The organism is Saccharopolyspora hattusasensis (assembly GCF_050972075.1).
In the GTDB taxonomy this organism is placed as follows: domain Bacteria; phylum Actinomycetota; class Actinomycetes; order Mycobacteriales; family Pseudonocardiaceae; genus Saccharopolyspora; species Saccharopolyspora hattusasensis.
Map to the genome: position 1 here is coordinate 5481289 of NZ_JBPCDC010000001.1, position 55867 is coordinate 5537155.

General features: G+C 68.0%; 50 protein-coding genes, 2 tRNA genes, 2 rRNA genes, 2 pseudogenes and 2 riboswitches (2 of these 58 running past the window's edge). Of the genes and pseudogenes, 35 read left to right on the top strand and 21 right to left on the bottom strand.

Annotated elements, in window-relative coordinates; all coding sequences use genetic code 11:
- The 3 genes from ACRXBZ_RS26205 to ilvD all read left to right on the top strand — a co-directional run.
- Positions 1–1743, top strand: a 23S ribosomal RNA gene (locus ACRXBZ_RS26205) (it extends 1328 nt beyond the left edge of the window).
- 120 nt (positions 1744–1863) lie between these two features.
- Positions 1864–1980 (top strand): 5S ribosomal RNA (rrf, locus tag ACRXBZ_RS26210).
- A gap of 108 nt (positions 1981–2088) precedes the next feature.
- Positions 2089–3789: a dihydroxy-acid dehydratase gene (ilvD, locus tag ACRXBZ_RS26215; protein ID WP_433881337.1), complete on the top strand. Its 1701-nt coding sequence runs from the start codon at positions 2089–2091 to the stop codon at positions 3787–3789.
- Positions 3790–4201: 412 nt separating this feature from the next.
- Here the strand turns inward: ilvD and ACRXBZ_RS26220 are convergent, their stop codons facing one another.
- Both ACRXBZ_RS26220 and ACRXBZ_RS26225 read right to left on the bottom strand, forming a co-directional pair.
- Positions 4202–5278, bottom strand: coding sequence for a ribonucleotide-diphosphate reductase subunit beta (locus tag ACRXBZ_RS26220; RefSeq protein ID WP_433881338.1), 1077 nt, complete (start codon positions 5276–5278; stop codon positions 4202–4204).
- A 77-nt stretch (positions 5279–5355) separates the two neighbouring features.
- Positions 5356–7749 (bottom strand): ribonucleoside-diphosphate reductase subunit alpha, encoded by a 2394-nt coding sequence (locus tag ACRXBZ_RS26225; protein ID WP_433881339.1) that lies wholly within the window; start codon positions 7747–7749, stop codon positions 5356–5358.
- A gap of 111 nt (positions 7750–7860) precedes the next feature.
- Positions 7861–8074: riboswitch (cobalamin riboswitch) on the bottom strand.
- A gap of 213 nt (positions 8075–8287) precedes the next feature.
- On the opposite strand from ACRXBZ_RS26225, the pseudogene ACRXBZ_RS26230 reads away from it, so the two are divergent.
- Positions 8288–10060: pseudogene (locus ACRXBZ_RS26230) on the top strand (glycoside hydrolase family 3 protein); the annotation flags it as partial.
- A 215-nt stretch (positions 10061–10275) separates the two neighbouring features.
- On the opposite strand, the gene ACRXBZ_RS26235 reads toward ACRXBZ_RS26230, so the two are convergent.
- Positions 10276–11217, bottom strand: coding sequence for an ABC transporter substrate-binding protein (locus ACRXBZ_RS26235; RefSeq protein WP_433881340.1), 942 nt, complete (start codon positions 11215–11217; stop codon positions 10276–10278).
- Positions 11218–11350: 133 nt separating this feature from the next.
- Here ACRXBZ_RS26235 and ACRXBZ_RS26240 point away from each other — a divergent pair, with 133 nt between their 5' ends.
- Positions 11351–11998 (top strand): alpha-ketoglutarate-dependent dioxygenase AlkB family protein, encoded by a 648-nt coding sequence (locus ACRXBZ_RS26240; protein ID WP_433881341.1) that lies wholly within the window; start codon positions 11351–11353, stop codon positions 11996–11998.
- Between the two features lie 78 nt (positions 11999–12076).
- Here ACRXBZ_RS26240 and ACRXBZ_RS26245 read toward each other — a convergent pair whose 3' ends face one another.
- Positions 12077–12688 (bottom strand): DUF5134 domain-containing protein, encoded by a 612-nt coding sequence (locus ACRXBZ_RS26245; RefSeq protein ID WP_433881342.1) that lies wholly within the window; start codon positions 12686–12688, stop codon positions 12077–12079.
- 428 nt (positions 12689–13116) lie between these two features.
- Positions 13117–13644 carry a transposase gene (locus tag ACRXBZ_RS26250; protein ID WP_433878013.1) on the bottom strand — a complete coding sequence of 176 codons (528 nt, stop codon included), beginning with the start codon at positions 13642–13644 and terminating at the stop codon, positions 13117–13119.
- A 1198-nt stretch (positions 13645–14842) separates the two neighbouring features.
- Here ACRXBZ_RS26250 and ACRXBZ_RS26255 point away from each other — a divergent pair.
- From ACRXBZ_RS26255 to ACRXBZ_RS26265, 3 genes are read left to right on the top strand one after another with little or no spacing between them, the layout of a single operon-like run.
- Positions 14843–15139, top strand: a complete 297-nt coding sequence (locus ACRXBZ_RS26255) for a hypothetical protein (RefSeq protein ID WP_433881343.1) — start codon at positions 14843–14845, stop codon at positions 15137–15139.
- Positions 15136–15414, top strand: a complete 279-nt coding sequence (locus ACRXBZ_RS26260) for a type II toxin-antitoxin system RelE family toxin (protein WP_433881344.1) — start codon at positions 15136–15138, stop codon at positions 15412–15414. Before ACRXBZ_RS26255 ends, ACRXBZ_RS26260 begins: the two co-directional genes overlap by 4 nt.
- Before the next feature lie 42 nt (positions 15415–15456).
- Positions 15457–16005 carry an NUDIX hydrolase gene (locus tag ACRXBZ_RS26265; RefSeq protein ID WP_433881345.1) on the top strand — a complete coding sequence of 183 codons (549 nt, stop codon included), beginning with the start codon at positions 15457–15459 and terminating at the stop codon, positions 16003–16005.
- On the opposite strand, the gene ACRXBZ_RS26270 is transcribed toward ACRXBZ_RS26265, so the two are convergent.
- Positions 16002–17117 (bottom strand): NsdA family TPR-like regulatory protein, encoded by a 1116-nt coding sequence (locus ACRXBZ_RS26270; protein ID WP_433881346.1) that lies wholly within the window; start codon positions 17115–17117, stop codon positions 16002–16004. The two genes, ACRXBZ_RS26265 and ACRXBZ_RS26270, sit on opposite strands and share 4 nt — an antisense overlap.
- A 160-nt stretch (positions 17118–17277) precedes the next feature.
- Here ACRXBZ_RS26270 and ACRXBZ_RS26275 point away from each other — a divergent pair, with 160 nt between their 5' ends.
- Positions 17278–17481 carry a hypothetical protein gene (locus tag ACRXBZ_RS26275; RefSeq protein WP_433881347.1) on the top strand — a complete coding sequence of 68 codons (204 nt, stop codon included), beginning with the start codon at positions 17278–17280 and terminating at the stop codon, positions 17479–17481.
- A gap of 4 nt (positions 17482–17485) precedes the next feature.
- Here ACRXBZ_RS26275 and ACRXBZ_RS26280 read toward each other — a convergent pair whose 3' ends face one another.
- Positions 17486–17833: a GntR family transcriptional regulator gene (locus ACRXBZ_RS26280; protein ID WP_433881348.1), complete on the bottom strand. Its 348-nt coding sequence runs from the start codon at positions 17831–17833 to the stop codon at positions 17486–17488.
- A 190-nt stretch (positions 17834–18023) separates the two neighbouring features.
- On the opposite strand from ACRXBZ_RS26280, the gene ACRXBZ_RS26285 reads away from it, so the two are divergent.
- The 5 genes from ACRXBZ_RS26285 (at position 18024) to ACRXBZ_RS26305 (ending at position 21448) form a co-directional block, all read left to right on the top strand.
- Positions 18024–18278: a helix-turn-helix domain-containing protein gene (locus ACRXBZ_RS26285; RefSeq protein ID WP_433883975.1), complete on the top strand. Its 255-nt coding sequence runs from the start codon at positions 18024–18026 to the stop codon at positions 18276–18278.
- Between the two features lies 1 nt (position 18279).
- Positions 18280–18675 carry a hypothetical protein gene (locus ACRXBZ_RS26290; protein ID WP_433881349.1) on the top strand — a complete coding sequence of 132 codons (396 nt, stop codon included), beginning with the start codon at positions 18280–18282 and terminating at the stop codon, positions 18673–18675.
- Positions 18675–19049, top strand: coding sequence for a helix-turn-helix domain-containing protein (locus ACRXBZ_RS26295; RefSeq protein WP_433881350.1), 375 nt, complete (start codon positions 18675–18677; stop codon positions 19047–19049). Before ACRXBZ_RS26290 ends, ACRXBZ_RS26295 begins: the two co-directional genes overlap by 1 nt.
- The gene (locus tag ACRXBZ_RS26300; RefSeq protein WP_433881351.1) at positions 19049–19321 is read left to right on the top strand and encodes a hypothetical protein; all 273 of its coding nucleotides are present in this window, start codon (positions 19049–19051) and stop codon (positions 19319–19321) included. Before ACRXBZ_RS26295 ends, ACRXBZ_RS26300 begins: the two co-directional genes overlap by 1 nt.
- A 651-nt stretch (positions 19322–19972) precedes the next feature.
- The gene (locus ACRXBZ_RS26305) at positions 19973–21448 is read left to right on the top strand and encodes a DUF3987 domain-containing protein (protein WP_433881352.1); all 1476 of its coding nucleotides are present in this window, start codon (positions 19973–19975) and stop codon (positions 21446–21448) included.
- Positions 21449–21571: 123 nt separating this feature from the next.
- Here the strand turns inward: ACRXBZ_RS26305 and ACRXBZ_RS26310 are convergent, their stop codons facing one another.
- Positions 21572–22006 carry a hypothetical protein gene (locus ACRXBZ_RS26310; RefSeq protein ID WP_433881353.1) on the bottom strand — a complete coding sequence of 145 codons (435 nt, stop codon included), beginning with the start codon at positions 22004–22006 and terminating at the stop codon, positions 21572–21574.
- 440 nt (positions 22007–22446) lie between these two features.
- Between ACRXBZ_RS26310 and ACRXBZ_RS26315 the strand changes: the two genes are divergently transcribed.
- The 3 genes from ACRXBZ_RS26315 to ACRXBZ_RS26325 all read left to right on the top strand — a co-directional run bounded on the left by ACRXBZ_RS26315 (position 22447) and on the right by ACRXBZ_RS26325 (position 25214).
- Positions 22447–22623 carry a helix-turn-helix domain-containing protein gene (locus ACRXBZ_RS26315; protein WP_433881354.1) on the top strand — a complete coding sequence of 59 codons (177 nt, stop codon included), beginning with the start codon at positions 22447–22449 and terminating at the stop codon, positions 22621–22623.
- Between the two features lie 442 nt (positions 22624–23065).
- Entirely contained in the window at positions 23066–23377 is a 312-nt protein-coding gene (locus tag ACRXBZ_RS26320) for a hypothetical protein (RefSeq protein WP_433881355.1), read from the top strand.
- Between the two features lie 604 nt (positions 23378–23981).
- Positions 23982–25214, top strand: a complete 1233-nt coding sequence (locus ACRXBZ_RS26325; RefSeq protein ID WP_433881356.1) for a tyrosine-type recombinase/integrase — start codon at positions 23982–23984, stop codon at positions 25212–25214.
- Between the two features lie 67 nt (positions 25215–25281).
- Here ACRXBZ_RS26325 and ACRXBZ_RS26330 read toward each other — a convergent pair.
- A tRNA-Lys gene (locus ACRXBZ_RS26330) sits at positions 25282–25354 on the bottom strand.
- 339 nt (positions 25355–25693) lie between these two features.
- On the opposite strand from ACRXBZ_RS26330, the gene ACRXBZ_RS26335 reads away from it, so the two are divergent.
- A complete protein-coding gene (locus tag ACRXBZ_RS26335) occupies positions 25694–26845 on the top strand; it encodes a L,D-transpeptidase (RefSeq protein WP_433881357.1) in 1152 nt (383 codons plus the stop codon).
- A gap of 102 nt (positions 26846–26947) precedes the next feature.
- Here the strand turns inward: ACRXBZ_RS26335 and ACRXBZ_RS26340 are convergent.
- The 5 genes from ACRXBZ_RS26340 to ACRXBZ_RS26360 form a co-directional block, all read right to left on the bottom strand.
- A tRNA-His gene (locus tag ACRXBZ_RS26340) sits at positions 26948–27020 on the bottom strand.
- A 112-nt stretch (positions 27021–27132) separates the two neighbouring features.
- Positions 27133–27795, bottom strand: coding sequence for an oligoribonuclease (gene orn / locus ACRXBZ_RS26345; protein WP_433881358.1), 663 nt, complete (start codon positions 27793–27795; stop codon positions 27133–27135).
- A 48-nt stretch (positions 27796–27843) separates the two neighbouring features.
- The gene (locus ACRXBZ_RS26350) at positions 27844–29481 is read right to left on the bottom strand and encodes an AMP-binding protein (RefSeq protein WP_433881359.1); all 1638 of its coding nucleotides are present in this window, start codon (positions 29479–29481) and stop codon (positions 27844–27846) included.
- 124 nt (positions 29482–29605) lie between these two features.
- Entirely contained in the window at positions 29606–29905 is a 300-nt protein-coding gene (locus ACRXBZ_RS26355) for a hypothetical protein (RefSeq protein ID WP_433884158.1), read from the bottom strand.
- A gap of 105 nt (positions 29906–30010) precedes the next feature.
- On the bottom strand, positions 30011–30751 hold the full coding sequence (locus tag ACRXBZ_RS26360; protein ID WP_433881360.1) for a hypothetical protein: 741 nt from the start codon (positions 30749–30751) through the stop codon (positions 30011–30013).
- Between the two features lie 165 nt (positions 30752–30916).
- Positions 30917–31012: riboswitch (TPP riboswitch) on the top strand.
- Here ACRXBZ_RS26360 and thiD point away from each other — a divergent pair.
- Complete coding sequence (thiD, locus tag ACRXBZ_RS26365; protein WP_433881361.1) at positions 31000–31797, top strand: bifunctional hydroxymethylpyrimidine kinase/phosphomethylpyrimidine kinase; 798 nt, start codon at positions 31000–31002, stop codon at positions 31795–31797. Its footprint overlaps the riboswitch before it by 13 nt.
- A 101-nt stretch (positions 31798–31898) precedes the next feature.
- The gene (tenA, locus tag ACRXBZ_RS26370) at positions 31899–32609 is read left to right on the top strand and encodes a thiaminase II (protein ID WP_433881362.1); all 711 of its coding nucleotides are present in this window, start codon (positions 31899–31901) and stop codon (positions 32607–32609) included.
- A gap of 291 nt (positions 32610–32900) precedes the next feature.
- Here tenA and ACRXBZ_RS26375 read toward each other — a convergent pair whose 3' ends face one another.
- A complete protein-coding gene (locus ACRXBZ_RS26375) occupies positions 32901–34016 on the bottom strand; it encodes a polysaccharide pyruvyl transferase family protein (RefSeq protein WP_433881363.1) in 1116 nt (371 codons plus the stop codon).
- 150 nt (positions 34017–34166) lie between these two features.
- Between ACRXBZ_RS26375 and ACRXBZ_RS26380 the strand changes: the two genes are divergently transcribed.
- A complete protein-coding gene (locus ACRXBZ_RS26380; RefSeq protein ID WP_433881364.1) occupies positions 34167–34466 on the top strand; it encodes a DUF2218 domain-containing protein in 300 nt (99 codons plus the stop codon).
- Positions 34467–34643: 177 nt separating this feature from the next.
- On the opposite strand, the gene ACRXBZ_RS26385 is transcribed toward ACRXBZ_RS26380, so the two are convergent.
- Both ACRXBZ_RS26385 and ACRXBZ_RS26390 read right to left on the bottom strand, forming a co-directional pair.
- Positions 34644–35087, bottom strand: a complete 444-nt coding sequence (locus tag ACRXBZ_RS26385) for a hypothetical protein (RefSeq protein WP_433881365.1) — start codon at positions 35085–35087, stop codon at positions 34644–34646.
- Between the two features lie 12 nt (positions 35088–35099).
- Positions 35100–36062, bottom strand: coding sequence for a hypothetical protein (locus tag ACRXBZ_RS26390; RefSeq protein WP_433881366.1), 963 nt, complete (start codon positions 36060–36062; stop codon positions 35100–35102).
- Between the two features lie 599 nt (positions 36063–36661).
- Here ACRXBZ_RS26390 and ACRXBZ_RS26395 point away from each other — a divergent pair.
- The 5 genes and pseudogenes from ACRXBZ_RS26395 to ACRXBZ_RS26415 form a co-directional block, all read left to right on the top strand.
- A pseudogene (locus tag ACRXBZ_RS26395) lies at positions 36662–38089 on the top strand (non-ribosomal peptide synthetase); the annotation flags it as partial.
- Positions 38090–38229: 140 nt separating this feature from the next.
- Positions 38230–38367 carry a hypothetical protein gene (locus ACRXBZ_RS26400; RefSeq protein ID WP_433881367.1) on the top strand — a complete coding sequence of 46 codons (138 nt, stop codon included), beginning with the start codon at positions 38230–38232 and terminating at the stop codon, positions 38365–38367.
- A 50-nt stretch (positions 38368–38417) separates the two neighbouring features.
- Entirely contained in the window at positions 38418–39512 is a 1095-nt protein-coding gene (locus ACRXBZ_RS26405) for an LLM class flavin-dependent oxidoreductase (RefSeq protein WP_433881368.1), read from the top strand.
- Between the two features lie 327 nt (positions 39513–39839).
- Entirely contained in the window at positions 39840–40235 is a 396-nt protein-coding gene (locus ACRXBZ_RS26410; protein WP_433881369.1) for a DUF3817 domain-containing protein, read from the top strand.
- Positions 40235–41170 (top strand): heme o synthase, encoded by a 936-nt coding sequence (locus ACRXBZ_RS26415; RefSeq protein WP_168586883.1) that lies wholly within the window; start codon positions 40235–40237, stop codon positions 41168–41170. The genes ACRXBZ_RS26410 and ACRXBZ_RS26415 overlap by 1 nt, the downstream gene beginning before the upstream one ends.
- Before the next feature lie 21 nt (positions 41171–41191).
- Here ACRXBZ_RS26415 and ACRXBZ_RS26420 read toward each other — a convergent pair whose 3' ends face one another.
- The 4 genes from ACRXBZ_RS26420 to ACRXBZ_RS26435 form a co-directional block, all read right to left on the bottom strand.
- Positions 41192–41539, bottom strand: coding sequence for a type II toxin-antitoxin system PemK/MazF family toxin (locus ACRXBZ_RS26420; RefSeq protein ID WP_168586884.1), 348 nt, complete (start codon positions 41537–41539; stop codon positions 41192–41194).
- Entirely contained in the window at positions 41526–41744 is a 219-nt protein-coding gene (locus ACRXBZ_RS26425; RefSeq protein ID WP_433881370.1) for a DUF8778 family protein, read from the bottom strand. The genes ACRXBZ_RS26420 and ACRXBZ_RS26425 overlap by 14 nt, the downstream gene beginning before the upstream one ends.
- A 135-nt stretch (positions 41745–41879) precedes the next feature.
- The gene (locus ACRXBZ_RS26430; protein WP_433881371.1) at positions 41880–42503 is read right to left on the bottom strand and encodes a maleylpyruvate isomerase N-terminal domain-containing protein; all 624 of its coding nucleotides are present in this window, start codon (positions 42501–42503) and stop codon (positions 41880–41882) included.
- On the bottom strand, positions 42500–43234 hold the full coding sequence (locus tag ACRXBZ_RS26435) for a PIG-L deacetylase family protein (protein WP_433881372.1): 735 nt from the start codon (positions 43232–43234) through the stop codon (positions 42500–42502). Before ACRXBZ_RS26435 ends, ACRXBZ_RS26430 begins: the two co-directional genes overlap by 4 nt.
- A 394-nt stretch (positions 43235–43628) precedes the next feature.
- Between ACRXBZ_RS26435 and ACRXBZ_RS26440 the strand changes: the two genes are divergently transcribed.
- The 9 genes from ACRXBZ_RS26440 to ACRXBZ_RS26480 form a co-directional block, all read left to right on the top strand.
- Complete coding sequence (locus ACRXBZ_RS26440; RefSeq protein WP_433881373.1) at positions 43629–44180, top strand: snapalysin family zinc-dependent metalloprotease; 552 nt, start codon at positions 43629–43631, stop codon at positions 44178–44180.
- A gap of 280 nt (positions 44181–44460) precedes the next feature.
- Positions 44461–45396 (top strand): nucleotide exchange factor GrpE, encoded by a 936-nt coding sequence (gene grpE, locus ACRXBZ_RS26445; protein WP_433881374.1) that lies wholly within the window; start codon positions 44461–44463, stop codon positions 45394–45396.
- Positions 45389–47044: an Hsp70 family protein gene (locus ACRXBZ_RS26450; protein ID WP_433881375.1), complete on the top strand. Its 1656-nt coding sequence runs from the start codon at positions 45389–45391 to the stop codon at positions 47042–47044. Before grpE ends, ACRXBZ_RS26450 begins: the two co-directional genes overlap by 8 nt.
- Before the next feature lie 120 nt (positions 47045–47164).
- On the top strand, positions 47165–49525 hold the full coding sequence (locus tag ACRXBZ_RS26455; protein ID WP_433881376.1) for a SaeA-related protein: 2361 nt from the start codon (positions 47165–47167) through the stop codon (positions 49523–49525).
- Positions 49526–49763: 238 nt separating this feature from the next.
- Positions 49764–50954, top strand: a complete 1191-nt coding sequence (locus ACRXBZ_RS26460; RefSeq protein ID WP_433881377.1) for a TRAFAC clade GTPase domain-containing protein — start codon at positions 49764–49766, stop codon at positions 50952–50954.
- Positions 50951–53353, top strand: coding sequence for a GTPase-associated protein 1-related protein (locus tag ACRXBZ_RS26465; protein WP_433881378.1), 2403 nt, complete (start codon positions 50951–50953; stop codon positions 53351–53353). The genes ACRXBZ_RS26460 and ACRXBZ_RS26465 overlap by 4 nt, the downstream gene beginning before the upstream one ends.
- Positions 53353–54936, top strand: coding sequence for a TRAFAC clade GTPase domain-containing protein (locus ACRXBZ_RS26470; protein ID WP_433881379.1), 1584 nt, complete (start codon positions 53353–53355; stop codon positions 54934–54936). Before ACRXBZ_RS26465 ends, ACRXBZ_RS26470 begins: the two co-directional genes overlap by 1 nt.
- Positions 54933–55073, top strand: a complete 141-nt coding sequence (locus ACRXBZ_RS26475; RefSeq protein WP_168586892.1) for a hypothetical protein — start codon at positions 54933–54935, stop codon at positions 55071–55073. The genes ACRXBZ_RS26470 and ACRXBZ_RS26475 overlap by 4 nt, the downstream gene beginning before the upstream one ends.
- Positions 55066–55867 carry the 5' portion of an Hsp70 family protein gene (locus tag ACRXBZ_RS26480; protein WP_433881380.1) on the top strand. It continues 707 nt past the right edge of the window, so only the first 802 of its 1509 coding nucleotides appear in the window; the start codon lies at positions 55066–55068; its stop codon lies off the right edge, out of view. Before ACRXBZ_RS26475 ends, ACRXBZ_RS26480 begins: the two co-directional genes overlap by 8 nt.

The following is a 55867-nucleotide window of genomic DNA, read 5'->3' on the forward strand; positions in this document are numbered from 1 at the left end:
GTGAGAATGCAGGCATGAGTAGCGAGTGCAGAGTGAGAATCTCTGCCGCCGGATGACCAAGGGTTCCTGGGGAAGGTTCGTCCGCCCAGGGTGAGTCGGGGCCTAAGGCGAGGCCGACAGGCGTAGTCGATGGATAACGGGTTGATATTCCCGTACCCGTGTTGATGCGTCCATAGCGAAACCTTTGATACTAACCATCTTGGTGTGTGTTGATCCTTTGGGTGATATGCGTGCTGGCATGGGACCTGATGGGGCGGTAGTTAAGTGATGGGGTGACGCAGGAGGGTAGCTCTGCCAGTGAGTGGTTGTACTGGTGTAAGCCTGTAGCCCGGTGTGTAGGTAAATCCGCATGCCTTGTGGGTGAGGGGTGATGCGTAGCCGTTGTGGCGATGTGAGTGATCCCATGCTGTCGAGAAAAGCCTCTAGCGAGTGTCTTCACGGCCCGTACCCGAAACCGACACAGGTGGTCAGGTAGAGAATACCGAGGCGGTCGGGTGAACTGTGGTTAAGGAATTCGGCAAATTGCCCCCGTAACTTTGGGAGAAGGGGGGCCACTGCTGGTGAACCGACGTGCTTGGGGAGCTGGTGGTGGTCGCAGAGGCCAGGGAGAAGCGACTGTTTACTAAAAACACAGGTCCATGCGAAGCCGTAAGGCGATGTATATGGACTGACGCCTGCCCGGTGCTGGAACGTTAAGAGGACCCGTGAACCCTTTGGGGTGTAGCGGAGAATTTAAGCGCCAGTAAACGGCGGTGGTAACTATAACCATCCTAAGGTAGCGAAATTCCTTGTCGGGTAAGTTCCGACCTGCACGAATGGCGTAACGACTTCTCCGCTGTCTCGACCACAGGCCCGGTGAAATTGCAGTACGAGTAAAGATGCTCGTTTCGCGCGGCAGGACGGAAAGACCCCGGGACCTTTACTATAGCTTGGTATTGGTGTTTGGTTCGGCTTGTGTAGGATAGGTGGGAGACTGTGAAGCATTCACGCTAGTGGGTGTGGAGTCGTTGGTGAAATACCACTCTGGTCGTTCCGGGCATCTAACTCGGGTCCGTGATCCGGATCGGGGACAGTGCCTGGTGGGTAGTTTAACTGGGGCGGTTGCCTCCTAAAGGGTAACGGAGGCGCCCAAAGGTTCCCTCAGCCTGGTTGGCAATCAGGTGTTGAGTGTAAGTGTATAAGGGAGCTTGACTGTGAGACTGACGGGTCGAGCAGGTGCGAAAGCAGGGACTAGTGATCCGGCACTGGCTGGTGGAAGCGGTGTCGCTCAACGGATAAAAGGTACCCCGGGGATAACAGGCTGATCTTGCCCAAGAGTCCATATCGACGGCATGGTTTGGCACCTCGATGTCGGCTCGTCGCATCCTGGGGCTGGAGTTGGTCCCAAGGGTTGGGCTGTTCGCCCATTAAAGCGGCACGCGAGCTGGGTTTAGAACGTCGTGAGACAGTTCGGTCCCTATCCGCCGCGCGCGTAGGAGACTTGCGGAAGGCTGTCCCTAGTACGAGAGGACCGGGACGGACGAACCTCTGGTGTGCCAGTCGTTCTGCCAAGGGCGTGGCTGGTTGGCTATGTTCGGGAGGGATAACCGCTGAAAGCATCTAAGCGGGAAGCCTGTTCCTAGATGAGGTCTCCCACCCGTTGTGGGTTAAGGCCCCCAAGAGATGATTGGGTTGACAGGCCAGATATGGAAGCACGGTAACGTGTGGAGTTGACTGGTGCTGATAGGCCGAGGACTTGCTCACAAAGATTGCTACGCACCCACTATACGGTTCTGGGGCAACAACCAGAACCTTTGATAATTGAACATGTGTCATTCGTGTTCTGACGCCTGGTTTCCCGTCGTTTACGGCGGGGTGAGGGTTGTCGGTGGCGATGGCGGGGAGGGTCCGCCCGGTCCCATTCCGAACCCGGTAGCTAAGCTCCCCAGCGCTGATGGTACTGCACTCGACAGGGTGTGGGAGAGTAAGACACCGCCGACACACTATTCGAAAGGGGCCCCTTCTTCCGGAACGGAAGAAGGGGCCCCTTCTCATTTCCAAGGCGGTTAGGAGCAGCGCTGGTGGTGTGACGCGAACTACAGTCGGAGCGTGGACGATGCCAAGCTCAGCAACGACCAGCGCACGCTGAAGCCTCGCAGCAGCGAGGTCACCGAAGGTATGGAACGGGCCGCGGCGCGCGGCATGCTGCGCGCCGTCGGCATGCAGGACGCCGACTTCGCGAAGCCGCAGATCGGGGTCGCGTCATCCTGGAACGAGATCACCCCGTGCAACCTCTCGCTGCAGCGCCTGGCCCAGGCAGCGAAAGAAGGCGTGCACGCGGCCGGCGGCTATCCGATGGAGTTCGGCACCATCTCGGTCTCCGACGGCATCTCGATGGGGCACGTCGGCATGCACTACTCCCTGGTGTCGCGGGAGATCATCGCCGATTCCGTCGAGACCGTGATGGAGGCCGAACGGCTGGACGGCTCGGTGCTGCTCGCCGGCTGCGACAAGAGCCTGCCGGGCATGTTGATGGCCGCGGCCCGACTCGACCTGGCCTCGGTGTTCGTCTACGCGGGTTCGATCCTGCCTGGGCGCGTCGACGACCGCGAGGTCACCATCATCGATGCTTTCGAAGCGGTCGGTGCGTGCGCGCGCGGCCTGATCACGCGCGAGGAGGTCGACCGCATCGAGCGCGCGATCTGTCCTGGTGAGGGCGCTTGCGGCGGGATGTACACCGCTAACACCATGGCCTGCGCGGCCGAAGCGCTCGGCATGTCCGTCCCGGGTTCGGCCAGTCCGCCATCGGTGGATCGGCGTCGCGACGCGAGCGCCCGCGAAGCCGGCCGCGTGGTGGTCGGCATGTTGGCCCGGCAGCTGACCGCGCGGCAGATCCTCACCAAGGAGGCGTTCGAGAACGCGATCGCCGTGACGATGGCCTTCGGCGGGTCGACCAATGCCGTGCTGCACCTGCTCGCCATCGCGCGGGAAGCCGAGGTCGATCTGCGGCTGGACGACTTCAACCGGATCGGCGACCGGGTGCCACACCTGGCGGACGTCAAGCCGTTCGGCCGGTACGTGATGCCTGCGGTGGACCGGATCGGTGGAGTGCCGGTGGTCATGAAGGCCCTGCTGGACGCGGGCCTGTTGCACGGCGACTGCATGACGGTGACCGGTCGCACCGTTGCGGAGAACCTCGCCGAGCTCGACCCTCCGGAGCTGGACGGCGAGGTGCTGCACCAGCTGTCGAACCCGATCCACCCCACCGGCGGTCTCACCATCCTGCGCGGATCGTTGGCGCCCGACGGCGCGGTGGTCAAGAGCGCGGGCTTCGATTCGACGAGTTTCGAAGGTACGGCAAGAGTTTTCGACGGCGAGCAGGGTGCCATGGACGCCGTGGAGGACGGCTCGCTGAAGCCCGGTGACGTCGTCATCATCCGCTACGAGGGGCCGCGCGGCGGGCCGGGGATGCGGGAGATGCTCGCCGTGACCGGCGCGATCAAGGGCGCCGGCCTCGGCAAGGACGTCCTGCTGGTCACCGATGGCCGATTCTCCGGCGGCACCACCGGGCTGTGCATCGGGCACGTCGCGCCGGAAGCGACCGATGGCGGGCCTATCGCGTTGGTGCAGGACGGCGACCCGATCCGCCTCGACCTCACCAACCGCACCCTGGACCTGCTCGTCGACGGCGATGAACTCGTGCGGCGCCGCGAGCACTGGTCCCCACCGGCGCCGCGTCTCCGCAAAGGCGTGCTCGGCAAGTATGCGAAGCTGGTCGGTTCCGCGTCGGAAGGAGCGGTTTGCTCGTGATCAGGACCGCAGGCCCTGCTGCGGTTGCGGCTGTGCCTGGGCCTGGGCCTGGGCTTGGGCCTGGAGCTGTTCCGCCTCATCCTTGCTGATCGGAGACCTCGTGCCGCGCCATGTGCAGGTCAGCGCGTACCGGGTGCTGGCCGGGAATAGCGGGACGAAGAACAGCGTGAACTTCGGGACACCCTTGTTGAGGGTCGTCGCGTACGTCCCGCGGCAGCCCGGGCAGACGAGCAGCAGGCCGGCCAGCCGTTGGGCGGTGCTCCGGAATCCTCAGATGATCACATTTCCCTCCCCTCAGCCGGTGTGATCGGCACCCGACGTTAGGCCACGTGCCGGCGGGGCGGGGGCCTGAATGCGGCGGGTTGCTACATCGTCGACGGGTGGGAGTGATCACAATTGGTCGGTCGGGGAGTCAGTCCCACTGGAGGGAGCCGCCGGACTGGTATTCGATGACCCGGGTTTCGAAGAAGTTCTTCTCCTTCTTCAGGTCCATGGCCTCCGACATCCACGGGAAGGGGTTGTCGGCTTCCGGGAAGACCGGTTCCAGGCCGAGCTGGGCGCAGCGCCGGTTGGTGATGAAGTGCATGTACTGGGCGCAGAGGCCGGCGTTGATGCCGAGGATGCCGCGGGGCATCGTGTCGCGACCGTAGGCGATTTCCAGCTCACAGGCTTCGGTGAGCATCTGCCGGATCTCGGCCTGGAATTCCTCGGTCCACAGGTGCGGGTTTTCCAGCTTGATCTGGTTGATGCAGTCGATGCCGAAGTTCAGGTGGATCGATTCGTCACGCAGGATGTACTGGTACTGCTCGGCGATGCCGACCATCTTGTTCCGCCGGCCCAGCGCGAGGATCTGCGCGAACCCGGTGTAGAACCACATGCCTTCGAAGATCACGTAGAAGGCGACGAGGTCGCGGAGGAAGGCCTGGTCGGCCTCGGTGCTGCCGGTGGTGAAGTCCGGGTCTTCCAGGCTGCGCGTGTACTGCAGCGCCCAGGCGTCCTTGTCGGCGATCGACGGAATCTCCCGGTACATGTTGAACAGCTCGCCCTCGTCGAGGCCGAGGCTTTCACAGATGTACTGGAAGGTGTGGGTGTGCACGGCCTCCTCGAAGGCCTGCCGCAGCAGATACTGGCGGCATTCGGGGTTGGTGATGTGCCGGTAGACGGCGAGGACGATGTTGTTGGCCACCAGGGATTCGGCGGTGGCGAAGAAGCCGAGGTTGCGTTTGAGCAGCAGGCGTTCGTCGTCGCTGAGGCCGTCGGTGGACTTCCACAGCGCGATGTCGGCCTGCATCGAGATCTCGGTGGGCATCCAGTGGTTGTTGCAGCCCGCGAGGTACTTCTCCCAGGCCCACCCGTACTTGAGGGGGAGCAGCTGGTTGACGTCGGCACGGGCGTTGATCATCGCCTTGTCTCCGACGTCGACGCGCCCACCGGCGCGGTCGATCTCGCCGAGCCCGGCGGCCGAGGATGGGGACTGCAGGGACGTCATGCTGTGTTGCTCCAAGGGAAATCGCGCAGGTCGAGTCCGCGCGTCGAACAGGACTTGACTGGGACCCGGGTGGGGTGTTACTGGCAGGCTTCGCAGTCGGGGTCTTCGACCGAGCAAGCAGCGCCGGTCGCGGTCGGCGCCGTCGGGACGGCGTTGAGCTTGCCGTCGGTGCCGCGCAGGGTGCTCTTCTCCACGTGGGTCGCGCTCGTGGAGCGCAGGTAGTACGTGGTCTTGAGGCCCTTTCGCCAGGCGAGGCGGTAGAGCTCGTCGAGCGTTCGGCCGCTGGGCCGGGAGACGTAGAGGTTCAGCGACTGCGCCTGGTCGATCCATTTCTGCCGGCGTGCCGCCGCCTCCACCAGCCAGCGCGGCTCGATCTCGAACGCGGTGGCGTAGAGCTCCTTGAACTGCTGTGGGACCCGCTCGATCGGCAGCAGGCTGCCGTCGTGGAACTTGAGGTCGGCGATCATCGCCTCGTCCCACAGCCCGGCCTGCTTCAGGTCGGCGACCAAGTGCGGGTTGACCACGGTGAAGTCGCCGGACATGTTCGCCTTGACGTACAGGTTGCGGTAGACCGGCTCGATCGACTGGTTCACGCCGCAGATGTTGGAGATCGTGGCGGTCGGGGCGATGGCCATCACGTTGGAGTTGCGCATCCCGACGGTGCGCACCTGCTCACGCAGCGCCTCCCAGTCCAGGGTGGACGAGCGGTCCAGGTCGACGTCGCCGCCGCGGGCGTCGGCGAGCAGGTCGAGCGAGTCGATGGGCAGGACTCCCTGGTTCCACAGCGATCCGTCGAAGGACTCGTACCGACCCCGCTCGGCCGCGAGCTCGCTGGACGCGGCGATCGCATGGTAGCTGATCTGCTCCATGCTGCGGTCGGCGAACTCGACGGCGGCCTCCGACGAAACCGGGATGCGCTGCGCGAACAGCGCGTCCGCGAAGCCCATGAGGCCCAGCCCGATCGGCCGGTGCCGCAGGTTGGACCGGCGTGCCTCGGGGATCGTGTAGAAGTTGATGTCGATGACGTTGTCCAGCATTCGCACGGCGGTGCTCGTGGTGCGCTCCAGCTTCGCGGCGTCGATGCCGTCGGCGTCGACGTGCCGGGCCAGGTTGATCGACCCGAGGTTGCACACCGCCACCTCGTCGGTGCTGGTGTTCAGGGTGATCTCGGTGCACAGGTTGGAGGAGTGCACGACCCCGCTGTGCTGCTGCGGCGACCGCAGGTTGCACGGGTCCTTGAAGGTGATCCAGGGGTGGCCGGTCTCGAAGAGCATCGTCAGCATCCGCCGCCACAGCTCCACCGCGCGCACTCGGCGGAACACGCGGATCTCGCCGCGGTCGGCGGCCTGCTCGTAGGCGCGGTAGCGCTCGGCGAACGCCTTGCCGTAGAGGTCGTGCAGGTCAGGCGTCTCATCCGGGGAGAACAGCGTCCACTGCTCATCGGCCTCGACGCGGCGCAGGAACTCGTCGGGCACCCAGTTCGCGGTGTTCATGTCGTGGGTGCGGCGGCGGTCGTCGCCGGTGTTCTTGCGCAGGTCGAGGAACTCCTCGACGTCGATGTGCCAGGTCTCCAGGTATGCGCACACCGCGCCCTTGCGCCGGCCGCCCTGGTTGACCGCCACGGCGGTGTCGTTGGCGATCTTCAGGAATGGCACCACGCCCTGGGACTTGCCGTTGGTGCCGTTGATGTGGGCGCCGATGCCGCGCACCGGCGTCCAGTCGTTGCCCAGTCCGCCCGCGTACTTCGACAGCCGCGCGTTGTTGCTGATGGAGTGGAAGATCCCGGACAGGTCGTCGTCCACAGTGGTCAGGAAGCAGGAGGACAGCTGCGGCCGGGTGGTGCCGGCGTTGAACAGGGTCGGGGTCGAGCACATGAAGTCGAACGTCGACAGCAGGTGGTAGAACTCGATCGCCCGCGCCTCGCGGTCGTCCTCGCGCAGCGCCAGGCCCATCGCGACCCGCATGAAGAACGCCTGCGGCAGCTCGAAGCGGGTGCCGTCTTCGTGCAGGAAGTAGCGGTCGTAGAGAGTCTGCAGGCCGAGAAAGCCGAAGGTCAGGTCGCGTTCCGGCACCAGGGCGCGGCCCAGCCGGTCGAGGTCGAAGGAGCCCAGCTCCGGGTCGAGCCGCTCCAGTTCGACACCGCGGCGCACGTAGTCGGCGAAGTACGCCGGGTAGTGGTCGCGCATTTGCTCCTGGTCGGCCTCCTGTGGCTCGCCCAGGAAGCTCAGCGCCTCGCGGCGCATCCGGTCCAGCAAGAGGCGGGCCGTGACCTGCGAATAGTTCGGCTCGGTCTCGATGAGCGTGCGTGCCGCCATGACCTGGGCCAGCGAGAGCTCGTCGTCGCTGATACCGGCGTAGCCGGTGCGCCGCACCTCTTCGAGCACGGCATCGGCCGACACGCCGGGCAGTCCGGCGCAGGCGTGGTGGACCACAGTGGACACGCGGGTCCAGTCGTTGAGTGTCGCCGTCACGGGCTCTCTCCCTCGCGAGCTCGGCGGACCACGACGGCGCGCGCGGAGACAGGCGGCAGGAGCCGCAGGTCGTCCGCGCGGACCCGCCCTCGAAGTCCCGGACAGCACGCTTCGCAGCGTGCACCGGCGGCAGGTCTTCGGACTCACGGGCGGCCTACTGGTCGTGGCTTCCCAGGCTGCTCGCCCAGTGCTCTACCCGCTGCCGTCAGGCAGCCGGGTCACGACGTTCGTTCCCGTTCACCGCTGCGGGGCAGTCCCGGATTCGCACCGGGTTCCCTCTTGCCTCACCGGACGCCTCCGGTGAACCACCAGCGAGCGACACACTACATGTTGGGTTCGGGGAGTGATCGGATGGGCAGATAACGGAGTGTCGTGGTCCTGGTCGACAGTGCGGGCGAGGTGGTCGAGACTTGGCGGCCGGAGGCCGGCGAAAGGGGTAGCGGTGGACGAGGCGAAACTCCTGTCGTTGGTTTCGGAGTTGACAGCGGCAGAGAAGGCGCGGTTGCTGACCGGTGCCGACCTCTGGACCCTGCACCCGATGCCGAAGATCGGGCTGCGGTCGTTGGTGCTCTCCGACGGGCCGAACGGGGTGCGCGGCACGGCATGGGACGAGCGCGACACGTCGTTGCTGTTCCCGGTGGCGTCCGCGCTGGCGGCGACCTGGGATCGGGCGGCGGCGCGCACCGCGGGTGAGGTGTTCGGCGACGAGGCGCGCCGCAGGGGTGTGCACGTGGTGCTGGCGCCGACGGTCAACGTGCACCGAAGTCCTTTCGGGGGCAGGCATTTCGAGAACTTCTCGGAGGATCCGCTGCTGATCGCCGAGATCGGTGCCGAGGTCGTCGCGGGCATCCAGTCGCGCGGGGTGGCCGCGACTCCGAAGCACTACGTCGCCAACGACAGCGAAACCGAGCGGCTCAGCTACGACGCGGTGGTCGACGAGCAGGCGCTGCGCGAGATCTACCTCAAGCCGTTCGAGCGGATCGTGGCGAAGGCTTCGCCGTGGGCGATGATGGCCGCCTACAACTCGGTGAACGGGAGCACGATGACCGAGAATTCCGCTCTGGTGAACGATGTCCTCAAGGGCGAGTGGGCGTGGGACGGGATGCTCATGTCGGACTGGTTCGCCACCCGCTCGCTGGAGGCGGCGGCGCTCGGCGGCCTCGACCTGGCCATGCCCGGCCCGAAAAGCCCGTGGAGCGACGGGAAACTCGCAGCGGCCGTGGCGCGGCGCAAGGTCCCGGAGGAAGTTCTCGACGACAAGGTCCTGCGGGTGCTGCGGTTGGCCGATCGGGTAGGTGCTTTCGAAGATTCCGAACCCGGCGGCGGGCCTTCGGGGGAGGCCAGGCCGGTCATCCGGCGGCTCGCGACGCAGGGATTCGTGTTGTTGCGCAACGAGATAGTGGATGATGCGCCGCTGCTGCCGATCGGCCCTAAGGTCGCCAAGGTCGCGATGATCGGCGAGAACGCCACCATTCCGGTGGTGCAGGGAGGCGGGTCGTCGCACGTTAGCCCGCCGCACGTGGTGACTCCGCTGGATGGATTGCGTGCGGCGCTGCCCGACGCGGATGTGGTTTACCAGCGCGGTGTGCGGCATCGGCGGTTGCTGGACGTGATCCCGCGCGAGGAGGTTGCTGACCCGGCCGGCGAGGGCACCGGTATCCGGGTCGAATACCTCGGTGACAAGGGAGAAGTCCTCGACAGCGAGCTGCGCGGAACCGAGCGGCTGATGTGGCTCGGCGGCCTGCCGTCCGGGGCGAAGTCGTTGCGGTTGCAGGGGAAGCTCCAACTCGATCTCGGCGAGCACGTGTTCGGGGTGAACGGCACCGGGCGCTTCCGCGTCGAGCTCTCCGGCCGGGAGGTGCTGGCTGCGGACGTGGTGCGCACCAACGGGATCGACGACCCGCTGGGCGGCATGCTGGAACCGCCCGAGCAGCGGTTCAACGTCGTGCTCGTCGAGTCGGACTTGGACGCCGACGGCCGGGCAGCCATGACCGTCGAGTTCACCCCGCAGCGCATCGACGCGCTGGTGGCGGTCGGGATCGGGCACCGAGCGCAGGAGTGGGACGACGCGAGCGCACTCGCCGCCGCGCTGGCGATCGCCCGCGACTCCGACGTCGCGGTCGTCGTGGTCGGCACCAACGACGAGGTCGAGACCGAGGGCCGCGACCGCGTCTCGCTGGACCTGCCGGGCGCCCAGAACGAGCTGGTACGCAAGGTTGCCGCGGTGAACCCGAACACGGTCGTGGTGGTCAACGCCGGGTCGCCGGTGCTGATGCCCTGGGCGTCCGACGTCCGCGCGGTGCTGTGGACGTGGTTCGGCAGCGCGAGGTCGTGCAGGTGTACGCGGCGGAGCCGTTGCGGCTGGCGGGGTTCGCCGTCGCCGAGGCCGAGGCGGGAGCCGAGGTGTCGGTGGTGGTGGACGTCGAGCCGGGCGGTGAGTTTGCGGTGGGGCGCAGCGCCGGGGACCTGCGGATTCGCGCAGCGAAGAGCCCGTGAGTCCGGCGGACTCACGGGCTCTTCGCTCGGTCACTGCTGCGGGAAGGCCTTCTGCAGGTCGTCCAGGACCAGGTTGGCGGCGATCGGGCCGAGGCCGAGGAACCAGGTGTCGTCGTGCACCTCGACGGCCTTGCCGTTCTTCACGACGCCGAGCGTCGTCCACTGCACGGAGTTGACCACGTCGGCCAGCTGCTGCTTGGCGCTTTCGCCGTAGGCGGCGTAGAACAGCTGGTCGCCGTCGGCCTGGGAGATCTGCTCGCGGCTGATCTTGGTGAAGGTCTGGTCGGTCTGCTGGTTGTCGGGGCGGCCGAAGCCCGCGTCGGCCAGGATCGTGCCGATGAACGAGCCCTTGCCGTACAGGCGGATGTCGCCGGGGATGAACCGCAGCATGCTGATCTTGCGGGCGGCGGGGTCGCCGGCCTGCTTGCCGATGTCGGCGGCGCGTTGCTGGTAGGCGTCGAGGATCTGCTGCGCCTCGGCCTTCTTGCCCAGCGCCTCGGCGTCGAGCAGGAAGTTCTGCTTCCAGGTCTTGCCGACCTGCTCGGCGAACACCGTCGGCGCGATCTTGCTCAGCGCGTCGTAGTTCTGGTCGTCGCGCACCTTGCTGGAGAGGATCAGGTCGGGCTTGAGCGCGGCGATCTTCTCCAGGTTCGGCGAGCCGATGGTGCCGACGATCTCGATGTTGCCGGCCTTCTCGGCCAGGTACGGCTGCAGGCCCTTGTTGGCGTCCGGCAGCACGGTGCCGACGGGCTTGATTCCCAGCGCCAGCACCGCGTCGAGCTCCCCGGTGTCGAGCACGACGACGCGCTGCGGGTTGCCGGCGATCTTGGTCTGCCCCTTGGCGTGCGTGACGATTCGCTCGTCGCCCTGGGGCGCGGCGGGCTGCTCGGGAGTCGACGAGCCGCACGCGGCGACGGCGCCGAGCGCGAGCATTGCGGTAACGGCCGCGAGCAGTCGACGGGGACGGAACATGGTGCTCCCTGCTATTTTGGTTGGCTCAAAAGTTTGGTAAGCCTAACCTGGCCGGGGGATGGAAACCAGCTTTGAGAGGGTTGTCACGGGTGAGCGGCCGCGAAGGTGATCATGACGTGGTAAAGGGGCGGGCATGGAGTCGTTGATCCCGCGGGAGCGCGCCGAGATAGCGCCGGGTGCGGTGCACCTGCCCGACTGGCTCGACCTCGGCCAGCAGCGCGAACTGGTCGTCGCGTGCCGGGAGTGGGCGCGCTCCCCGGCGGGCATGCGCTCCGCGCGGTTGCCGAGCGGGGGAGTGATGTCGGTGCGCACCGTGTGCCTCGGCTGGCACTGGTACCCCTACCGGTACTCGCGAACTGTCGACGACGGAGACGGCTCGCCGGTGACGCCGTTCCCGGACTGGCTCGGTGACTTGGGGCGCAGGGCGCTCGCCGACGCCTACGGCCGCGCCGCCGACGACTACCGCCCGGACGTCGCGCTGGTCAACTTCTACGACGACACGGCGCGGATGGGAATGCACCAGGATCGCGACGAGCAGAGCCGGGAGCCGGTGGTGTCGCTGAGCCTTGGCGACACGTGCGTCTTCAGGTTCGGCAACACGGAGAACCGGAACCGGCCGTGGACGGACGTGGAACTGTGCTCGGGAGACCTGTTCGTCTTCGGCGGCGAATCCCGCCTGGCGTACCACGGAGTCCCGAAGACGCACCCGGGAACGGGACCGAACATAGGCATGACGGCAGGCCGCCTGAACATGACCCTCCGAGTGTCCGGAATGGACTGAAGGTCAACGTCCGTGAGTACTTTGCGGTGCTATAGCACCCCAAACCGCTCACGGCCACTGACCAGCCGCGACCCCTCGTCAGAGCGTGGTCAGGAACATGTAGCCCATACTCAGGGAGAGGACCAGTTCGGTGGTGGCCGTCAGCCTGGGGTGGTCTCGGGGCGGGCGGATCAGGTCGGTTCCGGCGAAGCCGGCGCTGAGCAGGCAGTAGGTCATCAGTACCCAGGCCAGCAGCGGAAAAGTGAAGCCCGCAGGCTGTGCGCCGACGACGGCCAGCGCGCTGCCGTGCGAGTGGCCGGACGAATGTGCGGTGGACAACGACAACAGGCCTGAACTGGGCCCGTGCGGCCGAGCGGCGGCGAACATGTACGCCATGGCCAACCCGCTGACCAAGTGGTGCAGGTAGGTCAGGGCCGCACGCCGACGCAGCGCCAGCACGCCCATCCAAACGGCGTTCGCGACGAACAGCGCAGCCCACGCGCCGGGCGGAAGCACCTGGGGCAGGAACATCGCGGACATCCCGATGCCCATCAAGACATGAGCAACGTCCACGCTCCCGCAGCCACCCCAAGCCTCCGGAAGCCGCCAACGGCGGACCACCAGCCGAACCAAGCACACCAAGGTCACCGCGATGACCGCCCCGCCCAACACCTGGTCGACCACCAACAACCCCCGGCGTCCGATCGGCAACCCGAGGTACCCGATTGTTCGCGCCCCACCACCCGAGGTCTAGGTCCAGTCGGTGCTTTCAAACACCAACCCGAAGCAACGAAGACCACGACCAACCCATGCGTCGGCGAAGCCGCACCAAATGCGCACGCCCACAAAAATAGTGACGCCACTCACCCAAGCAACAAGAAAGCCACCTGCTCCAAAATGATGCTTTCAAGGCACAGCGGCTACCTAGGCCCGGAAGCGTTCCCACGGGATGCGAAACCCCGAAACCAAGCCACCGCACCGTGGGGGTTTGGGGGGTTCGACCCCCAATACAAAGACGAGATATGAGAAAGCGAAACGCCCTGCGTAAGCAGGGCGTTTCGCATATCGAGTGCGCCAACAGGGACTCGAACCCCGAACCCGCTGATTAAGGGCTCTTCGCATCTGGCGGGATCTTGTAATCATGTGACTACGCATGGTGCAGCAGAGGTGTTGACGGTGTGTAGCCATTCGGGGCGGGTGGACCGGGACGCGGTGTAGCGGGAGCGGCGTTGTTGATGGGTGACGTTGGTGAACCCGAACGCACCCCGGTAGACGAGCTTGACCAGACGGTTGACGCCCTCGGCGGCGGCGTTGCTGTGGCCGGTGAGCACGCCCCGGGCGATCTCGGTACGCCAGGTGGAGATGGTCTGGGCCAGGGTCACGATCTCCGGGACGCTGGCGCCGATCGTGCCGCAGAAGGTGAAGAACGCGTGGAATGCCCGGCGTAGCCGGTGGCCGGTGGTTGCCACGCCGGTCTGGTTGGGCGAGAGGCCGATCACCGCGCGCAGCAGTTCCTTGGCCCGCCACGCCGCACCGATCTGCCGGCCGTACCCGCCCAGATCGGCCAGGACACACAACAGCTTGTTCCGTGCCCGCTCGGAGAGCTTCTCCTTGGTGCAGATCGGTGCCGACAGCACCGGGATCCGCGTCGGCCACCCTCGGGTCACCGCCGCCGGCGGTCTCCCCGTCCTGACGATCGGGCCCGGCGTCGCAGGCCACACCGGCCCCACGGTCGGTGGTCGTGGTGGTGTCGGTGACCACGATCCCCGCCTGGGCGGCCACCCCGACGAACGCGTCATGCACGGTGTGCCAGGCCATCCCGACCCCGGCGGCGACCCGGGACACCGGCACCAGCCAGTCCCCGACCAGATGCCCCGTCACCGTCCTGGCGTGCGACGAGATCCCGGCTCGCCGATCGGCCAGCGGCCCCGTCTCGACGAAGCTCGCGTTACCGCACTCGGCGTTCCCACACCAGAATCGAGACTTGTGCCAGCTCACCCGCATCGCGACCATCGTCACGTGCTTGACGGTATGCACTGTGGACTCTCTGACCCGCTCCGCGGCGTGCCCACAGCCCGGACAGCACGCCGCCCGCGGGGCCGCGGTCGTCACATGCACCGTCCAGGAACCATCCGCCTCCCGTTCGATCACATCGATCTCGACCCCGTCCAGTCCCAGCAACTGCGCCGGCACCGTAGTCTGTGACACGCGCCCACCCGCCTCTACCGATGATCCTTGCTCTTGGTCGACAAAGATCATCACAGGTTCGGTGGGCGCACCTCGTCCCCGCCCTACACAAGCCGCGGGCGCGGCTACAGAACGCAACAATCAGCTATCACCACAAGTGATCACTCGGATACAGGATCCGCTCCACTGCGAAGAGCCTGATTAAGAGGGATTTGGAAGATCGTTCACAGCAGGGTCTAACCGTGCAAGTGCCCTGGTCAGTGCCATTGCTGGAACAGTGGGGGATGGTTGGCACGGGAGCGGACTGAGCCGAAAACTGAGCCGACAACGAGGGCGGCGGAGGGACGCTGAGCGTGCTGGTCGGCCTTCCCGGTTGCACCCTGCCTCGTTCAGGGCTCAACGGAGATCTCAGTGCCTCTTGAGAGCCCCTCTGAGGCCGGGAGATCACGTGGTAGTTCCGAGTCGGTTCACTGGCGGCTCGACGGCCTACGGGCCGCTGAGCCGCACCTCGGGAGCCCTCTAGGTCTAGAGCCCGGCCTCTCTAGACCTAGAGGGGTCGCTAGACACCCATCCGGGCCGTGAGCAGCGGTCTAGAGCCTAGAGGCGGTCCCGGCCGCCAGCCATCCCCCAATGTTCCAGCCTCGTCGCGCTGGTCGATCGAGGCGAGGATGCAGCAGAATGGAGACCATGAGCGAGCAGCCAGTGAGCGTATCCGCCGATGGCCTGGCGTCGTGGAACGAAGCGGTGCAGCGGGCCGAGCGTGGCGAAAGCGTGCCCGTGATCGCCCACGGTGAGCACGTTGCCGACGTCGTGCCCTCCGGTGAGATCGATCGTTTGCGTGAGACGATCGAAGTGCTTTCCGACTCAGACGTCGTGCGCGACCTGCGCGAAGGTCTCGCCGACATGGCCGCCGGCCGAACCATCTCCGCGGACCAGATGGCCGCCGACCTCGCAGCCCGTGCGGCCAACGAATGACCCACCAGCCCAGCTACGCCGTCACCTACACCGCTTCCGCACGCCGTCAGATGAACCGGCTACCTCTGGCGGCCGCAATGGCAATGCATGACCACCTGACCGGCCCCGTTGCCGACAATCCGCACCGCCTTGGAAAGCGGCTAGACGAGCCGCTAGGGAACCTGCACAGCACTCGGCGCGGCGAGTATCGAGCCCTCTACTCGATCGATGACAACGAAGTGACCGTCACAGTTGTGACCGTCGCTCATCGCCGCGACGCATACCGTTCGCGCTAAAAGTGGCATCACTTGACGCCTGAACATAGGAGACTTAGCTACATGGCTAACCAAGAGGGAGAATGGATCGTTCATAATGAACGGCCGATCTATGAAAGCGAATGGGTCCGGGTTGGGCTGGCTGACATTTCGCAGCCGTCAGGAGACCGGTTCGAGCATCACACTGTGTGGTTTCCTCCGCCTGCTATGACGGTTCTCATCGACGACGCGGGCGAGAATGTTCTCATGGCCTGGCGGCACCGGTTCGCGCCCGACCTGTGGAACTGGGAACTTCCGGGCGGAATCATCGACCCCGGAGAAACCCCGTACGATACGGCGCTGCGCGAGCTGATCGAAGAAACCGGCTACAGGCCGCGAGGGCTAGAGTCACTCGTCACGTTCGAGCCTGCTGTTGGAATGCTTAGGAATCCTCACCATGTCTTTCTCGGTCGGGGCGCTGAATTGGTCGGCGATGCAACCGAAGTGAACGAAGGGCGCTTCGAATGGGTTCCGTTGTCCAAGATTCCGAACCTGATCCGCGAAGGAAAGATTAAGAATTCGGGCACCCTCGTTGGACTGCTGCATTACCTAGCGCTTGGTGGTGAGAACTAGCCAGCCAGGAGTTTGGAGATACGCGCGCGTTGGCGTGCCGAACCTGTCCGCCCGGCCAGATCGGCCGCTCGTTGTGCGTGCCGCTTCGAGCCCTCGATGTCGCCGCGGCTTCGCAGAGCGAGGGCGAGGTCTACCCGAAGGCCTGTCTCCGCGCGTTTCGATGTGAGGACCTGGCTACCTTCCAGTGCGGTAGTCAGGTCGTCGACTGCTTCATCGGCACCGAGCCGGGCGAGGCAGTGCCCGCGCCACCGAGAAAGGTGTGTTCCGTTCAGCATCAGGTAGGGAAGTTCAGGGTCGGTGTCGCCTTCCGGGAGCACCTCGACCGCCTGGTCAAGCATCTTTAGCGCCTGGTAGTGCTCGCCCGCAGCTGCGAGGAACTCCGCCTCAGCTGCGGCGAGCCAGGCGCGGAGACGTGGCGGAACGCGCCGAGCTGTGTCGGGCGTGTGCGCGAACTGGACCAGCTCCACCGCATCGCTGGCGCGGCCGGCATCGAGCAGCGCGTAAGCCTGCTGTGCCGTGACGTGCGCCAACACGGCGGGACTTTCGCCTTGTGCCGCAGCGGATTTCGCGATGTCGTGAAGGTTCCATGCTTTCGTGACGTCACCAGCGTCGAGCGCTTGCCAACCGGCCAAGGCGGCGCCCTCTGCCAGGGCCACAGCTGCTAACGCGGAGTGCTGGCCGGGCAGCGACGTTCGCAGAAGGTTTTGCATGTGCTCAACGTGGGCGACGGTTTGCGGAATGATCGCCGCGCCAACCTTCCGGTCCATGTGTCGATAGTGGTCGGTCTGCACCTCCAGCATCTCGACGATTTCCAGATCCAGCCGGGTGATTTCGAGCAGAGACGGGATCTCCAGCGACGGAGGCGGAGTCACCTCGACGAACGCGAGCGCCACCGGCGGGAGCTCGAACACTTCGCACAGCTCGTCGCGCCAGTCAACGGGGTCTACCCGCCCCTGCTCCCACTCTGTGTACATGCGCTTCAGGCTGGCGTCTTTTGGCGGCATCTTGCCTCGCCGTCGCCGCGCCTCTCGGAGCTTCGCGCGGGTTTCGCCCTGCGTCATGCCGGTTGCGAGACGCGCCCGCTTCAGAGGTGTCATGTCGGCGTCTTCCACGTGCACGCTTCCCCTCAGCTATTCCCGCTGGTCATCCGCTGGTGATCCGAACGACTCACCTCCGACTCACCAGGGACTCATCTCCCTATCTTTGCAAAGAAACCGGATTCTTGAGCCATGCCAGGGAAAACAGCCAACAAAGTAGACGGAGGAACTGGCTATGGCGAAGAACTCGTTGCCGATGTTGCCGAAGACGGGCGGGGGCGCGTTGTCGAAGGTGGTCTGGTCGTTGGTCGGCGTGGCGTTGTTCGTGCTGGTCGTCAAGTACCCCAACGACGCCGCAGTGTTCGCGAAGGGCGCGTTCGGCTTGCTTGGCGGCGTCGTCGAGGGGCTTGTGGCCTTCTTCCGGCAGATCGGGCGGTAGCTCGTTACCTGTCGGCAAGCTTCCGCTCGACCACTTCGAGCCTGTTCCGCAGTTCGGCAAGTTCACGACGCATTGCTTCGAGGTCGCTGGCGTCCACTTCGATACGGCTCTTGTCCCGTCGGGTACGGACGTACGAGCCCTTGCCTTGTCGCGACACGATCAGTCCGGCATCGCGAAGCACCGCCAGGGCGCTCTTGGCAGTACCAAGCGAAACGCCGTACTCGCTGGTCAACGCCGACAGCGCCGGGAGCTGCTGCCCCGGCCCTAGCTCGCCCGAGTCGATCGCCGCTTGCAGCTGGTCGGCAATCTGCCGATACGGCGGGCGCGGGTCATCAGGATCGAGTTTTCGCATGTCGGAGAGGGTACACGTGGCCAACTTTGGCGACCAGGATGTAACTATGTTGACATGGTTGGCCAGGATAGCTACTGTCTCTGGTGTTGCAGGAATCGCACAGAACGCAAAAGCCCCGACTGGTGTTGCAGCACCAGCCGGGGCGGACATCGAAACGTTGGGAGCATCGATGCAGTTCGAGGGTAGCCGGATGTACCGGGTGAAGGCAGTGGCCGGGGCGCTGGATGTCTCGGTGAACACGATCTACCGGGCGATCGAGTCCGGTGAGCTGGCCGCGCTGAAGTTGGGCACGGGCAAGGGCACGTTGCGGATTTCCGGTGAGGCGCTGAACGCCTACGTGGAGAAGTGCTCGCAGGCCGCCTACGAGGCGTTCGTGACCGGGAACGAGTCGGCCATCGAGGCCGCCGACAACACGCAGGGTGCGCAGGTTGGGGAGGTGGCCTGAGATGACGAAGCAGGCTTTCGGCATGGTCAACGGGCAGGTCACCGAGTTCACCGCCGCTCACCGGGCGTTCAACGACACCCCGGCCGCTATGCAGCTCACGCTGACGGTACCGATGTCGTATGAGGACATCGCGGCGGCGTACTACCTGTTCATCAACGGTGGCGGGCTGCTGTCGGACCTCGACGACGCGGACTGGGCCCGGCAGGTGCTGTTCGACACGCTGTTCAACGACTCGGCCGCCGCCATCGAGGAAACGCGGCTGGAGATGGCCGAGCTCGAGCCCGGCACCGAGGAACACGAGTTGGCGCAGGCCATCCGGGCGAGGGTCGCGGAGATCTTCGCCCCGGTGTCGGCCCCGGCCCAGCGGAAGCGGTCGCGGGCGAAGGTGAGCCGGTGATGGCCAAGTTGACGAAGCTGAGGCAGGTCCGGCAGGCGCTGGGGTGGACTCAGGGCGAGCTGGCCAGCCACGTGATCGAGGCAGCGGAAGCGCGGGGCATCCGGTTGGGCGCTTTGGGCACGCTCAAGGGCCTGATCTGCGGGTGGGAACAGGGCAAGCTCACGGTCTCGCAGACCTACCGGGAGCTGCTGGCCACGGTCTACGGCACCACTCCGGAAGCGCTGGGCCTGACCGAGGTGTGGTCGCGGAACTTCCCGATCGTGACGTGGGAGGAGATCCGGCGCGGCGTGCACCCGAACAGGGGGCCCAGTCCCCGTGACCCGGTCATCGGCGGCCAGCTCGACGTGAGCTTCGACCCGGACGGGGTGGCGTGATGACCACGTTGGGCCTGCACGGGGTGACGACGCTGCTGTACGCCGCGCCGGTCTCGACCGAGCTCCTGTCCCGGCTGCCGTTGGACAACCTGGCCGCCTACGTCGCCACGATGGCCGCCGACCTGGCGGCCGGGGACCGGGAACGGCTGGAGCACGGCTTGGCGGCGGCGGTCGAGCGCGGCGGGCCGTGGTTCGAGCGGGACCGCTACGAGCTGGCCCGGGCCCTCGCAAGGGCCGTCCAGGTCGAGCCCGACGCGTCCAGATCGAGCTGAGCCCGACCCCCCGATCCCCGGGTCTCCCGGCCGGTGGCGCCAGTCCCGCCGCCCCGTGTCGTACGGGGTTTGAACACCGCCACCGGCCGGGGTTCCCCAACCGATCAGCGGACCCGGGGTCCGGAACCGCCGGGAACAGCACAAACCAGCTCCCAACCCCGGGGGGGGAGCCAGCCCGGAACCAGGTTCCCGGCCGCCGGGAACAGCACAAACCAGCTCCCAACCTTCCCCCGAGTTGGGAGCAGTCCAGGAACCAGGTTCCCGGCGGCCGGGAAGAGGGTTCTCACCGGTTCTCACCTGCATGGGAAGAACCCCGAGAAGCGGCACCGGAGAAGCACCGAGAACCCGCCGAGAACCCCTCTCCCGACCGGGCGACCGAGCCGAGCCGACCGGGCGACCGGGCGACCGAGCCGAGCCGACCGGGCGACCGGGCGACCGAGCCGAGCCGACCGGGCGACCGGGCGACCGAGCCGAGCCGACCAGGCGACCGAGCCGACCAGGCGACCTGACCCGGTGACCTGCATGAGTTGAGGGGAGTCGACCCCCGGTGACCCGCATGAGTTGAGGGGAGTCGACTTCTCCGGTCGAGGGGGTTTCGACCGGCCGCGAACAGCACGAACACCCACCGAACGACATCGGAGCCGAAAGCCCATGAGTAAGCCCGAAACACCGCCCGTCGAACCGGGCGAAGCGCGGCGACGGCTGCACCTGGTCCCCGACTCCACCCCGCAGCCGACGAGGGAAGCCGCGGGGCCGGTGCCGGCGGTCCCGGCGCTGGCGTTGGACCCGGAGACCGAGCGGCGGGCGCTGGAGGAGATCGCCCGCGCTCGCTCGGAGCTGCCCGACCGTGACGAGGCGATGTTCGGCACCTACCTCGGGTCGCTGGTGCGCCGCCTGGAGCCGACCAGCGAAGCCGACCCGGCGAACATCCTCGCGTCGCTGATGGCCGCGACCGGGGTCTATCTCGGCGACGGGCCGCACATGCGGGCCGGGGACGACCGGCACCCGCTGTTGGTGTGGCCGATGGTCATCGGCCGGACCGGCGTGGGCCGCAAGGGTGCGGGCTGGTCGGCCGCGAAACGCCTGCTGCTGGCCACCGACCCGGACTTCGCGGACCGCAACATCCACTCCGGTTTGACCTCCGGTGAGGGGCTGACGCAGGCGTTCAACGAGGACGAGGCGGGCGCGACCGGCCCCGACGAGGGAGAGGAGGGCAAGGGCAAGAAGCGGGCGTCCCTGCTGCCGCCTGGTGACCGGCGGTTGCTGGCGTTCGAGACCGAGTGGGCCACCGTCATGGCCCGGATGAAGCGGGAGGGCAACACGCTCTCGGCGACGCTGCGCGCGGCGTGGGAAGGCGGGAACCTCTCCACCCTCGGCGTGAACGCGCGGATCGTGCGGGACACCCACGTCGGGATCCTGGCCCACATCACCCCGAAGGAGTTCCAGGCCAAGCTCTCGGCCTCTGACATGGCCGGGGGCACCTACAACCGGTTCCTGCCCGTGCTGGTCGCCCAGACCCAGTTCCTGCCCAACAGCACCGGCGCGGACCCGGCCTTGCTCGATCGCCTGGCCGTGGACCTCCGTGCCCGCCTGGCCGCCGGTGCCCACCTCGGGCAACTCGGCCTCACCCGCGATGCCGCCGCGCTGTGGCAGCGGCTCTACGTCGAGTTCGGCGGCTACAGCGCAGACGACGGCCCGATCGAACAGTTCCTGTCCCGTGCCGCGCCGAACTGCCTGCGGGTGGCCGGGCTGCATGCCGCGCTCGACGGCGTGGAGCTGATCACCGTTGAGCACCTGGCCGCAGCTGCGGCGTTCGTCCGCTACGCCGTGGACTCCGCCCGCGCCGTGTTCACCACCTCGAACCCCAAGCTGTCCAAACTCGCCCGGTTCATCGCCGACGCCGGACCGGCCGGGCGCGCCCGCACCGAGATCAGCCAACAGCACTTCCAGGGCAACGAGAAGGCCGCCGACATCACCGCGTGGCTTGACCAGCTCGCCGCCGACGACGTGATCACCAAGACGTTCCAGCGGCCCGAGGGGAGGAAGGGAGGCCGCGCCACCGAGATCTACGTAGCGAACGAACACTACGAACTTACGAACAATGCCCCTGACCAGGGAAAACGCTGAGAGCAAAGTTCGTACGTACGAACTTTGCTCCCGACGAAACCGCAGGTCAGAGCCAAAGTTCGTAACTTCGTCAACTTCGTACACACCGGGAGGTTCCCTATGTCTGCATATGACGCAAGCCGATTACTCGCGCTTCTCGACATCCGCAACGGGGATCTCGTCGCCGGGCCCGATCAGGCGCGGATTCCTGAATGCGACCGCCGCGCGCATGAGGCAGTCCGGTTCCTCGCTCTCGCGATTGACGATCAACGGCCATCCCATGCCGCCGTCGGCGACCAGCCAGGCGTGTACGTCCTCGACAACGCGAACTGGAGGCACGTAGTCGTCATCAACGCCGACGACACGCCAACCGGGTTGGCTTGGCACGACCGAGAACGCCCGGGCGCACTCAGTCAGGAACTGAAAGCCGGAAAGGTGGTGTGCGGGAACCAGTGCGCCACGTTGGGGATCAACTACCAGCGCGTGGCCGTCGTCGTCGAAACGCTCAACCGCACGTTCAACGAAGCCCGAATCGGCCTTGTAGAGGGCAGCCCAACCTGTCGGGGAGATCTCGACCATGCACCCAGTCTGCCGCATCGAGATCAACTCAGTGAACGAACACTACGAACTTACGAACAATGCTCCTGACCAGGGCAAACGCTGAGAGCAAAGTTCGTACGTACGAACTTTGCTCCCGACGAAACCGCAGGTCAGAGCCAAAGTTCGTAACTTCGTCAACTTCGTACGGACCGGGAGCACCCATGAACCGCAGCCAGCACACCAACTCGTCGATCCGGCAGGGAATCGGACAGGGAACAGGGCAGGGAGTCCCCGGGGAGGGAGGGAATTCTCCCTCTCCGCCTCCCTCGCCGATTCCCTCGGCCCGACCTGCGGAAACGACCCGAGAGGGAACGAGGGAGGCGAGGGAACACGCCCCGGGAAACCCCCGGAAAACGCGGTTTCCGGCTCCCCCTGGTCGTTCCCTCCCTATGTCCCGGCAGCCACAGGAGGAGCCGCGCGTGCTGCTCACCGTCGAGGCCGCCGCCCGTCGGTTGTCGGTGAGCCGGACGACGATGTTCCGGCTTATCAAGTCCGGCGACGTGGCCTCGGTGCGCATCGGCCACGCCCGCCGTGTCCCGGCCGAAGCCATCACCGCCTACGTCAAGCGCCTGGCCGCCGAACAGCACGCCGCGTGAGACCCGTTCGGCGGCCGGAAACCGGAAGTGAGTGGGCAAGTGAGTACGGCCGGGACAGGTGAATAGTCACTTGCCCATTCACTTCCGGCATTCACTGGGCGTGACCTGCGACAACGATCCGGAAGTGAGTCAAGTGAGCGCAGTGAACCGGCCTCGCCAACCCCGCTCCACGCGGTTGCTGCGGCGACCGGACGCCGTCCACTCACTTGCCAGGCGCGCAATGTTGCTGTCCCTGTCCCTGACCACGACGAGTGAAACGAGTGAAGCCGGAATGAAACCCGGAGCAGCCGGAAACCGGGCACACAACCCGCCCGCCTGGACCGCTCCAACCCGGTTCACTCGGTTCACTTTCCGCAGCTCACCCCTGGAGTGGACCGGCGAATGAAGAACTTCACTCGCGCTCGCCGGTTTCACTCCGACACCCCTTGAAGGGAGACCGACCATGAACCCGCTCTTGGAGATCCTCGGCCGCGTGCTGGCCGCGCTCGCTGTGATCGCTCTGCTCATCGTCGCTGCGGCGGCCGTGATGATGTGGCGGGCCGTGCTGCCCGCGCTGCTGATCGGCGCGCTGGCCGTGGCCTCCGGCATGGCGCGCACCCTCGCACTCGCCGGGTTCGGCGCACTCGCCGGACTGCGGGCCGCGATGCTCGCCCTAGACCGAGCCGGTGCAGCTGTGCCAGCACCGCGACTGCGCCGACGAGACCCCCGCCGAACACGGCGAACCAGGCCCCTGATGGCCGGCACCACCGGATGAGTCCGGCAATGAGGTCGCCGTCAGCGAATGAGATCGCTCATTCGGCCACCTCATCCACTCTGCCAGCGGAAATGAGCGGAATGAGGCGAATGAGCACCGCTGTGAACCGCCTTGAAAGCCCCGGAATCCGGGGGTGTCGAGACGAGCGGCGAAGCTCATTCGGCACCGCTAGACCTAGCGGCCAGGCTGCTAGACCTAGCGGGGCCGCGAGCGACCCGAACCGCCGCCGACCAGGCACCTAGCGCCTAGCGGTCGGCCACCCGGAACGCTGACTCCGCGTCACCACGGCACTCGGCCGCCCCCGGCCTGGCCCGCTAGCCGCCAGGTGAGGCGAGTTAGACAACCCAGGTCCCCGCAACCCCCCCAGTTGGGAGCCTTTTTGAAGCTCCCAACCCGGCGGCTAACCCGCCTAACTCGCCTAACTTTTCTAACTCTCCGCAGGCCAGACCCCACGCGGGCCGGTCTAACCCCGAGGTTAGAAATCTAACCCGCCCGACCAGATCTAACTCCCGATCTAACCCGCATCTAACCCAACACGCCCACGGGCGCGGCGACCCCGCACGCCCAAAACGGCACGCACAGTAACCACGAAGGGAACCATCGAATGCCACGCAAGCGCCGCCCGGAAGGCACCCGGGCACCCAACGGAACCGGCAGCATCTACAAGGGCAAGGACGGCTACTGGCACGGCCGCGTCACCATGGGGACTCGTGACGACGGCCGACCCGACCGCCGGCACGTCCAGGGCAAGACCGAAGCCGACGTGACGCGGAAAGTGCGTGAGCTTGAACGGCAGCGCGACAGCGGGAACGTCTCGAAGGCGGGCAACCGCTGGCGACTTGGCAAGTGGCTTGAGCACTGGCACGAGCACATTGCGGTTTCGCCCAACGTGCGGCCGAAAACGTGGTCGTACTACCACACCGCAGTAGTGCACTACCTGATCCCGGGCCTTGGTGCCCACTGGATGGAGCGGCTCCAGCCGGATCACGTGGAGAGGCTCTACAGCAAGCTCCGCAGTGAGGGGAAGAAGTCCAGCACAATCCAGCAGGTGCACCGCACTTTGCGCACCGCGCTGAACGAGGCGTGCCGCCGGGGTTACATCGCAAAGAGTCCGATGGACGTGGTGAAGGCCCCGCCCAGCGAGGAACGCGAGATTGAACCGCTTACGGTGAAGGAGACGCAGCGAATCTTCGAAGAGGCCGGAAAGAGGCGGAACGGGGTTCGCTTCATCGTCGCGTTGGCTCTCGGGATTCGGCAGGGTGAAGCGCTAGCAATGCGTTGGCGTTACGTCGATTTCGACGCTGGCACCGTCCGAATCCGGAAGGCGTTGCAGCGGCGAACGTGGCAGCACGGTTGCCGCGGGGCCTGCGGAAGGAAGCGCGGCGCGGAATGCCCGAAGCGGCACGGCGGGGGACTGGTCGAAGTGGACACCAAGTCCACCTCGGGTAAGCGAAAGATCGGCTTGCCGGAACCGCTCGTGCGGGCGCTGAAGGTCCACAAGATGGCTCAGGACCGCGAACGTGCGGAGGCTGGCACGGAATGGGCCGGAGAAGACTGGGTTTTCGCGCAGCCCAATGGCCGGCCGATCGATCCTCGGCGCGACTACGACGAGTGGCTTGATCTGCTCGACTCGGCAGGAGTCCGCGAGGCCCGGCTTCACGACGCCCGCCACACGATGGCGACCATGCTCCTGGTCCTTCGCATCCCGTCCAAGACCGTGATGACCGTGATGGGCTGGTCGCAAGAGTCGATGCTCAAGCGCTACCAGCACGTCCCGCAGGAGGTTCTGGACGAAGTGGCGGCCGATGTCGGCAAGCTGCTTTGGACAAACAACTGAAACGGGAATTGAGACGACGAAAGCCCGCCGAGCTCGGCGGGCTTTCGTTTTTGCTGGTAAACCGTTGTGCGCCAACAGGGACTCGAACCCCGAACCCGCTGATTAAGAGTCAGCTGCTCTGCCAGTTGAGCTATTGGCGCTGGCCGTCCGTCAGGTTTTGATCGGCTCGGTTCCTTTTCGGTTCCGCCCCGGTCTCCCTGGCGACGTGGAAAACATTAGCACGGCCCTGAGGGGGGCCGAAGAGGGGGTCGGTTTTGGGGCGGGCGAGGTTGTCGGGGGTGGGGACGCAACCCCGGGGTGGGGTGTTGCGTCTCATGGAGGGTGATCTCTCAGGGGGGATCACCCTATGTGTGCAACCTGGTCCCTTCACTCACTGTCGGGGCATTGCTGCACACTGTTCTCAGGCGTAGCGGCGCATCGGAGCGGACGGACAGTTGCCCATGAGGGAGTGGAGTAATTCGGTCGGGGTGCCCGTACGGGTGTCACGACTGCTGACAATATTGATCTTCGGTTTGGCGGCGTTGCTCGTCGCTGGCTGCAGCGGGTCCGGTTCCACGGCGTCCGGCGAGGTGGCGTCCGCGCCGACGTTGGAGCTGGCACCGCAGAACGGGGCCAAGGACATTTCGCCGACCGGCCCGATCAAGGCGAAGGCGATCAACGGCAAGATCGTCGAGGCGGTGCTGACCAACGCGGAAGGCACCGCGATGGCCGGCGCCATCGCGCCGGACGGGGCCAGCTGGGCCACCACCGAGAAGCTCGGTTACGGCACGACCTACACGCTGTCCGTGACCGCGCAGGGGGCGAACGGGCCGGCGATCACCCAGCAGTCCACTTTCAGCACCATTTCACCCGGCAATCAGACCTTCGTGTCGATGAACCCGCTGGACGGGCAGACCGTCGGCGTCGGTCAGCCGCTGGCGTTCTACTTCAGCGCGAAGGTCCCGGCGCCGGACAAGGCGAAGGCCGAGGAAGCGATCAAGATCCGCACCGAGCCGGCGGTGGAGGGCGCTTTCTACTGGTTCAACAGCCGCGAGGTGCACTGGCGGCCGAAGGAGTACTGGAAGCCGGGCACCAAGGTGTCGATCGACGTCGACGTGTACGGAAGGGACCTCGGCAACGGCGCCTGGGGCGAGGAGGACCGCAAGGCGACCATCACCATCGGCGACGCGGTCGTGCTGAAGGCCGATGGCGCCACCCACAAGATGACCATCGAGAAGAACGGCAAGCTGCTGCGGACCATGCCGGTGTCGCTGGGCAAACCGTCGTTCCCGTCCAACAACGGCGTGCACGTGGTCACCGAGCACCACGCTACGAAGATGATGGACTCCTCCACCTACGGCCTGCCTGTCGAGGCGGGCGGCTACCGCACCGAGGTTCAGTGGGCGGTCCGGATCTCCAACGGCGGTGAGTTCCTGCACGCCGCGCCGTGGTCGGTGGGCGATCAGGGGCGGCGCAACGTCAGCCACGGCTGCATCAACATGAGCATGGCCGACGCCAAGTGGGTCTTCGACCTGCTGAAGAAGGGCGATGTCGTGCAGATCACCAACTCAGGCGGGCCGAACCTGCGCGCCTGGGACGGTTTCGGAGACTGGCAGGTCCCGTGGGCCCAGTGGGTGCAGGGCAACAAGTGAGTTGAAGCCGCGGGTGGTCGTTCCGGCCGGAACGACCACCCGCGGCCACCAGGACAATGAAGAAAGGCCCCGTTCCAACTGGAACGGGGCCTTTCTTCATCGGGTGAGTGACGGGAATCGAACCCGCGACACCTGGGACCACAACCCAGTGCTCTACCGACTGAGCTACACCCACCGTGGCCGCTCGGACTAACCCTCTCGGGCACCCTTGCCGGAGCAACGCTCATATCGTAGCGTGCGCCGTCACCCGCTTTTCCACCGGCTCCGGTTTATCCGGAGCGCGCTGGTCAGCGGCCGGATTCCGGGTTCTGGCCGGACTCCTCGCGGGCCTTCTCGGTGCCGCCGGCGCCATCGCCGTCGAGCAGTTCGGCCGCCACCGCCTGGGCCTGCTCGCTGGTCGGCCCCGGCTGCGGGACGAACGCGGTCCGCCGGTAGTAGGCGAGCTCGCGGATGGACTCCCGGATGTCGGCGAGCGCGCGGTGGGCGAGGCCCTTCTCCGGCTGCGCGTAGTAGATGCGCGGGTACCAGCGGCGGCACAGCTCCTTGATGGACGACACGTCGACCATCCGGTAGTGCAGGTGGGCGTCCAGCCGCGGCATGTCGCGGGAGATGAAGCCACGGTCGGTGGCGATCGAGTTGCCGGCCAGCGGCGCGGACCGGCCGTCGGGCACGTACTGGCGGATGTAGTCCAGCACGCGCTGTTCGGCCTCTTCGAGCGTCACCGTGGAGCGGCGCACCTCTTCGGTAAGCCCGGAGCGGTCGTGCATCTCGCGGACCACGTCGGGCATTCCGGCGAGCTTCTCCTCGTCGGCGTGGATGACGATGTCCACGCCTTCGCCGAGGATGTTGAGGTCGGCATCGGTGACCAGGGCGGCGATCTCGATCAGCGCGTCCTTGCCGAGATCGAGACCGGTCATTTCGCAGTCGATCCACACTAGACGGTCGTTCACCCGAGGCAGCCTAACTCGACACGAGGGGTGATCGTGCGGCCCTGCCGGTCAGGCGTCCAAGCGGGCGAGCAGTTCGCGAGGCACGACCTTGCCGGTGGCGTTGCGCGGCAGCTCGTCGAGGAACACCACATCGCGGGGCATGGCGAATTTCGGCAACCGGCCGCGGACCCGCTCACGCAGCTGCTCGGCGTCCAGGCGGCCGTCGGCTCGGAGCACCACGAACGCCGCTAGCCGCTGCCCGAACTCGGCGTCGTCGACTCCGATGACGGCGGCCTCGGACACCTCCGGCAGGCCGGCGATGACGTCCTCGGTCTCCTTGGGGTAGACGTTCTCGCCGCCAGCGATGATCATGTCGTCTTCGCGGCCGACGACGAACAACCGCGCGGCGGCGTCGAACCGCCCGAGGTCTCCGGTCGACATCAGGCCGTCGTGGGTCTCCCGGCTGCTGCCGTTGGTGTAGCCCTCGAAGAGCATGTCGTTGCCGGCGAAGATCCGCCCGGTCGCACCGCGGCGCACCGGGGTTCCGTCATCGCCGAGAATGCGCACCGTCGTCCCGCGCGGCGGTCGGCCCGCCGTGCCCGGGGCGGCGCGCAGGTCGTGCGGTGTCGCGATGCTGACCCAGGACACCTCGGTGGAGCCGTAGAAGTTGTAGAGCACCGGCCCGAAGGCGCGCTGGAACCTGGAGGCCAGGTCGGCGGGCAGCGCAGAGCCGCTGCTCGCCACGACGCGCAACGTGCTGTGGTCGTACTCGTCGCGGACCCGTTCGGGGAGCTCGAGGATGCGCTGGAGCATCACCGGCACCACGAACATCGATGTGCACCGGTTGCGCTGCACCGCGCCGAGCGACTGCTCGGGGTCGAACCGGCGTCGCAGCACCAGCGTCGCGCCGAGCACGGAGCCGAGCTGAAACGCGGCGAGGCCCCAGGTGTGGAACAGCGGTGCGCTGACCAAGATCCGGTCCCCGTTGCGCAGCGGTACGCGGGACAGGATCGACGCCGCGGGCGCGAGCCCCGGCGGATCGGGGCGGCAGGCGCCTTTCGGGGTTCCGGTGGTGCCGGAGGTGAGCACGATCATCCGGGAGTGCCGCTTCGGCCGGGCCAGGTGCTTGGCCGAGGACGTGGCGATCAGGTGCTCCAGCGTGTCGTGCCGGGTGGTGCCTTCGGTCCACGCCAGCACGGCTTCGACGTCTTCGGGCAGGTCCGGCAGGTGGGCGCGGTATTCGGCGTCCAGGACCAGCAGGCCGACCCGCTGCTCGGCGATCACGTTGGCGAGCAGCGGGGTGCTCAGGCCCGTGTTGAGCAGAACCACGTCTATGCCGAGCTTGGCGGCGGCGACGATCGTCTCGATCGGCCCGTGGTGGTTGTGGCACAGCACGCCGATCCGGGTGCCTCGGGGAACCCGGTTGCGCAGGCCGTTGGCGAGCCGGGTGGTGCGCTGCGAGAGCTCGGCGTAGCTGAGCGCGCCACGCTCGTCGATCACGGCCGGGCGGTCGGCGTGGCGCACCGCGCCGACGGCGAAGCCCAGCGGCGGGGTGATGCCCCAGCGGCGCCAGGCGAGGACGATGCGCAGCAGCTTGTCCGGCCGAAGCGGGCTGATCACGCCCTGCTTGGTCAGGACGCACACCGTGTGCAAGCCCGACGTCCCGCGCCGGAGCAGCGCGACTGATCGTTGCCAGAACGTGCTCACGCAGTCACCTCTCGGTTGCCAGGCTACCGGGAGTGGATAATGCCGCGAGCGGACTTGCGGGGGAAGACTGCGATCGTGAGCGCGGCGGCCGACAGACCGCCAGCCACCGCGCTCACGAGGGGATTCATTCCATTGCGGCGGCCACCACGATCGCGTCGCGCAGGGCAGCGCGCAGTCTGCCGACCTCCAGCGGGGAAAGCACCGCGGTCTCGCCCGCTGGAGCGATCACCACCACGTTCCCCTGGTTGATCAACACCGACATGTCACGACGTCTGCCGGCGACATCGCGGCAGCTCACGTGCCACTGCCTGGCGGGCTCCACGTTCCCAGCCTCCCTGTTGCAGTCCGCGCGCTCTGCCTCCCGCGCGCGGTTGTTGATCGAGGGACGCAGCTGGATGCGCACCGTGACGGCGGTTCTGCGCATATGTCACCCGGAAAACTTCCGGGCCACCCCTGGTAAGGGGAGCCGATACGCAGAGTGTCCGCAATTTCAATTGAAACTGCGGACACGGGCGGGGTCGGCCGGTCTTCAGACCGGGCGGACCACCAGGCCGTTCGGTTCGGCGGTGAAGGTGACCGCGGCTTCCTCGAAGTCGGCGATCGGCAGCTCATCGCGCACCAGCCGGTGCGGCGCGTCGAAGGCCTCGACCCGGATCTCGCGGGTGGTCAGCGTCCGCTCCGGGAAGTCCGCGCCGCCGACCTGGACCTGCAGCTCGCCGCCCTGCACCGTCATGGTCAGCCAACCGCCGGGCACCGGCAGCTGCTCACCGTCGGAGGTCAGGACCAGCCGGCTCGCACCGGGGTTCTCGGCGCGCACGGCGACATGCGAGATCGCGACGTCGCGCTGGCCGGAGTCGCCGGCCAGCGCGATCACGTCCCGCTTGACCTCCTCGGCGGGGCCGTCCCCGGGCTTCGGCGCGAGCACCGGGGCGCGCAGTTCGGCGGCCACCCGGTAGGGCTGCCACGATCCGGCGCCGATCAGGTTGACCACCGCGGTGATCTCGACGTCGGCCAGCAGCCGGTCGCTGCCGGGAGCCGGAGTCACTTCGACCGCGGCGACGTCGCGCCGGTTCAGCAACTCGCGCAGCGCCTTCGCGCGCTGCCTGCTGTTGCGGTCGAATCCGCGGGTGATCGCCACCGTCCCCGAACCGGCGGCCGCCACGGCGGCTTCGGTCAGGTCCGCCAGCGGGGCCCAGATCCGGGCGGGATCCTCCGGCCGGGGCTGCCGGCGGGAACGGGCGAAACTCGGGGCATCGGTCGTGGTTTCCATCATCAACCACTTTAGTCCGCGGCGAAGGGTTGCCTGGCCTGTCGGTGGTGACCTTCACGGTGTGAATTAGATCGCTGTGCCGGGCGCCGGGCGAGCGGCCGTGCGCCTGATCGACTGAGGGCGCCGAGGGCGTGGTCGCGCGGCGGTCCCGGTTGTTAGGTTGGTGGCAGTGACGCGGGGTGCCTGGGCTGCCGGGCTGAGAACAGACCCGTTGAACCTGACCTAGCTCGTACTAGCGGAGGGACGTCATGGTTCCCAATGTGCTGACCATCGCAGGCACCGACCCCAGCGGCGGCGCCGGTGTGCAAGCCGATCTGAAGACCTTCTCCGCGCACGGCGCCTACGGCATGTCCGTGATCACCGCGCTGGTCGCGCAGACCACCACCGGTGTTTCCGAGGTCCACGAGGTGCCGCCGGAGTTCATCACCGCGCAGCTGGTCACGCTGCTCGACGACGTGCGGGTGGACGCGGTCAAGATCGGCATGCTGGCCAACGCCGAGGTGATCCGCGCGGTGATCGGGGTCCTCGACCGCTACTCGCCGCCGCACGTCGTGCTGGACCCGGTGATGGTCGCCAAGAGCGGTGACCGGCTGCTCGCGCCGGAGGCGGTCAGCGTGCTGCGCGACGAGCTGCTGCCGCGCGTGGACCTGATCACCCCGAACCTGCCCGAGGCCGCCGATCTGCTGGGCGAGCCGGAGATCGCCGACCCCAACGACATGCCCGCGCAGGCCGAGCGGCTGGCCGGGCTGGGCGCGAAGCAGGTGCTGCTAAAGGGCGGTCACCTCGACGGCCGGTCCAGCGTGGACCTGCTCTACGGCGAAGGGATCGCCGAGTTCCTGTCGAGCGAGCGCGTCGTGACCACCAACGACCACGGCACCGGCTGCACGCTGTCGGCCGCGATCGCGGCGCTGCGTCCGCAGCGCGCAGACTGGCTCGACGCGGTGCGCGAGGCCAAGGAGTACCTGACGGAGGCGCTGCGCGCTTCCGACCGGCTCGACGTGGGCCACGGCCACGGCCCGGTGCACCACTTCCACCACTGGTGGTGATCGACGTTCCCCCGGTGTCGTGAGCGCTTTTGGTTGCCATAGCGCCGAAAAGTGCTCACGGGGCCCCGCACCACAGGTCGAGACAGCTACGAGAGGTTCTGATGAGCAAGCTGCCCGCTCCGCCCGCCGACGGTTTCTGCGCCGAGGCTTGGGCGCACACCGCCGATCTGCAGCAGGCGATCGTCGAGCACCCGTTCAACGCCGCGCTCACCGACGGCACCCTGGACCGCGACCGGTTCGCGTTCTACATCGTGCAGGACGCGCGCTACCTGGTCGGTTTCGCGCAGGCGCTGGCGGCCGCCGCGACGCGGGCCGACAACGCCGAGGACGCGGCGTTCCTGGCCGGTGCGTCCCAGGGCGCACTGGTCGAGGAGCGCCGACTGCACGCCGGTTACGTCGCGGAGTTCGGCCTTACCGACGCCGAGATCGCCGGGGTCGAGACGTCCCCGTCCTGCCTGGCCTACACCTCGTACCTGCGGGCGACCGCGCTGACCGAGCCGTATCCGGTGCTGCTGGCGGCGATCCTGCCGTGCTTCTGGGTGTACCAGCACGTGGGCACCACGATCCTGGAAGCCACCGGTGGTGCCGAAGATCATCCGTACCGGGCGTGGATCCAGACCTATGCCGACGACGAGTTCGCCGAGGCGGTGCTGACCGCGCGCGACCTCACCGACCGGGTCGCCAAGGGAGCCGACGCCGAGACCCGGCAGCGGATGCTCGACGCGTTCACCCGAGCGACTGAGTACGAGTGGCTGTTCTGGAACAGCGCTTGGATCAAGGAGGAGTGGCAGACTTCGCGATTCCTGAACTAATCGCGAAACCCCTTGCAAGGTGGGCAGGAACGCACTTCGGCCCAGTGTGATCCGGTGCACGAACGGGGCCGTAACGAATCGCGAGCCGAAGCGATTCTCCCAGCGAGACGCCCGTCCGGGCGGGGACTTGGATGTGGGTTCTTCCCACCGTAGACGGAGTTTCGACGACCGTGGGCAATTCTATTCTGATTGTTCTGATGGGCATGCTGGTGCCCGTGTTAGCGGCTGCGCCGTTCTACCTCGCCGACCGCCGTCGGGAGCAGCAGGATGCCGTCGAGGGCGATGAATAGGTCAGCCCCCGTAGATCTTCTTCGCGAGTTCTTCCTTGCCCCGCTTGAGTTCCTGCAACGCGTTGGCGGCGAATCCACGGCTGGTCGGCATGGCCGGGATCCGCAGGCCTTCGCTGAGCGTCCAGCCGGAGCCGCAGTCGATCAGCGACCGGTGCTTGTTGGTGTAGTAGCCGGAGTTGATCGACACCGCGACCCCGTGCGCTCCGGCCGCGGCCGCCATCAGGTGCAGGTGGAACCGGCTGGACAGCCAGCGCTGCCCGGCCGCCGCGGGCAGCCCGTCGGCCATGATCTCGGAGAACGGGTAGAAGCGGGCGCCCGGTAGGTCATGTTCCACCAGCGCGAAGACCTCGCGGTCCACGCGCGGGATGCCTTCGACGAAGCCGACCTGCTCGGGGCGCACGCCCCATTCGCCCAGCGTGTCCAACAGGAATCCGGCGAGCGCGGGCACCGAATCGTCGAGCAGGTCCGACTGCAGGCACACCATGACCTCGCGCAGGTCGTCGTCCCGGTACAGCTCGGGTTCGACCCCGAAGAACATGTCATCGCCGGTGTGTGAGGTGGCGCTGGACAGCGCCGCCGACGGCTCGTCGCGCACGTCGACGACCTCGAACTGCGCGGCGAGGTTGCGCAGCAGCGGTTCCGCTTCGTCGGCGACCGGCGACAGCCCTTGGCCGGTCATCACCGCCCGGCCGCCGGAACGGCGCGTCGCCGCGACCGCGGCCGCGAGCAGGCCGATGTGCCGCGGCCAGATGCCGTTGACGAATCCGCCGCCGACGATGTGCACCAGGTCGGCGCGTGCCGCCAGCTCGATGCCGGCCACCCATCGCGGCGCCAGCCCCGGGTTGTTGAACGCGTGCTGCACGAACGACGCGACCTCCCACGGCCCGTCCGACGGGGCCTCCCAGCACAGCCGCCATAAGGTGTCGGTGAACCGGACCCGCGGATGCAGGTGGCCGAGCAGGACGTCGCTCGGTCCCGGGTTGGGGCAGTCCACCCAGATCTCGCTGTCCGGCGCGACGCGTGCCAGGTGCTTCAACCAGGCGGCGGCGATCAGTTCGTCCCCGTAGTTCGGGTGCCCGGTGGTGGCGACGAGGTAGATGGTGGGGGGCTTCGTCAACGGTGGGGCTCCAGCCTTCGGGGTGCCGAGTCCCCTTCGAACGTAGCAACGACGAAGTCCCGACCGCCGTGCTTGGTGACGTCTCGCACCCCACCGCCACCGCTCGTACCAATTAGCAATTAGGGTGGGCTAACTTTTATTGGAGACGTGTTGACGATCCGATCCCAGGCGAGGGTGGGCACCGGCAAGCCGGCCCGCTACGCCAAGCAGCTGTCCTCGCACCTGGGGCGCCGGTGCGTGGTGTCCGAAGAACCCGATGGCATCCGGATCACCCTGCCCGCCGGCAGCGGCGTGGGCAGCTGCCTGCTGGTCAACGAATCGGATGTGCTCGCCCTGGGCGCCGAGGCGAAGAACGCCGAGGTGCTCGACCGCGTGCAGGACGTGCTCGGCCGCCACCTCGAGCGCTTCGGTCAGCGCGACGAGCTCAAGGTCAACTGGACGAACGACTGAGTATTAACAGTCGCGATGATCATGCAGAGGTCGGCGAGCGGCATCAGCCGCTTCCTGCCACCTGCGCAGCTCGCGCCGCCGCAGGTTCTCGTGCGTCGGCATGCATGAGTCGGGGATCCTGGAACGAGAAGGCAGCTGAGGTTCCACTACACGGCTCGCACAACGACCCGGAATTCGCTATTCCTTGCTGATCTCGTCGCGGATGCGGGCCAGACGCTGGCGGGAGCGGTTGAACTTGGCCTCGAAGTGCTTCTCGAACAGGTCCGTGGGCAGCTGCGGGACCTCCGCCGGCTCCGCCGGACGCTGCCGCGGTGCGACCGGCGCCAGCCGGGATGCCTCCGGCTCGGCCTCGGACCTGGTTTCTGCGTCGGACCCGGTTTCGGGTTCGGGTTCGGTCGCCGGTGGCTGGTTGTCGGTGCTCGGCCGCCGGGGGATGACCGTCGGCGTCGCCGGCTTGACCGGGGCGGCCGGGGCGCGCAGCGCGTGCCTGCCCTTCGGGGCGGTCGCTGGTTCGGCGATGCCGCTCTCGGCGAGGCGTCGGTTCGCGCGGTTGAGCAGCGGCCAGAAGATCAGCGTGGCCAATGCGAAACCGGTGACGAACATCAGCACGAGCAGATCCACGAGTAGCTCCGATCAGTTCTGTCTGGCGGGGCCTGTCTGCGGGGCGGCGCCGTTGGTGTGCGGCCGCTCGATGGGAATGGTGTAGGTCTGCGCGTCGTCGCGCTGTTCGGGCAGCCGCACCGGCTGCTGTTCGACCTGCTTGATCCGCTCCACCTGCTCGACATGCCGGTCCCGCGTGATCTGGTCGATGTCGTCGGCGATGTCCGGAACCGGGTCGCGCAGTTCCGCGACGGACTGGTCCAGCAGGTGCTGGGCCTTGTCCATTGCGGACAGGACCGAACTGCGCAGCTCCTCCAGCCGGAGCTGCTTGGTGCGGATCTCTTCCAGGGCTTCCAGCCGCTGCTGCTCCGTCTCGGCGTCCCACTGGCCACACTGCCGCCGGGTCTGGTCGATCAGCTGGTCGGCTTCGTCCTGGGCGGCCGACATGGTCCGCTTGTACTCGTTGCGGATGTTCTGCCGCAGCCGCTGTTCCCGGGAGCGCAGGTCGCTGACCTTCTGGTCGTGCTCGCGGTGCAGCCGCGCGCGTCGCTCCTCGACGTCGGTGACCAGCTCGCCGCACTCGTTGCGCAGCTCGGTGGCGGCTCGCTGGGCCTCGTTGAGCAGCTCGCGCGCCTCGGTTTCCGCCGTGCCCCGGATGATCTCGGCCTGCCTCCTCGCCTGGTCGCGCAGGGTCTGCACCTCTTCTTCGGCGATCGAGAGCATGTTCTGTACCCGCTGGGAGGCGGCGGGCAGCCCGGTGGTGGAGGACTCGATCTGCTTGAGCCGCTGCTCGGCGGCGTCGAGGTTGCGGCGGGTGTCGTCGCAGAGCTTGCGGAGGTCGGAGTTGAGCTGCGCGGCCTCGTTGCGGTCGATGGTGACCAGGCGCAGCTGGTCCTCCAGCAGTTCCAGGTGTTCGATGACCTGGTGGCGGTTGAAGCCGCGCACCTGGATGTCGAATCCCGGCCGGAGCGGCACGATGGAGTCGGCGTCTTCCATTGGTGAACTCCTCTCCGGACGGTCTGGGCCGATTCGATAGGTCGGAGAGTAGGGGCGATGGTGCGGGTTCGCCCAGCGGAAAACAACGATCATCACCGGATCAGGTGCTGATGACCAGGCGATCAAACAGTCGCCTTGCGCTCAGCGATCGTGACACGGGTTCGTCCACTGTGCTCGTTTCGTTCGCCGGGTGACACCCGGCCCGATCGGGGCGGGTACGGCAATGGTGTGAAGCACTGTCACGAGATCGAGTGGTTAGGTTAGGCTCCGCTCACGGATGGGTTCGCGGGTGTCAAGGGGGCGCGTCGTGACGGCTGGAGTCGACCTTGCCGGACGGTCGCACCAGCGGACATCGGTGTTGCTGCGACGGTGGCTGGCCAAAGCGCACACCCATGGTGTCGTTTGGCCGCTCCGCGTCGGGTGAGTAGTCCCACGTCGGTCGATGCGGTCAGCAGCTGTACTCCGGATCGGATCATAAGTAAGGTAAGCCTTACTTGTCTTGTAGATCGTGGGGAGAACGATGCCGGGTCGTGCTGACGAGCAGTTGCCAGCTGCTGGGCTCGGACCGGCCGCTGTCCCGGTGATCAACATCAGGTCCTTCGCCGCTGGAGTTCCTGCGGCTGCTCGCCCGCGAGCGCGTGACCGTGCTCAACCAGACGCCTTCGGCGTTCTACCAGCTCAGCCAGGCCGATCGGGAGGCGCCGGGCACCGAGCTGGCGCTGCGGTACGTCATCTTCGGCGGCGGCGCGCTGGAACTGTCCAGGTTGGACGACTGGTACGACCGGCACCCCGAGACGCCGAAGTTGATCAACATGTACGGGATCGCCGAGGCCACCGTGCATGTGTCCTATGTGGAGCTCGACCGCGAGGCGGTCGCCCGCCGCGACGGCAGCCTGATCGGCCCCGGCATTCCCGACCTGCGGGTGTACCTGCTCGACGGACTGCTGCAGCCGGTGCCGCCGGGCGTGGTCGGGGAGCTGTACGTGGCAGGCGAAGGCCTGGCCCGGGGCTACCTGGGGAAGCGCGGGCTGACCGCGCAGCGGTTCGTCGCGGACCTGCACGGCGCGCCGGGGACCCGAATGTACCGCTCCGGCGACCTGGGCCGGTGGCGGGCGGACGGCGGCATCGAGTTCGTCGGCCGCGCCGACCAGCAGGTCAAGGTGCGCGGGTCCCGCATCGAGCTCGGCGAGATCGAGACGAACCTGGCGGCGCATCCGCAGGTGCGGCAGGCCGCCGTCGTGGTGCGCGAGGACCAGCCCGGCGACAAGCGACTGGTCGGTTACCCCGTCGGTGCGGCAGAGCCGAGCGAACTGCGTGCGCACCTGGCGGACCGGCTGCCGTCCTACGGTTCGCGCGACGCTCTGGACATCGACGCCGCGCGGCCGATCTACGGCATCCAGTCGCGCGGGCTCGCGGAGCCGAAGCCCGTCACGGGGAGCCTGCACGAGATGGCCGCCGAATACCTGGAGCACATCCGGCAGGTGCAGCCGTACGGGCCGTACTACTTCCTCGGCTGGTCCTTCGGCGGCGTCGTCGCCCACGAGATGAGCACCCAGCTGCAGGCGCAGGGCGAGGAAGTGCGGTTCCTGTGCATGCTCGACTCCTACCCGAAGGACGTGTGGGACGTGTTGCCGGCCAAGGAGGAGGCACTGAAGGCGCTGCTCTACATGGCCGGCTACGACCTCGCGGAGCTCGGGGAGAGGTCGCTGAACAGGGCGGACGTGATGGAGATCCTGTCTGCCGAGGGCACCGCGCTAGCGAACCTCGAAGAGCACAGCATCACGGCGATCATCGACAACTTCGCCAACTGCGCGGTGCTGGAGAACGAGGCGGTCCACGACAAGTTCCAGGGCGACGTGCTGTTCTTCACCGCCACGGTCAACCCGGCCAAGCCCTCGCTGACCGCGCAGATGTGGCAGCCGTACGTCGACGGCACGGTGCACAACCACGACATCGCCTGCGAGCACAAGGACATGACGCGATGCGGCCCGCTCGCCGAGATCGCCGCGATCGTCGACCCGGCCTAGACCGAGGCCGCCCGGTGACCGGGGTGCCAATTTCGCGAGAAATTGACCGTCACCCGGGTGAACGTCAATTTCTCGCGAAATTGCGCCCCCTCCAGGTTGGGGGACACGCAAGCGGCCGTGTGCGTCTGCTAGGTGCGGCGATGTTCATGAACGGCATGGAGGCCACGATCGTCAACGTGGCGCTGCCGGCCATCGGCGCCGAGTCCGCCATGCCGCCAAGCGCCACCTCGGCGGTCGACGTCGGTACAAATGAGAAACTGAAACCGCGGGTCTTGTAATCGCGGGCACAGCGGGAATGATGTCCGGCCGGGTGCGGTTGTAGGCACCGATGGAAACTGATGCGTCCCCGGAGCACACCGAGTCGGGCAGCGCGACCGCAGAGCAGGACGACCCGATCAAGGGCCTGGCCCGTGGCGGCTCGCCCGTGGCGTTGTCGGTGCTCGACCTGTCCACCGTCGGCGTCGAGCACAGCCCTTCGGACGCCCTGCGCACCACCACCGAGCTCGCCCGCAGCGTCGAGCGGTGGGGGTTCCACCGGCTGTGGGTCGCCGAGCACCACGGCATGCCCGGCATCGCCAGCTCCGCGCCCGCCGTGGTGATCGCGCACCTCGCCGCGCACACCACCACCCTGCGCCTGGGCTCCGGCGGCGTGATGCTGCCGAACCACGCGCCGCTGGTCGTCGCCGAGCAGTTCGGCACCCTGCAGGCGCTGCACCCCGGCCGCATCGACCTCGGCGTCGGCCGCGCACCCGGCACCGACCAGGCCACCGCCCGGGCCCTGCGGCGCACCACCGGGCTGCTGTCCGCCGACGACTTCCCGCAGCAGCTCGGCGAACTGATCGCCTTCCTCGACGACGACTTCCCGGTCGACCACCCGTACGCCGCGATCCAGTCGGTGCCGCACGGCCCCATGCCGCCGGTGTGGCTGCTCGGTTCCAGCGGCTTCAGCGCGCAACTGGCCGGCGCCCTCGGCCTGCCATTCGCTTTCGCGCACCACTTCAGCGCGCAGAACACGCTGCCCGCGCTGCAGCTCTACCGGCAGTCCTTCCAGCCCTCGGAAGTGCTGGCCGAGCCGTACGCGCTGATCGGTGTGCAGGCCGTCGCGGCCGACACCGACGAGGAAGCGCTGGACATCATCCGGCCCGTCGCGCTGAGCATGCTGCGGCTGCGGCGGGGTATGCCCGGCAAGCAGCCGACCCGCCGGGAGGCCCGCGAGTACCCGTACACCGAGCTGGAGCAGAGCTTCATAGACAGCTGGCTGGCAGACGCCGTCTACGGCGCTCCGGAGTCCGTCCGGGCCGGGCTCGACGAGCTGCGCGAACGCACCGGAGTCGACGAGCTGATGCTCACCGCGAACGTGCCGGACCGGGACAGCAAGCTGCACTCGTTCGAACTGATCGCCAAGGCGTACCGGATGATCTAGCCGGATCTAGCCGCTCGCCAGTTGTTCTTGAACTGGCGAAGCCGCCTGGCCCGCGCATGCGAGGTGACCACCCGCGGGTTTTCGGGGGTAGTCTCGGGAAGACAGCCCTCAGCGTGGCGTTTGGGCATGCATGAGTCGGGGATTGCCGGACCGAGGTGGCGTCTGAGGTTCCGCTGCGGGACCACCTACGCAAATTGGTCACTAGAACAAGTTCTCAAGGTGTGCGCCGCCACTCTTGGCCAAGGTCCGGCGCAGGCGCTCGGACCCGTGGCGTACGGTCTATTGACACCGGTCTTTCTAGGCACGAGGCGGGATTGAGGGATTGGCGTGAAGCCTGGTGTGCTGGCCTTCTACCGGATCATGGCGTACGTCACCGCGGTGCTGTTGATCCTCCTGTGCGCCGCGATGGTGCTCAAGTACGGCCACTACCTCGGTTTGTGGTCGGAGGGTTCCTCGACCCAGCAACTCGGTGAGACGTGGACCTTCCGGATCGGCGTGGCGCACGGCTGGTTGTACATGGTGTACCTGCTCGTCGCAGTGGTCGCCACCACCCAGCTCCGCGCACCGATCGGCCGGATGCTGCTGGTGCTGCTGGCCGGCACGATCCCGTTCGGCGCGTTCGTCGCCGAGCGCAAGGTGACGCACTGGCACGAGCTGCGATTGGCGGGCAAGCCGATCACCGCCCCGCGCAGCGTCGCGAAGTCGGAGGAATCGCACGTCTAATGACAGCAGCTCCGGAATCCGCCACTTCGCAGCCCGCGCCGGCCGCCGGTCGTCGTCGCGGCGTGGTGGCCGCCTACCTGGCCTTGACCAAGCCGCGCGTCATCGAGCTGCTGCTTGTCACCACGATTCCCGCGATGTTCCTCGCGCAGCGCGGTGTCCCATCGTTGTGGCTGGTCATCGTGACGCTGGTCGGCGGTGCCATGTCCGCCGGTAGCGCCAACGCCCTCAACTGCGTCGCGGACTCCGACATCGACGCGGTGATGAACCGGACCAAGAAGCGCCCGCTGGTGCGCTACGAGGTGCCGCGCCGCAACGCGCTGGTCTTCGGCATCGTGCTCGGCGTGGTGTCGTTCGCCGTGCTGTGGCTGGGCGCGAACCTGCTGGCTGCGATCCTCGCCACGGCCGCGCTGCTGTTCTACGTCTTCGTCTACACGCTGGTGCTCAAGCGCCGGACCTCGCAGAACATCGTGTGGGGCGGCGCGGCCGGCTGCATGCCCGTGGTGGTCGGGTGGGCCGCCGTCACCGGCAAGGTGGAGTGGCCCGCGCTGGTGATGTTCGGCGTGGTGTTCCTGTGGACGCCGCCGCACTTCTGGTCGCTGGCCATGAAGTACAAGGACGACTACGCGCGTGCCGGGGTGCCGATGCTGCCGGTGGTCGCCACCGCGCGGCAGGTGTCGGCGCGGATCCTGGCCTACAGCTGGGCCACCGTGGGCTGCACGTTGCTGCTGGTGCCGGTGACGAGCTGGGTGTACGTGGCGTTCGCGGTGCTCGGCGGGGCGGCGTTCCTGATCGTCGCGCAGCGGCTGCACGCGGCGGTGCGCAATGGCCAAGCGTTCAACCCGATGAAGCTGTTCCACCTGTCGAACTCGTACCTGGCGCTGCTGTTCGTGGCCATCGCGGTGGACGCCGCCGTCGGTCTGCCCGTGCTGGGCTGAAACGGCACCCATCGCCGTCGACTACAGGCGGAGGTGGAGTCGGAGGGCGCTCTCGAGCTTGGCGAGGGTGTTCTGCGGCAGGGTTCCGATGCGGTTGCCGATGCGGTTGACCGCGACCGCCCGGACCTGCTCGGCCTGGGCTTTCGAGTCGTTGGGCAGGCCGCATTCGGCGGCCCGCAGGAGCACCTGGAACGGGTGCACGCGGTCGATGTTGGAGGTCACCGGCACGACGGTGATCACTCCTCGCCCGGCGCGCTGGGCGCCGCGGTTCGCGGCGTCGTTGCTGATGACGACCGCGGGGCGGGTCTTGTTGGCTTCCGAGCCGCGGATGGGTTCGAAGTCGACCCAGTAGAGGTCACCGCGGCGCATCGGCGATTCCGTCGGCGGCAGTCGCGTCCCACAGTTGCGCGTCGGCGCTGCCGTCCCACTCCTCCCAGGCGCTGGCGTAGGCGTCTTCCAGGCCGGCGTTGCGCAGCAGGTTGATCGCCTGATGGATCACTGCCGACCGCGATGGCGCGCCGATCTGCTGGGCGTACGCGTCGACGAAGGTGACGTCTTCGTCGGTCAGGCTCACACTCACCTTCATACCGCGATGCTACCCGCGCTACCACCCACGGTCATACCGCTGTTTGCCTGGTAGATGCCCGTGAGCGTTTTGCGGCGCCATGGCACCCGAAACCACTCACGGGGACTTGACCAGCGGAAACGTTCAGCGCATGATCGGGAAGATGCCTGGTGCGCCGCGCCCGGTGGCCGCGTCGACGAAGGCGACCGGATTCGCGGTGTCGGTGAGCAGGTGCACCGTCTCGCGCAGCGGTTCGCCCACCATCGGCCCGGGCACCGGGAGGTCCAGCGCGGTGGCCATGTCGAAGTAGTGCACCACCGCCTCCATCACGAAGATCCGCAGCGCCTCGCCCGCCGGCACCACGGCAACGCCGCCGTAGTCGACGCGGCGGTTCAGATCGGCGCCCCGCAACGCGGCGACGACCTTCGGGGCCACCTCGGTGAACTGGGCGACCAGCTCGCCGGTCGAGGTCGCTGCGGCCTGCTCGGTCGCCTGGTCGCGGAGGAGGTCGGCCGTCTGCTCGGCGACGCCGCCGGACTGCTGCATGAACGCGAGCAGTTCGGCGGCGTCGTTATGGGTCATCTGTCCCTCGGCTTCCGGCGCGTCCAAGGCTGCGCCGGTCGCGGCCGGGAATCCGCTGTGGTGGGCGTAGACGTCCTTGATCGTCCAGCCAGGCAGCCGGGTCGGCCGCTGCCACCGGGTCTCGTCGAGGCTGCTGCCCAGCTCGGCCCACGCCCGCCATGCTTGATCCAGGGCGTCGAGGATCATACTTCTCCGATCAGTTCGAAGGTCACGCACGCCCGGCCGCCGAAGCGGTCGGCGTGCTCGTGGACGGCTGCTTCGAGGAAACCACGGGCGTGCTCCTCGGCGGGTTCGTCGCTCAACGCCTCCAGGTAGGTCCGGTGCGCCGCCAGCGAGGCCACCGCCCGGTCCAGGGTGGCGGTGATGTCCTCGGCGTGCGTCGGGTGGGGCGAGGCGGCGATACCGATCCAGCGCACGCCCCGCCACGGCTCGTAGCCCTGCTCGACCAGTTCCGGGAAGATCCAGCGGTTCCCCGCATCGGCAACCGCGTCCAGCACCGCCCGGCCGACCGCGCGGTGGTCGGCGCTGTTCCAGTTGCCCGGCCCCCAGTCGTCGTGGTGGTTGAGCGTGATCACCAGTTCCGGCCGGTGCTTGCGGATGGCGCGAGCCAGGTCCTGCCGCAGCGGCAGGCCGTGCTCGATCACGCCGTCGCGGTGATCGAGGAACTCCACCGACCGCACGCCGACCTCGGCCGCGCTGGCGATTTGCTCGGCTTCGCGCAGCAGCGCGGCGTCCTCCGGTGTGACCCCGTCGATGCCCGCCTCGCCGCGAGTCACCAGCAGGTAGGCGACCTCCCGGCCGCGCGCGGTCCAGGCCGCCACCGCGCCCGAGCAGCCGTACTCGAGGTCGTCGGGGTGGGCGACGATGGCCAGCGCGCGGTGCCAGTCCTGCGGCATGGGCTTGAGGTCGTCGGCCATCGAGTCATCCTCCCAAAGTCTCGTTGCTAATAGTTAATTCTGGGGTTGCGCGGAACAACTTGTCACGCAATTTCCCGTCCTCCACAGGAATCAACGCTTTGGTAAAGTCCCTTTTCCGCCCCGCGGCCAACCGCAACCGCTATACCCGAACGCATACGGGCGTGAGCAAGCGCTGGAGGCGCTTGCTCACCTGCGCAGCTCGCGCCGCGGGTTCTCGGACGTCGTCCGGGGTTCTGCTACCCGCACGGCCTCGCGAACCAGCTCCTCCCTCAACAACTTTCTTCTATTCCGGGAAATTCGCGTTGTGGCACATCTACGCCAGGCAACTGCGTCGGGTTGGTCGGGGCCAATACGTTCGGGGGGAACGTGATCCGGTTCGCGAGGAGGCCAGCAGATGAAACTGCCTCGGACGTCAAGACCCGTTGTCGGTCTGCTCATCGCATTTCTCGTCGCGTTGGGCATCCCGGCCGCAGCCGCGGCGGCGGTCCCGGAGAACGTCCCGGTCGTCACCTACGACGCCGGCCAGGCGGCCGAATTCCGCGACGCGGTGGATGCCGGTGCGAACGTCTGGCACGAGAACGTGCGGAACCTCCGGCTGGAGCCCGCCACCGGCGGCGCGGCCGACGTCGTGGTGCTCGCCGACGACGGCTGGCCGCGCGCCGAGGTGATCGGGCTCGGGCAGGGCCGGGTCTGCATGGGTCGCCAGGCGGTGAACGAGGGCCACGGCGCCATCCGCATCGCGGCGCACGAGCTCGGCCACATCCTCGGCCTGCCGGACAACCGCACCAGGGAGTGCGAGGACCTGATGTCGGGCGTGAGCGCCGGGCCGGACTGCGACAACGCGAAGCCGAATCCGGACGGGATCGCCGAGGTGGAGCGCAACTTCGCCGGCGGCGTGCGGATCGCCCCGCAGGTGTTCCCCGAGGACGTGCTCGCCGCGCGGTGAGCACGCGGGCGGCGGCGGTCTTCGCCCCGATGCGCCGCCACCCGGTAGAACTTGCTGTTTCCGCTGTTCAGGGCCCGTGAGTGCTTTTGGGTGCGATAACCCCCAAAAGCACTCACGGGCCCTAGCTCACCGGTTCGGAGTAAACGGTGCCGGGAACCGCTTTCGCTGCGCCGCCGTCAAACTCCGTGAACCCCGCTTGAACGGGGTTTGGCGGTACTAGGCTTGGTGATCATCAACGGGTCACTCCGCGACAGCGGAGAGCAGCGAGGCGGGCGAGGTCATGCGCGACGAGCCAGGGCACGACGAGCGGCAGCCGGAAACCGGCGAGCCGGTTGGCGCCGCGCGGGAACCGGCGGTGCCGGCGGGCGAACCGGCAGTCGAATCGGCGGGCGAATCGGCGGGCGAATCGACAGGGAAACCGGCTGGATCGGCCCGATCGGAGAATGACCCGGTTGAGCTTGCGAAAGGGTCGGCCGAGGCGGCGAGAAAACTGGTCGGGCCGCCGGAAAACCCGGCTGAGCCCGGGGACGACCACGCTGATTCGGCGGTCGAACCGGAAACCGGCGAGCAGCCCGAGGAAACCGGCGAGCAGCCCGAGGAAACCGGCGAGCAGCCCGAGGAAACCGGCGAGCAGCCCGAGGAAACCGGCGAGCCGTTACCCGACGCACCGCCGGACCCGGTCGCGCAGCTGGCCGAGGCGGTCGCGGCGCTCACCGAGCAGGTCCGCGAACACCACGAGCGCGCCGCCGCCCGCGAAGGCGTCATCGACAAGCTGCACGCCGAGGTGGAGCGGCTGCGCGCCGGGGAGCAGAACCTCGTGCTGCGCCCGATCACCAAGGATCTGCAGAACCTCCGCAAGGACCTGCTGCACCAAGCCCGCCTGCTGCCCGCCGAAATCGGCCGCCAGCAGGTCGTTAACCTGCTCGAATCCTTCGCGCTGAGCGCGGAGCAGGCGTTGGAGCGCTGCGGCAGCGCCCCGATCCGGCCGGAGATCGGCGCCGAATTCGCGCCGCGCGAGCACCGCGCCATCAAGGTCCTCCCGGCCGACGACCCCGCCCAGCACGAGCGGATCGCCGTCGTCGTCTCCGACGGCTACCTGGACACCACTACCGATCGCGTGACCGTCCCCGCGCGGGTGCACGTGTACCGCTGGAGCGCCGAAACCGTGGCCACCGACAACGACCCGCGAGCAGAGGGGATGAGCGCAGATGTCTGACGGCGACCTGAGGGTGTTCGGCATCGACCTGGGCACCACCTATTCGGCCATCTCGTACGTCGACGAGACCGGCCGACCTGCGGTTTGCCGCAACACTGACAGCAACGAGACCACGCCCTCGGTGGTGTTCTTCGAGAACGAGTCCAACGTGGTCGTCGGGTCGGTGGCGAAGAACTCCGCGATCATCGACCCGGACCGGGTGGTGTCGCTGATCAAGCGGCAGATGGGCAGCGACGCCGAGTTCCAGTTCGACGGCACCACCTACACCCCGGAGTCGATCTCGGCGCTGATCCTCAAGCAGCTCGCCCAGGACGCCGCCGCGCACACAGGTGGCGAGGCGACGCGCGCTGTGATCACCGTGCCCGCCTACTTCGGCATGCTGGAGCGCAGCGCGACCAAGAACGCCGGTCAGATCGCCGGGCTGGACGTGATCGGCATCGTGCCGGAGCCGGTGGCGGCGGCGCTGCACTACGAGGCGACCACCGACGCCGAGGACAAGACGATCCTGGTCTACGACCTCGGCGGCGGCACCTTCGACACCACGGTGATCCGGGTGTCCTCCGACGAGATCGTGGTGATCTGTACCGACGGCGACGACAATCTCGGCGGCGCGGACTGGGACACGCGGCTGCGCAACCACCTGCTGGCGAAGTTCCTGGAGCAGGCACCGGAAGGCACCGAGGCCGACGACGACGAAGAGTTCATGCAGTCGCTGGCCACCACCGCCGAGGAGACCAAGAAGCAGCTGTCCAAGGCGGAATCCCGCGCGGTGGCGCTGCGCGGCGCCGGGGTCAGCGCCCGCGTCGAGGTGACCCGCGCTCAGTTCGAGACCGAAACCCAGGACCTGCTGGACAAGACCGTCGACATCCTCAAGCGCACCCTGGCGACCCTGCAGGACAAGCAGCCCGGCGCGCAGATCGACGACGTGCTGCTGGTCGGCGGGTCCACCAAGATGCCCGCGGTCGCCGAGCGGCTGCGCGCCGACTTCGGCTGGGACCCGAAGCTGCACGACCCGGACCTGGCGGTGGCCAAGGGCGCCGCGCTGTACGCGCTGGGCCGCGTGGTGCACCGCGAGATGACCGAGGCCGCCGAGCAGGGCACCACCGGTGTCGCGGAAGCGGTGCAGACCGTGGCGCAGCAGACCGGGATCTCGGTCAAGGCGCTGGAGAACCTCGCCGCCAAACAGACCCGCAACGTGCTGCCCAAGGCCTTCGGCGTGAAGCTGGTCGACACCAGCGACCGGGACTGGCAGCAGAAGCCGACGAAGCACTTCGTCAAGCACCTCGTGCACGCCAACGACTCGCTGCCCACCGACGAGCGCGTGCTGGAGGCGGTCACCGTCGAAGACGGCCAGACCAGCGTGATGATCGAGCTGTTCGAGCAGTCCGGGGTGGTCGCCGGGCCGGACCTGGACGAGAACAAGCCGATCAACGAGGGCAAGGGGCTCATCGACGGGTTGCCGCAGCTGCCCGCCGGATCGCCGGTGAACATCCGCATGACGGTCGACGACGAGGGCTTGCTGGAGCTGACCGCCGCCGAACCGTCCACCGGCAAGTCGCTGGACATCAAGGTCCGGGTGAGCGTGCGCAGCGACGAGGAGGTCGCCGAGGCCAAGAAGGTGGTCGCCGGGATCACGGTCTCCGGCTGAGAACCCGCCGCGAGGTTGTCCGGGGTGCGGGGTGTCCCCGCAGGACACAGTTGAGAACCTGCGGCGGCGGCTGCGCCGTGTCCGAGATGAAGATCGAACAGAGGTCAAAGACAGGATCCGATGCAACCCTTCGATCCCAAGGCCTATGAGCGCGAAGTGGTGCGGCCGCTGCGGGGACGCAGCGGCCGATTACCCGACGACCTGCTGACCAGGTACGCGGTCGAGCCGGGCTGCTCCGACGCGGAGCTGGCGCAGCGGCTCACCCAGGTCCGTTCGCACTGGAACAAGAGCGCCCAGTCCACCGCGAAGTCCAGCTTCACCACCAGCGTCTACAAGGCGTTCCTGCGCGAGGACGAGGAGCTGCGGCGCGCGCACGGCGATGCGATGTCCGGCATGTCCTGGTGGCGCAACCGGAACATCGACCGGGCCGGCGCCAGCAAGGAGCAGATCGACGAACTCGTCGGGATGCTGAAGGCGAGTTTCGGCGAACTCGGCCTGATCACGCCCGGGCAGCTGGCGGCGATGCGCGAGACGTTCGGCCAGCTGGCGCCCGCCGAGGTCGACCAGGCCCTGGACAAGGCCGGCGTGCAGACCGCGACACCGCGGGAACTGCCGAAGATCAGCGGCCTGTCCGAGACCCTGTTCCGGCGGCTGAAAGCCCTGCTGGGCGACGCTGAAGTCACCGGAATTCCCGAACTCCTGCACGGCAAGCTCGAGAACTACCGGCTCCTGGTGGACTTCGACAGCACCCCGTCCTTCCCGACCGGACTCACCGCGAAAGCCATCCAGCAGGCCATCGACCGGGAGAACCGGCGCTCCGGAAACCAGGCCGCCCGCGAGGCGCTCGGCATCCTCAACACGGCGGTCGGCAAGGACGACGCGGACCTCCGGCTGCTGGCGCTCTACCACCTCCTCGACGACGTGCGCCGGCTCCGCGAGAACGGCGCACCCGCCAGCGCGTTGCTGAAGGTGCTCGGCCGAAGCGGGCTGGACGCGGGCGAGGTTCGGCAGGTCGTGGTGAGCGTCCTCAGCGAAACCGGCACCACCGCGCCACCGGTCACCGGCCTGCAGAAGGTCACCGATCTGCTGGCCGACGGCCAGCTCATCGCCGCCCAGCAGACCCTGGCAGCGATCACCGACACCGACGAGGCGACCGCCGCGAAAGCGGCCGTCGACCGGCACGCGGAGCAAGTACGGCAGCTGCGCGAAGCCGCGCACCGTGCGCTGCGCGGCGGAGCCGAAGGCGAAGCCAGGCGGCAGCTCGGCGAAGCCGCGCGACTCGCCGCCGACGACGACGCGATAGCGGCGGAGCTGCGGCGGATCCCGCTGAGCCCGGTCGACGCCGTGACTGCGCAGCTGGAAGGCGTCGGGGTGCGGGTGTCGTGGCGGGCAAAGCCCGACCACGACGGCGGCACCCGGTACCGGGTGGTGCGCCGAGCCGGGCGGATGCCCGGCGACGCCGACGACGGCGACGTAGTCGCCGAAGGCGGGGCGACGGCGGTGGTGGACGCGGCCGTGGCGGCCGGCGGGCGCGTCGGGTACGCGGTTTTCGCCGCCGGGGACGGAGGCGTCTGGTCCCGGCCGGCCGGGGCGACCATCGACGTGCTGCCGCCCGTGCACAAGGTGCGGTTGGCCGTTCGCGGCGGGGCGGTCGAGGGGAGTTGGGTCGTTCACCGGGACGCCGTCGGCGTGGACGTGCGCCGGCGTCGCGACGGGGAATCCGCGGACGTTCCGGTGCCGACCAGCGGTAGCACGGCCTTTCGTGATTCCACAGTGGACACCGATGGTGACTGCACCTACCTGCTGACCGCTCGGTACCGCCGACCGGACGGCACCGAGGTCTCGGCCGAGGCCGTGCCGGTGCGGCACACCGCGCGGGTCGCGGCGACGTTGCCGCCGGTCACCTCGTTGGACGCGCGGCGCTTCGGCGGCGAGCTGGTGCTGTCGTGGGTGTGGCCGGAAGACGTTCGGATGGCCGAAGTGACCTGGACGAACGCGTTGGCCGGCACCGGAGGCGGGCAGCTGCGGTTGACCCGGCAGCAGTACCAGGCCGACGGCGGTTGCCGAATCGGCGCCGGGCCCGGCACCGTGCGCGCGCAGGTGTCGGCGATCGCGACCGCCGACAACGGCGAAAGCCGGTCGCTGCCCGCCGCGCTGGAGGTGCCCGGGGCGCCGCCGCAGGTCAGCTACCGGGTGGAACGGCAGAACCGGTTGTTCGGCACGAGCACCGCGCGAATCGTGCTGACCGCCGACCAGCCGGTGCCGGACTGCACGGTGCTGGTGGTCGTCGCGCCCGGCCGCGTCATGCCGCTCAAACCCGACGACGGCCACGTCCTGCACCGCGGTGTCCACGATCTCCGCGAACCGCTGGAGCTGACCGTCGAACTGCCGCGCCGGAAACCGTTCTGGCTGCGGTGCTTCGTGCACGCCGCCGGTATCGAGCTGATCGATCCGCCGATCTCCCAGCTGAAGGTGTCCTGATGCACATCCTCGATGCGGCACAACCGACCCCGAAGTCCGTCGCCGTCTCCACGTGGAGAGGTCCGCAATTTCAATGGAAATTGCGGAAGTTCTCCACAACCTCCGGCGTGTCGACGGACCGACACTCCGGAGGTCCGCAATTTCAATGGAAATCGGACCTCCGATTTCCATTGAAATTGCGGTGGAACGGGGTGGTCGGTCGGTTTGCCGCGTGGAACGAGTCCGGGGAAGGCTCCTGATGGCCAAACTCGCCTGTCCCTACTGCTACCACCGGTTTCCCGCGAGCAACCTGTGGTTCCAGTGCACCGGTCGGCCCGCACCCGGCAAGGAGAAGTGCCGGAAGGTCGTCGACCCCGAACGGCAGCGGCTCACCGGCTACGCCCCCGCTTCCTGGCCGGCCTTCGCCGCGGCGAAGGCCCTGCTCGGGCGCACGCCGCGCCGCGCGCCGTGCCCGGACTGCGGCACGGTCAGCGGCATCCGAGCCTGCCCGGTGTGCCACACGCCGCTGCCCGCCAACTTCGCCGACAGCCGCAGCCCCCTGATCGGGGTGGTGGGCGGCAAGAACGCCGGCAAGACCGTCTACACCACGGTGCTGGTGCACGAATTGCGGCACAACATCCGGCGCCGCTTCGACGCCGACATCTCCTTCGCCGGGGAGCAGGCCGGGGTCGGCACCGCCCAGTGGCTGGAACGCTACGAACAGGCGCTGTTCGGCGACCGGGCGCTGTTCGAGTCCACCGCCAGCTCCGCCGACGGCATCCGCATCCCGCTGGTCATGCAGTGGCGGCAGCCGCGCGTGCAGTTCGGCCGCCAGGTGCACAACACCACGACGCTGTCGTTCTACGACGCCGCCGGCGAGGACATGACGACCCAGGAGTTCGTCAACAGCCAGGCCTACCTGACCGCGGCGGACGGGCTGATCGTGCTCCTCGACCCGTTCCAGCTGCCTGGTGCGCAGGACCGCATCGCGGTGCCGGACGTCGGCCGCCGCGACGCCGAGCCGCCGATCAACGTGCTCAACCGGGTCACCGAGATGCTGCGCTCCAGCGTCGGGCTCAGCGACCGCAAGAAGATCGGCACCCCGATCGCCGTGGTGTTCTCCAAGATCGACGCGTTCTTCGGGATGCTCGGCGACAACCACCCGCTGCTGCGCCCGCCGGCCACTGGGCCCGAATACGACGAGGCAGGCGGTCAGGACGCCGACGAGCACCTGCGAGCGCTGCTGGCCGAGCTCGGCGCCGACGACCTCGACGGGCATCTGCGGGCGCATTACCAGGCATTCCGCTATTTCGCGGTTTCCTCGCTGGGCGCGGAGCCGGACTATGGCCGCAAGCAGATTGACCCGGCCGGGGTGCGGCCGTTCCGCGTGGACGAACCACTGCTGTGGCTGCTCAGCCACTTCGGGATCATCGAACGGAGCCGACGATGAGCGGGCGCGAGTTCCAGTCGCTGTACTACACCGACTGCCGACCGGGCCAGGGACTGCGCGGCGGCGCGGGATTCCAGTTCCAGGCCGTCACCCCGGGCACCACCTACGAGATGATGACCGCGGTGCAGCGCTCGGCGCTCTACGAGGCCCCGGTCGGCTGGATGCGCGAGAAACGCGAGGTCTCCGACTACCCGCCTTCGCTGGTCCACGTGCACGGCGCCGTTTACGCGACCGCCCGCGGGATCTACCTGGGCGCGGAGACCGGCGGCGTGCGGGAGGGCAACCAGTTCACCCATGCGCTGGCCACCGCCGACCCGCAGTTGTACGGGCCGATCCGGCCCGCGCAGCTGTGGGGCGCGCGGTGGTGGGTCGAGGAACCTGCGGAGACAACCGAGTGCGAGGCGGTGCCCGCCGAACCCGAGGCCGGCCCGCTCGGCGTAGAGGCGCTGCGGGACTGGGTGCTGGGCCGGCAGGACGGCGAATCCTGGTTGCTCGCCGTGCATTCCGCGATGGACCGGGTGCACGACGAGGGCGCGCCACGGCTGGTGTTCGTCAGCGAGGACGCGGAGACCGCGGTGCGCTGGATCGCGGCCGGAACGCTCCTGCTGCCGCAGGAACGGGCGCTGCGGGTGGGCTTCCGGGTGTTCGCGACCAATCCGCAGTACAGCGGCCACGAGGTGCTGGCGGTGCACCCGGACTGGGCCGGTTCGCTGGCCGACCCGGACCGCAACTCCGACTACGCGGTGTTCAACCTGGTCAGCGGCGAGCACCGGAAGGCCGAGCCGACCGCCGCCGCCCGGCATTGGGTGCCGCGCTTCCTCGGCGCCGACCCCTACGATGTGGTCGACGCCATCGAGCTGTCGCACCAGTTCGCACGAGGCCGGGGCGGGAAGCCGCCGATCGCGGCGGATCGGCTGGCCGCCGGGGTGCTGATGCTCGACGAGACCGTTTCCGGGCAGGATTCCGCGCTGGCGCTGGCCGAGTGGCTGGTCGCCCTGCCGTCGGTGTCCGCGACGGACGTCGTAGAGCCGGTGCTGGATGCCGTGCTGGCCGCCTCACCCGGTCTGCCGGTACTGGCGAAACTGGCGGAGACCAACACGGCGCAGGCCGGTCGGGTGCGGACCGCGTTGCTGCGCGCGGAGATAGACGAGATCGTGCGCGGGACCCCGGCCGACGCCCGGCTGCCGCTCGCGCCGCGGCCGTGGAGCCCGGACGAGGCGGAGGAGACCTGCGCCCTGGTCGAGGCAGCCGCCGGCGCTGTCGCCCCGGAACGGATGGACCTGCTGCTGCGGACCGCGACCAGGTTCGACGTGCGGCCCCGGGTCGGGAGGTTCGGCGAGGCCGCCGGGCGGTTCGTCGAGTGGTGGGCCGAGCACCCGTACGCCGGTTTCGACCCGGCGCGCTGGACGTGCGGCCCGGAGATGACCGACTTGCTGCGCGACGCGCTGACCCGCCGCCTGACCGGCCCGGACTCGGCCGCGGTCGTCGAGGCGATCAATGACCGCTGGTGGCGGCTGCTCGCCCCGACCCTCAGCGACCCCTTCATTCCGCTGGACGCGGCGATCGGCGCAGCGGCGGTGGCCGCGGGCGGTCCGGCCCGCCAGGAGACCATCGAACGCTTCCGCGAGCAGCTGCGCGCACCGGACCGGCCGGGTACCGGCGAAGCGGTGTGGGAGGCGTTGTTCCGGAATTCGGCGCCCACCATGGCCGAGGTGAAGGACTTCCTCACCGTCCTTCCTTCTACGGCTGTTTCGGATTCCTTGGCGCAGAAGGCATTCGCGGCACTCGACAAGTCCAAAGTGTCCGGTCGCTACCTGGACGTCCTGCGGATGCTGGGGCACCACATCGGCGACCGGGAGAACCTGCGCAAGCTGTGGGAGGAGGACAGCCGGCTGCGGTCCTGGCTGAGCACCGTCACCCGCAAGGGTGCCGCAACCGATGCCGCGGCACTGAAAGACGTCTCCGAAGAGGTCTTCACCGCCCGCGCGGAACAGATCATCGCGGCGCTGATCGGCGCCTCGCCGCAAGCCACGCTGGACGCCACCGAGCAGGGCGGCGAACAGCTGCAGAAGATACTGGTCCACGCGCTGCCCGCGGTGTGGAACGACGAGCAGGCCGAGCCGTCGCGGCGGGACCAGGCGGTCGTGCTGGCGTTCCTGACCGCCTGGCACGACACCACCTCCGAAGAGGTGCGGAAAGCGTTCGACAAGGCCCTGGAACGCTGGGCCGGCAAACACAAGCAGTCCGACTACCGGCGGATCAGCAAGCTACTGCGCGGCGTGGCGGCCGAGGACGCCGCCGCCTGGCACGAGTGGTTGCAGGAGTACTCGCAGCAGAAGCCCAAACCGACCCGCACCCGTGAGCTCGCTCGGCGGCTGTTCCGCAGACGGGAGAAGTGATGCCGTACATCATCGGCGGCATCCTGCTGCTGTGCTTGGGGCTCTGGATCGCCTCGGTCGTGATCACCATCGTCGCCTGGCTGTTCCCGGTCTTCATGCTGATCGGCAGCTCCTGGGCGTTCGTCGCGACCTGCCAGGTGCTGCTGGGGCGTGGTTCCCGGGTTCCGGTGCTGGTCACGCCCAACGACGTGGTCAACGGCACCGCCGGGCTGCGCGAGCCGAGGGGGCCGTTTCCGCGCGACTGGGCCTGGCCGAGCTACCTCGCCGCCCAGTGGCGCCGCGACCTGATCGCCGCCTGGCACAACGGTTCCGGCTCCATCGTGCGCGGCTGGCGGTGGGGCTTCAACTACGGCAACGGCAGCAAGCTCAAGTGGGTGAGCATCGGCCTGACCATCCTGGTCTGGTCCGGTGTCACGCTGGGTGCGGTGCTGGGCGCGGTCGAGGTGGTGGTCATCTGCGCGATCGCGCTGGGCCTCGGTTGGCTCGGGTGGGCCGCGGTGGTCGGCGCCCTGCGCGGCTACGACCACGTCGTGCGGCGGATGCGGAAGGCCAGCGGGAGCTGCCCGGTGTGCTACCACGTGATGGCAGTCCCCGCCTACCGGTGCAGCGCGTGCCAGGTGGTGCACCACGACATCCGGCCCGGCGTGCTGGGCGCGGCGTCGCGCACCTGCGGGTGCGGCGCGAAGCTCCCGACGACAGTGCTGCGGGCGTCCCGGCAGCTGGAGGCGCTTTGCCAGCGGTGCGACCGGCCGCTGCGCGGCGGCTCGGGCGCGGTCACCGACATCCGGGTGCCGGTCTTCGGCCCGGTGTCGGCGGGCAAGACCCGGCTCGTGCACGCGGGTCTGGTCACGCTCCGGGACGTGGCCGCCGCCGAAGGCGTGGTGCTGGACTTCGTCGACGACACCAGCAGGCAGGCCTTCCAGCACGGCGAGCAGCTGATCGCCAGCGGCGGCGACACCGCGAAGACCCCGGCCGGGCAGCTGCCCCCGGCGATCACGGTCCGGTTCACCCGCGGCGGTTCGGGGCGGTCCCGGGGCCAGGCGCTGGTGCACCTCTTCGACGCGGCCGGCGAGTTCTACCTCGACCGGGACGACAACAGCGAGCTGGAATTCCTGGACCACGCCGGGGGACTGGTTTTCGTGGTCGATCCGTTCGCCATCGGCTGGGTGCGCGACCAGCTCGGCGGCGCGCTGGAATCCCGCCTCGTCGAGGCGCACCCGGCCAACGGTGACCCCGAGCAGGTCTACCACGTGACGGCCCGGCGGCTGCGCGACTACGGGGTCGAGACCGAACGGCGCGCCCTGGCGATCGCCGTGGTCAAGGCGGACCTGCTGACCGACCTGCCGTGGGCCGCCGACCTGTGCGCGGGTGCGGTGCGAGGTTGGCTGAACACCGCGGGCCTGGACAACCTCGTGCTGGCCGCGGAACGGGACTTCGCCGAGGTCCGCTACTTCGTGGTCTCGTCGGTCACCGGAACCAAGCCCGGCCACCGGCTCACCCCGGCCGCGCCGTTCCGCTGGCTGCTGGGGCGCGGCGGTTTCGCCCTCGGTCGCGACGAGAAACCGACCACGGAGGCGGTATGAGCATTCGTCCCCCGGCGAACTACCGGGTGTCCCGCTGGTTGCTGGTCGTGGTCTTGGCGATCGCGATGCTGGCCAGCATCCTGTTTTCGGCGACCAGCTGCGCCGACGTCGTGACCTCGGTGCTGAACAATGGCTGACGAGCTGGTGCTCGGCATCGACCTCGGCACCACCTACTCCGCGGTGGCGTGCATCGTGGACGGTGATGTCGAGGTGGTCCGCAATCGGTTGGGCGAGCTCACCACGCCCTCGGTGGTGCACTTCGCGTCCGCCGGCACGGCCGTGGTCGGCGCGGCGGCGCGGGACAGCCTGGACCCGGAGAACACCGTCGAGCTGATCAAACGCCGGATGGGCACCGTATTCGAGCTGATGTCCCACGGCGCGAGGCACACGCCGGAATCGGTGTCGGCGCTGATCCTGCGCAGCCTCGTTGACGACGCCATCGCCCGCTTCGGTCCACATGAGACGGTCCGGGCGGTGATCACCGTCCCGGCGTACTTCGGGATCCGGGAACGCGAGGCCACGCTGCAAGCGGCCCGGCTGGCCGGGATCGACGTGCTGGAGGTGCTGAGCGAGCCCGCCGCGGCGGCGCTGCACTACGCCACCCAGGCTGAGTCGGGCGCCGCGCTCGTCTACGACCTCGGCGGCGGCACCTTCGACACGACCGTGCTGCGAGTGGCCGCCGGCGAGGTGCACGTGGTGGCCACCGACGGCGACAGCAGGCTGGGCGGTACCGACTGGAACGAGCGCATCGCCGAGCACCTGGCGGACGCGTTCGCCCGCGAGTTCCCGGACGCGGACCCGGATGACGAGGACTTCCAGCAGCAGCTCCGGGACGCCACCGAGCAGGTCAAACGTCAGCTGAGCACGGTCACCGGGCGCAGGGTGGGGCTGCGCTGCGGAGCTGATGCGGCGAGCTTCGACATCGACCGGA

Bases quoted from the DNA above. Each gene is read 5' to 3' on its own strand.
- tenA (WP_433881362.1), top strand. From the start codon at position 31,899: ATGAGCAAGCTGCCCGCTCCGCCCGCCGACGGTTTCTGCGCCGAGGCT.
- ACRXBZ_RS26415 (WP_168586883.1), top strand. From the start codon at position 40,235: ATGACAGCAGCTCCGGAATCCGCCACTTCGCAGCCCGCGCCGGCCGCC.
- ACRXBZ_RS26430 (WP_433881371.1), bottom strand. From the start codon at position 42,503: ATGATCCTCGACGCCCTGGATCAAGCATGGCGGGCGTGGGCCGAGCTG.
- ACRXBZ_RS26265 (WP_433881345.1), top strand. From the start codon at position 15,457: ATGGCTAACCAAGAGGGAGAATGGATCGTTCATAATGAACGGCCGATC.
- ACRXBZ_RS26435 (WP_433881372.1), bottom strand. From the start codon at position 43,234: ATGGCCGACGACCTCAAGCCCATGCCGCAGGACTGGCACCGCGCGCTG.
- ACRXBZ_RS26310 (WP_433881353.1), bottom strand. From the start codon at position 22,006: ATGGTCGAGATCTCCCCGACAGGTTGGGCTGCCCTCTACAAGGCCGAT.
- ACRXBZ_RS26355 (WP_433884158.1), bottom strand. From the start codon at position 29,905: ATGCGCAGAACCGCCGTCACGGTGCGCATCCAGCTGCGTCCCTCGATC.
- ACRXBZ_RS26320 (WP_433881355.1), top strand. From the start codon at position 23,066: ATGAACCCGCTCTTGGAGATCCTCGGCCGCGTGCTGGCCGCGCTCGCT.
- ACRXBZ_RS26455 (WP_433881376.1), top strand. From the start codon at position 47,165: ATGCAACCCTTCGATCCCAAGGCCTATGAGCGCGAAGTGGTGCGGCCG.
- ACRXBZ_RS26280 (WP_433881348.1), bottom strand. From the start codon at position 17,833: ATGCGAAAACTCGATCCTGATGACCCGCGCCCGCCGTATCGGCAGATT.
- ACRXBZ_RS26255 (WP_433881343.1), top strand. From the start codon at position 14,843: ATGGAGACCATGAGCGAGCAGCCAGTGAGCGTATCCGCCGATGGCCTG.
- ACRXBZ_RS26470 (WP_433881379.1), top strand. From the start codon at position 53,353: ATGCCGTACATCATCGGCGGCATCCTGCTGCTGTGCTTGGGGCTCTGG.
- ACRXBZ_RS26275 (WP_433881347.1), top strand. From the start codon at position 17,278: ATGGCGAAGAACTCGTTGCCGATGTTGCCGAAGACGGGCGGGGGCGCG.
- ACRXBZ_RS26440 (WP_433881373.1), top strand. From the start codon at position 43,629: ATGAAACTGCCTCGGACGTCAAGACCCGTTGTCGGTCTGCTCATCGCA.
- thiD (WP_433881361.1), top strand. From the start codon at position 31,000: ATGGTTCCCAATGTGCTGACCATCGCAGGCACCGACCCCAGCGGCGGC.
- ACRXBZ_RS26420 (WP_168586884.1), bottom strand. From the start codon at position 41,539: ATGCGCCGCGGTGACCTCTACTGGGTCGACTTCGAACCCATCCGCGGC.
- ACRXBZ_RS26300 (WP_433881351.1), top strand. From the start codon at position 19,049: ATGACCACGTTGGGCCTGCACGGGGTGACGACGCTGCTGTACGCCGCG.
- ACRXBZ_RS26450 (WP_433881375.1), top strand. From the start codon at position 45,389: ATGTCTGACGGCGACCTGAGGGTGTTCGGCATCGACCTGGGCACCACC.
- ACRXBZ_RS26475 (WP_168586892.1), top strand. From the start codon at position 54,933: ATGAGCATTCGTCCCCCGGCGAACTACCGGGTGTCCCGCTGGTTGCTG.
- ACRXBZ_RS26235 (WP_433881340.1), bottom strand. From the start codon at position 11,217: ATGTTCCGTCCCCGTCGACTGCTCGCGGCCGTTACCGCAATGCTCGCG.
- grpE (WP_433881374.1), top strand. From the start codon at position 44,461: ATGCGCGACGAGCCAGGGCACGACGAGCGGCAGCCGGAAACCGGCGAG.
- ACRXBZ_RS26325 (WP_433881356.1), top strand. From the start codon at position 23,982: ATGCCACGCAAGCGCCGCCCGGAAGGCACCCGGGCACCCAACGGAACC.
- ACRXBZ_RS26290 (WP_433881349.1), top strand. From the start codon at position 18,280: ATGACGAAGCAGGCTTTCGGCATGGTCAACGGGCAGGTCACCGAGTTC.
- ACRXBZ_RS26220 (WP_433881338.1), bottom strand. From the start codon at position 5,278: ATGACGTCCCTGCAGTCCCCATCCTCGGCCGCCGGGCTCGGCGAGATC.
- ACRXBZ_RS26405 (WP_433881368.1), top strand. From the start codon at position 38,418: ATGGAAACTGATGCGTCCCCGGAGCACACCGAGTCGGGCAGCGCGACC.
- ACRXBZ_RS26460 (WP_433881377.1), top strand. From the start codon at position 49,764: ATGGCCAAACTCGCCTGTCCCTACTGCTACCACCGGTTTCCCGCGAGC.
- ACRXBZ_RS26260 (WP_433881344.1), top strand. From the start codon at position 15,136: ATGACCCACCAGCCCAGCTACGCCGTCACCTACACCGCTTCCGCACGC.
- ACRXBZ_RS26390 (WP_433881366.1), bottom strand. From the start codon at position 36,062: ATGGAAGACGCCGACTCCATCGTGCCGCTCCGGCCGGGATTCGACATC.
- ACRXBZ_RS26465 (WP_433881378.1), top strand. From the start codon at position 50,951: ATGAGCGGGCGCGAGTTCCAGTCGCTGTACTACACCGACTGCCGACCG.
- ACRXBZ_RS26285 (WP_433883975.1), top strand. From the start codon at position 18,024: ATGTACCGGGTGAAGGCAGTGGCCGGGGCGCTGGATGTCTCGGTGAAC.
- ACRXBZ_RS26240 (WP_433881341.1), top strand. From the start codon at position 11,351: ATGGAGTCGTTGATCCCGCGGGAGCGCGCCGAGATAGCGCCGGGTGCG.
- ACRXBZ_RS26360 (WP_433881360.1), bottom strand. From the start codon at position 30,751: ATGGAAACCACGACCGATGCCCCGAGTTTCGCCCGTTCCCGCCGGCAG.
- ACRXBZ_RS26400 (WP_433881367.1), top strand. From the start codon at position 38,230: ATGTTCATGAACGGCATGGAGGCCACGATCGTCAACGTGGCGCTGCCG.
- ACRXBZ_RS26305 (WP_433881352.1), top strand. From the start codon at position 19,973: ATGAGTAAGCCCGAAACACCGCCCGTCGAACCGGGCGAAGCGCGGCGA.
- ACRXBZ_RS26295 (WP_433881350.1), top strand. From the start codon at position 18,675: ATGGCCAAGTTGACGAAGCTGAGGCAGGTCCGGCAGGCGCTGGGGTGG.